This is a genomic window from Nocardia sp. NPDC050799 (assembly GCF_040654015.1).
Taxonomy (GTDB): domain Bacteria; phylum Actinomycetota; class Actinomycetes; order Mycobacteriales; family Mycobacteriaceae; genus Nocardia.
Genome location: NZ_JBFAHF010000029.1, coordinates 57,096 through 97,708 on the forward strand (window position 1 = coordinate 57,096; position 40,613 = coordinate 97,708).

Consider the following 40,613-nt stretch of genomic DNA (forward strand, 5'->3'; position numbering starts at 1 on the left):
GAGCCGCGAGTTCGACAGCGAGGCAAGAGCTTTGCGCAGACCTCCCCCGACCTCACCGATAATGTGACCGGCGGGGACGACGACGTCGTCGAGAAAGAGCGTGGCGCGGCCGGAGGTGGTCCGGCCCAGCGACGGAGTGGGCGTGCGGACGAAGCCCGGGGAGTCGACCGGGACAAAAAGCAGCACCGGCCCTTCGGCCGACTCCGCCAGCAGCATGACGGCCTGGCCGCCGCGCACACTGATGCTCTGCTTCTCCCCGTTGACCACCCAGTCCCCGACACTGTTGCGCACCGCGCGGGTGGTGATGTTCTTCAGGTCCGAACCCGACTGTCTCTCGGTGAAGGCCAGTGAGACGGCGGCCGTCCCGGCGAGCAGGCGCGGCACCCACTCCTCGACGAGGGAACGGTCCTGCGCCTGCGTGTACAGCAACTTGGCTGCCGAGGCGGCCTGGATCATCAGCGTCGCGGCCACGGAGTCCGCCGAGCCGAGCCGCTCGATCACCATCCCGGCCACGAGGCTGCCGGCGCCCTGACCGCCGGCTTCCTCCGGCACGTCGAGTCCGAGCAGCCCCGCCTCCCCGAGTATGCCCGCGACGTCCCACGCGAACTCCCCGGCCTGATCGCGGGCGACGTACCCGGGCGCCAGCCGGGCGGCCACCCGGTCCGCGACGTCGAGAACGGCCAGCTGTTCGGAGGTGAGTGCGAATTCCATAGTTCTCCTTGTGTGGTCAGCGGGGGCCGCGCGGAAGGCCCAGGCCGAGATGCGCGATGAGTTCCCGCTGTACCTCGCTGACACCTCCGCCCACCGGCAGCTTGAGTTCGGTCTTGAAGGCGTGCGCGGTGTCCTCGATGCACGTGATGGTGGCCGGTTCGGCGGGATCCCCGTAGCGGTGGACGAGTTCGAGGACGCGGCGGGCGACGTCGAGGATCCGCTCGGAGGTGAAGATCTTGTTCACCGAGGCGTGCACCGGGCCTACGTCCCCGGCGCCGGTCTCCGAGACGCTGCGCCAGTTGAGCATGAGGTTCGTCGTTGCGATCGCCTCGAACTCGGCGACGGCGCGCCGGACGTCCGGCAGGTCGGCCGCCGGTCCCCCGTCCACGACCGTGGCCTGCGCCCAGACGCGGAAGGTGTCGAGGTGAGCGAGGATCTTCCCGGCCGGGCCGGCGTTGAAGCGTTCGGCGTTCAGCTGATGCGTGATCACCTCCCAGCCCCGATTCTCCTCGCCGACGAGCATCCGCACCGGGACCCGGACATCATCGAGGTACAGGGCGTTGAGATGGCGCGCGCCGTTGAGCGAGTGGACCGGGGTCCAGCTGATGCCGGGCAGCAAGGTGTCGACCAGAATGATCGAGACCCCGCGGTGGCGCTCCCGGCTCGGGTCCGTGCGACAGGCCAGCCAGATGTAGTCGGCGTTGTGCACGCCGGAGGTCCACATCTTCTGGCCGCGGATGACGTACTCGTCCCCTTCGCGCCGGGCAACGGTGGTCAGCGCGGCCAGATCGGTGCCGGCACCCGGTTCGCTGTAGCCGATGGCGATGTGGATCCGGCCCGAGCGGATCCGGGGCAGGAACTCCTCGAGTTGCTGCGGAGTGCCGAACTGCTGTAACGAGAGGCCGACCGCGAAGACGGTGGCGAACGGGACGAGTACCCGGTGCCGGTAGGCGGTGCTGACAATGGTCTGTTCGGCGACCGGTCCGATCCCCTCGCCGCCGAACTCGGTGGGCCAGCCTCGCCCGAGCCAGCCGTCCCGGCCGAGGCGGGCGACGACGGAGTCGTGCGCCGCCCCGGTCTCGTCCTCACGCAGGCCGGCCTTCTCCGCGGCGGTGAGCGCCGTGGCGAAGTACGCTTCGGCCTCCGCACGCAGGGCCTCTTCCTCTGGTGTCAGATCGATGAACACTGGTCGGTCCTCACTCTGCCCGGGCGTATGGTGTCGAATCCGCGGCCGACCACGCGGTCGCGCGATCGAGACAGGCCTCGACACCCCCGAGCAGGTTGGCGATGTCCAGGGCCGTGATGACGAAGCGGTGCATGGGATGATCGGTGTCCATCCCGGTACCACCGAGCACGTGCTGACATGCCAGAACCGCCGGAATCAGGTCGCGGGACATGAGGTAGTTCGCGGCGGCCACGGTCCGGCGCACGTCGTCGTTGTGGCCCATCGAGAGCTGCCATGCGGCGGCGTCCGCAACGCTGCGCAGGGCGGACGAGGTGATATAGGCGTCGGCCAGCTGCATTTTCACCGCCTGGAAGGAGCCGATGGCACGACCGAACTGCTTCCGGGCGCTCACATGCTCGACGGCCGATTCGAGTGCCCGGTGCACGGTGCCCGCGGCCGCGGCACACATCGAGATGCTCATCGCCCGGTCGAGGTACCTCGCGTGACCATCGGCCGGCGTGCCGAGCACCGCGGTAGCCGGTAGCGCGACCTCGTCGAGATGCATGGACGCGGCCGGTACATGCGATTGGACCGGATGGCCGGCCCAGGTGATGCCCTCGGCGTCGGTGGGGACGACGGCGATCACGATGCCCTCCGGCGTGCGTGCCGGGACGAGCACGTGCGAGGCCTGCCGACCCAGCTGGACGAACGCCTTCCGCCCGTTCAGCCGCAATACTTCTCCGTCCACAACCGCGGTGGTCACGGCGTCCTGGATCCACCTGCCACCGGGTTCCCGGACGGCGGAAGTGACCAGTGACCTACCCGCGGACACATCACGCAGGAGGTTTCCGAAGGAGGACGGTTCCCGGGACAGCACCAGAATCGCGGTCACGACCGGCAGGGTCGGGACCATCGACCCGTGCTCGGCCCCGGCCCGCACGACCGCATGCGCGGCGTAGGAGTCCAGGCCGGCTCCTCCGAGCTGCTCCGGCAGGAGCGCGTCGATGACACCGGCGCCTATGAGAGCGGTCCACGCGTCCGATGCCACCCCCCCGGAAAGGGCGCTGTCGGCGGCGATGCGCTCGGGCGGCAGCTGTCTGGCAAGGGTGGTGTCGGCGAGGTTGTACAGGTCCGCGGCCTCGCCGTCGAGACGAAAATCCATGAGCGGTCTCCGGATCCGGGCGCTCAGCGGCGGCCCGTCTGGATGGCCGGCGATTTCATGACGCCGGCGTCCACGGCCAGCTCCGCCGCGGTGATGTAGCGGGATTCGTCGGAGGCGAGAAAGAGCACCGCGTGGGCGATGTCGACGGACTCCAGCAGCGGCACCGGCAGCAGGTTGGGACCGCTGTACGGTGCATCGGCCGACGGCGGGGCGGGCGGCTCGATACCCGCGGCCTTCGCCGCCTCGGCGCGCGAGACACGCTGTTCCTGCAGCAGAGGGGTGTCGATGGCTCCCGGCAAGATCGTATTGACGCGAATCCAGTGATTGCCGAGCTCGACGGCGAGGCTCCTGGCGAGGCCGAGCACGCCGTGCTTGGACGCGGTGTAGTGCGACATGTTCATCGAGGCCACGACCGAGTTCGTGGAGCCGGTGATGATGATCGATCCGCCTTTGCCAGCCGCGATGAGGGCCGGGACGACAGCCTTGGCCACATGCCATACGCCGGTGAGGTTCACATCGACGATGCGTTTCCATTCGTCCTCGGAGATTTCCCAGGCGGCACCGTGACCGGCCATGCCGTGGTTGATGACGACAACGTCCAGTCCACCCGCCTGCCCGATACCCTGCTCGACCGCGGCCGCGACCTGCTCGAAATCCCGCACGTCGACCTGATAGGCGATCATCGTTCCGCCCACCTTCTCGACCTCGGCGACTGTCTCGTCCTGGGGGCCGAGGTCGAAGCCGATGATGCTCGCGCCTTCCTCGGCCAGTCGAACGGCATGTGCTCGTCCCTGCCCTCGGCCCGATCCGGTGATGAGTGCGATCTTGCCTTCGACGCGTCCCGCCATTGTCGAATCCTCCTGCTGAGATCGAAGTGCCGGACCAGGCTCGGACCGGCACCGACCGCTCTCCACGGCCGCACTGGCAAGTCTCGGACGGCCGCCGCGGCGCGACAACGAACACGTCTCGCGTGGTAGAACCCCGGCCGCAAACGTTCGGGGACAGTGGGTTCAGCGGGCCCGCCAATGCGGAGCGCGCTTCTCTACGAAGGCTTGTTTGCCTTCGATCGCGTCCGCACTCGCATGCAGTGCCCGGCTTTCGGAGCGCGAGCGCTCCCACAATTCGTCCTCCCGCTGCCCTGCCCGGACCGCGGCGGCGAGCCGGGTAGTCGCCTGCACGGCGAGCGGAGCCATCCCGGCCACCTTGTGCGCCAGCGACATTGCCGCCGACAGGACCTGATCCGGCGGAACGACCTCGTTGACCACACCGAGCTCCAGCGCCCGGCCGGCAGTGATCCGGTCGCCGGTCAGCAGCAGGTGCATCGCCACCTTGTCCGGCACGTGCCGGATGAGCCGGATGGCCGCCCCGCCCCCGGCGATCACGCCGTGGGCGACCTCGGACAGGGCGAAGGTCGCGGTATCGGCTGCCACGGCGAGTTCGCTGGCAAGGACGAGTTCCATACCACCCCCGTGCGCGAGGCCGTTGACCGCCGCGATTACGGGAACCGAACGCGGGTGGCGTACGAACCCGGCGAACCGCCACGATGCGTACGGCTCCTCGAGGTGGTTGATCGCCTCGCCCGCGGCCGAGGCCTTCAGGTCGGCGCCGGCGCAGAAGGCCCGCCCGGTTCCGGTGAGGACGACGGCGCGGATCCGCGGATCGGTCTCCGCCTCCTCGATCGCATCTCCGATACCGCGGGCGACGGCGCGATCGACGGCGTTGAGCCGCTCGGGACGGTTGATCCGGATGAGCAGGACGTGGTCGTGGCGTTCGGTGCGGACGACGCCCTCGGATGCGGCGGTCATTCTTCCTCTGTGGGCCGGACGAGCCGGTCCATCAGGTGATCGGTGCCCATCCGGGCGGGAACGAAGGGGGCGAGCAGATTCATACGACCGCGTCCACCCCGGGAATGGATCCCGGGTTCGCCGAGGAAATGTTCCCAGCACCGCCGGGGGTCGGTGTCGAGGAACCACACCACAGTGAGCCGTCCTCCGTCCCGGGCCTGTTCCCGCAACGCCCGATGGATCTTCGGCTTCAGCCCGGCATGCAGGCGCAGGTCGTACCGGAAGACCATGGCCGAGGTCACCGGGCCGGTGACGCGGCTCGGCAGATGCTCCTCGCGCAGCCAGTCGATCAGCTCATCCCGAGCGGAGGGTTCGGTGTCGAGGACCTCCAGGACGAGGCCGGGGGCCGGGTCGTGCAGGGCCCACTCGGCCCGCACCACACCGTCGTCGCGGTAGACGACTGCGGCCAGGTCCTGGAAAGCGGTCAACCCCGGAACACGGTGGGGATATATGCGGCCGGCCGCGGCCAGGCGGCGGTTGGCGCCGAGGGCCCAGGCCTCGACGTCGTCGATGCGACCGGGCGCGATCCAATAGGTCCCGAGCATCCAGCCGGTGTCGAGGCTCGGCAGTGGCGGGCAGGGGGTGTCCGGCAACCGCATGGCCCGCAGGTCATAGGTCGCCACCCAGCGACGACCGGCGAACACCCACGGTGCGTACATTCCGCCGGCGAGATAGTGGTCGTCCTCGTACCAGCGGTTGTATTCGACCTCGTATCCCGGTTCGGGCCCGGTGAGAGAGATGAGGGCGTGCCCCACCCCGAGGTCGAGCGGTCCTTCGGCCGCGATACCCAGATTCGGATTGGCGTCATGGTCTACGAGGCCGGACACGGGGATGCCCGCTGCGTCGGTTGTGCTCACCCCACGATCCCCCGCTCGGCGAGGTCGCGATATTCGCTCTCGCCCATGCCGAGGTACTCCCCGAGCACGTCCCGCGAATGTTGTCCCAGCAGGGGACTCGGCCTCTCGTAGCCCTGCCGCAGGGCATCGAACCGAAAACCGGTGCGCTCGTAAAAGCGTTCGCCCAGACGCGGGTGCGTGGTGACCTGGAAGTGCCCCCGGTGGTGCAGCTGCGGATCGCAGACCGTGTCGATGCCGTTGGCCACCGGCACCGCCTCGATCCCGTGGAACTGCAGGATCCCCGCGGCCTGGACCGGATCCTGGCGGGAGGTCCAGGCCGTCACCGCCGCCTCGACGGCATCGATATCGGCCAGCCGGCCTGCCGGCGTGCTCCAGCGGCGCGGGGTGTCCCCGAGTACCTCGGCGAGGCGGGCCCACTGAACGTCGTCGCGGACGGCGATCGCGATCCAGCGGTCGAGACCACTGCATCGAAATGCTCCGTGCGGCACGGCCGCCCGGTCCGGGTCGCGGTTGCCCCAGCGCTCGGTGTCCGGGCCGACGAGGGATTCGGCGAGCAGCCACGGCGCCAGCGTCCAGGCCGCGGTCTCCACCTGGGACAGATCTACGCGGGCCCCCTCACCGGTACGCGCGCGGTGCTGCAGCAGGGCGGCGACGACCGCGGCGCCGAAACGCGGTGAGATGGAGTCGGTCACCGCCTGGGCCGGACCGAGCGGAACACGATCGGGCCAACCGGTCAGCCAGGTATAGCCCGACAGCGCCGACCCCTGTCCGCCGAACCCCGGGAAGTCCTTGTACGGCCCGGTGTGACCACTCAGGCAAGAGCTGAGGTAGATCACATCGGGGCGTTCGACGGCCAGGGAGGCGTGGTCGAGACCGAATTTGCGCATCGTGCGCGGCGCGAAGTTCTCGGTGACGACATCCGCGGCGAGAGCGAGCCGGCGCGCGACGGCCAGCCCCTCGGGCCGGGCCAGGTCGACGGCGATACTGCGTTTTCCGGCATTGATGCTGTCGAAGAGCGGGGACGCGTCGAGGCCGTGATCCTCGTGTGGCGCCACCATGCGCAGAAAGTCTGGCCGGCCGCGGGATTCGACGCGGATCACATCGGCGCCGTTCTCGGCGAAGTATCTGCCGATGAGCGGCCCGGCCCCGGAGGTCATGAACTCGACCATGGACAGGCCCTCCCACGCGCCGCCGCCGGTGGTATCTCCCGGCCCCTGGCGAGCCGGGCGCGCGTCGAACAGGGCGACGGCCTCGGCGGCACTCACCGTGGTGGCCCGCGCGGTGGGTACGCGCAACCCCCGCCCGGCACTGGTGTTCAGTGCGACGAAAGGTCCCGGCACCGGCGCGCCGGTGTTCTCGAAGTCGACGAAGAACTCCCGGGCGGCGAGCTGCTCGCTCGCCAGCACCTCGGCACCGGTGAGCACCGCGGCCATCATGAGATTCTCCTTGTAGGCGATCGCTTGCAGTTCGGCGGCACCACGCCCGGCGAAGAAGGCGTCGAAGCGGGCGGTGACCTCGTCCTGTTCGGTAGGTGACATCGACTTCCACCGGGTACTCGACCACGGTCCGTCGCGGAGGTCGGCGACCTCGATGCCGTCCTCGGCCATGAGCTGGAAGACCCGGTCCATCGTCGGCTGGCGGGCGATACCCCCGCCGAGACCGAGCCCGACGAAGCCGTCTCGGCACCGCCATACCTGCGAGGTACCGACTCCGCCGCGCCCACCGTCCCGGGTGAGGGGCTGTCCGAGGGTTCGCGCCCGGTCACCGAGACCCATATTGGCCATGGCGATGGATTCGACGGCCGATACGTCGACCTCCCGCCGACCACCGGCATTGAGCGCAAAGAGAACCGCGATGGCCACCTCGGGCCCGACGTGCGCGTCGGCCAGCGGCTGCGAGCAGCGCACCGGGGCCCTGTCGTCGTATCCGGAGATGTACAGGTTGCCGGAGGAGGCCATCACGCCGAGATCCCCGGCGCGCCACGTGGCACGTGGCCCGGTGAGGCCGAACGGGGTGACCGAGACCCACACCGCGTCCGGGGACTGCTCCCGGCGCGGGGCCGGTAGGCCCGCCTCGAAGGGCGTGGTCAGCACAACGTCCGCGGCGGCGAGCAGCTCGGCCGGCACCTGCTCGCCCGGGGCGAGTATCACCCGGTGTGTCCCCATCCCCCACACGTCGTCCCGCAGCCGTTGCCGCTCCGGGACCCGGGCCTCGTCCTCGACGGCGACGCGGACAACCTCGGCGCCCAGATCGGAGAGCAGTCGTGCCCCCAGGTGCACGGCATCCGTACCCCCGAGGTCGAGGACGGCCAAGCCGTCGAGAACAGATGTCGCGCGTGCAGATTCAGCCATGGTCGTCTCTCCGTTGGTGGACGGGAAGACCAGTCGACCGCACCTGCCCCGCGGAGCTCTACCCGGCGGTCCCATGCTGCGAGAGCAGTCGGCCGAGACGTCTATGCCTACCGGAATCAGCGAGGTAGCAGGTCTTCCGAAGTCACTACCGTCGCGAAGCCGAACTTCTGCAGGGCCCCCATCGCCGCCGCCTGATCGGCGCTGCTCAGCGTGGTGCAGCAGTCGGAGATCACGGTGACGTCGAAGTCACGCATCGCCGCCGAACGCGCGGTGGTTTCTACGCACGCGTTACTCACCACGCCCGAGAGGGCGATCTTCCGGACATTCAGACCATTCAGCAAGACCTGCAGCGAGGTGTTGTAGAACGCGTCCATCCGCGGCTTGTCGAGAACATAATCGCTGTCCCGTACCTGCAACGCGTCGATCACCTCGATATCCCAGGTCCCCTCCACAAGGGCGTTACACGCGGACAGGGTCGTAACGCTGCTTCGTCACGGCGCCGGCGTCGATATAGCCGGTGCGGTAGATCTGAGAATTCGGGCGGCCGGGCCCGGCGGAGCGCTGTCCGGGTGCGGCCACCCGATATCGCCGTTCATTCCTGTTGCTCCCCGGCGGGTAACAACACCGCTCGACCCGGACGGATCCGGAAGGTCACCCGGTCGCCGGCGCCGAAGACCGGGCGGCCGTGCTCGGCACCGACCCGAGCGTGGACCGTCCGCACGCCCGCGCGACCGGATGCCGCGAGAACGACCTCCCACGCGCCCGAAGAGAACCCCAGCCGCTGGACAACCGCCGGGCAGCCGCCGCTGCCCTCTTCGCCGAGGACCACGTCGTGTGCCCGGACCGCCACAGCGATATCCGCACCGACGGCGTGATCACGGCTGTCCGCGAGACAGGTGCCCAGCCCATCGGGCAACACCACGGTCGCACCTGCCACGGCCACCTCGGTGACCCGGCCGCCGTCGATGATGTTCTCGAAACCGACGAACCGCGCGACGAACGCGCTGGCCGGTCGGGCATAGATCGTCTCCGGATGGTCGTCCTGCTCGACCCTGCCCCGGTTCATCACGACGACCCGGTCGGAGAGACCGAAAGCCTCGTCCTGGTCGTGGGTGACGTATACGGTCGTCGTTCCGAAACGGTCGTGGATATCGCGGATCGCCGTACGGGTGCGAGTGCGCAGCTGCGCATCGAGATTCGACAGCGGCTCGTCGTACAGCATGAAGGGCGAGTCGTTGGCGAGCGCCCGGGCCAGCGCGACCCGCTGCTGCTGACCCCCGCTGAGGTCGGCGGCGGGCTTGTCGGCCTGCCCATCCAACCCGACGATCCCGAGAAGCTCCTCGGCTCGGCGGCGCCGGTCGGCCGAGGAGACCTTGCGCAGCCGCAGCGGGTATTCGACATTGGCGCGAACGGTCATATGCGGCCACAACGCGTAGTTCTGGAAGACGAACCCGACGCCGCGCTTCTCCGGTGGGACGGCGATCCGCTGCCCGGGCGCGCAGACGAGGGCACCGGCGAGGTGGATCTCACCCCCCGTCGGCTGCTCCAGGCCGGCAAGGCAGCGCAGGGCGGTGGTTTTGCCGGAGCCGGAGGGCCCCAGCAAAGTGACGAACTGTCCTTCCGGGATGGTGAGGTCGAGGCTGTCCAGGGCGGCGAAGTCACCGAAGTGCTTGGACAGACGATTCAGCTGGATCGCGTCGGTCACGCCGGCGTCCTCTCGGTCGTGGGAGTCGCGGCGGCTACGCCGGCGATGATCGGCGGTCCGGCCGGTGTGGGGAGACTCCCCGCCGCCTTCCGGCGGCGGAGGGCGGCACGCAGGAGCGCCGTCCCGAGCAGGGCCACCGCCGAGAGCACGGCGATACCGGCCAGCAGCAGGATGAGCAGGGCCGAGGCCTCCGGGGTGCGTCCGGCCGAGTAGAGCTCGAAGACATGCGCGGTGACCGTCGTCGCGTTGGAGCTGCCGAGCATCACGGGGATGGCGAGGTTACCGGCGGCGGCGATACCGGCGAGAACCCATCCGGTGAGGAGACCGGGGATGATGAGGCGGACGACGGCATCACCGAAACCACGCGCCCGGCCGGCGCCGGCGATCCGGGCAGCTTCCTCGAGCTCGACCCCGATCTGGCCGACCCCCGGCTGGACCGTACGCATGGCCAGCGGCGTGGACGCCACGACGAGGCCGAGGAAGACGATGCTCGCTGTGCCGTACAGGGCAGACAGCCCGGGGATGGACAGGTAGGCCCAGAGCATGCCGAGTCCGAGTGCGGTGCCGGGAATCGACCAGGGCAGCCAGGTCGAGAGGCTGAGGAAACCCGGTGCCCAGCCCCGCTCGTGCCGGGCTACGTAGGTGATGAGCAGGGCGAGCAGCACCGCAGTGGCGCCCCCGGCGACCGAAAGCCACAGCGTCGACTCCAGTGCCTCGAGGACGGTGGGATCCTCGATCACCGAGCGGTAGTTGTCCAGGGTGTAGTTGCCGTAGACCCCGACAAAGGGGACGAGGGAGGTGAGCACCAGCTGCAACACCGGCAGCACGAGGGTGAGCAGCGTGTAGCCGGCGATGACAGCGGTACCGGCCCAGCGCGCCGCCCCGAGCTCCCACCGGCCCTGGCGGGAGGTCTTGCCACGCACTGTCGTGTACTGCCGGCCCCGCAGCAGCAACCGCTGCAGGCCGAGCAGGACCACCAGCAGCACGATTCCGCCCAGCGCCAGGGCGCTGGCACCCGTGTAGTCCGGAGGGGAGACTTCGAAGAGCAGCCCGTAGATCTCCGTGGCGAAGACATCGACGCCGGCCGTCGCCCCCAGGATCAGCGGGATATCGAAGTACTCCAGGGCGACGACGACACCGAGGACGAAGGCGCCCAGCACTGCCGGTCCGAGGGCCGGCAGGGTCACGGTGAGGAAGGTGCGGACCTTGGAGGCACCGGCGATGAAAGCCGCCTCCTCCTGGGAACGGTCCATCGCGTGCATCGGCCCGAGCAACAGGATGTATTTCAGCGCGGTCGACTTGAGCACGGAAACGGCGATGATGCCCCACCATGTCTCGACGTCGACGGGGCCCGACTCGCCACCGCTCAACATGCCGAGCAATTCGTTGATGCCACCCTGCTTGCCGCCGAGCAGACTCCACCCGGTCGCGAAGAATAGGTGCGGCATGACGAGGACGAGCACCATGACCGGTGTGAGGAGGCGGCGGCCGGGGGTGTCGGTGCGGGCCGAGACCCACCCGAGATAGGCCGCCAGCGTCGTCGAGAAAAGGCTGACGGCGAGGGCGAACCCGAGCGACTGCCCGAGGATGTTCCATGATCGGGACTGTGTGTAGTACTCGGTGATCCCACTACCGGTCCATGATGCCCCCGTCCCCGGGGACCCGTCGCGCACGGACCCGACCGCGATCATCGCGACAGGCAGCACGAACAGCAGCGCGCAGACGATCACCGCCACGAGGGCAGCGGGCGATGGGCCGCGTCGACCGCCGGGCCGGGACAGCCGGGAGGTCATTTGAAGCGCTCGACCATCTTCTTGGTCATCGAGGCGATGAGCTTCGGTTCGTCCTTCGCGGAGACGATGGCGACGTTGCCGACTTCCTCGATCGGCGGGAAAGGGGCCAGCGGCCGCACGCCCTCGCGGAGTGGGTAGTACCCGGCGCCGGCGAGCGCGTTCTGAGCCTCTTCCGTGAAAAGCCACGACAGCAGCAGCTTCCCGGCGTTGCTGTTGGGCGCCTTGTCCATCACGCAGCCGAAGTAGGTGCTGATAACGCTCGCCGACTCCATGGGGTAGACGACGCCCAGCGGCGCGCCTTTCTCGATCTCGCGTACGAGGGTGGCCTGCCGGCCGAGACCAACGTCGCCCTTGCCCGAGACGACGGCCGCACCGGTCATCGTCGACTCCGCCACCCCGACCGGCTCGTTGCCGGCCAGGCGATCCAGCCACCCGTCGTCGATCTCGCCGGTCTGCGCCAGGACGCCGAATGTTCGTGAGGTGGTGCCCGGCTTGTCGAGCTGCGGGAGGACGAGCCGGCCTTTCCACTTCTCGTCGACGAGGTCATCCCACGAGGCGGGCGCGTCCTCCTTCGATACCTTGCCGGTGTTGTAGGTCAGGGCGGCGGCCTCGCCGTAGGGGGCGATGCAGGTGCCGTCGAGGTCCTTGTCGCGGGCGACGTCTGCGAACCCCTCGGCGGCGCCGGCCGGGTCGAAGTCGGCGAAGTAGCCCTGCTCGGCCTGCTGGAGTACCGAGCTGGGACCCTGCAGGACAACGTCGGCCAGGACCCGGCCGCTGGAATGCTCCTGCTCGATCTTGCTGACGAACTCCGCACCGTAGAGACCTACGGGCTCCACGGTGATCTCCGGATACCGCCGGGAGAAGGTCTTCCACACATCGTCGAGCGGGGCACCGCCGAGGTAGACGGTGACCTCGGTCCGGCCGTCCTGCCGCGCCGCCTGATAGAGGGTGTCGAGTTCCGCCACCACGGCGTCATCGGCCGCGAGCTTCTCGACCGGTCCGCCGGTGGGGTTCGCGGATCCACCACATGCGACCAACCCGAGGGCGAGTGTCAGCGATGCCGCGAGCGCTCCCGCTCGACGGTTGCGTCCAGCATGGATCGTATCGGCCGAGTTGCGTGGGCGCGCCATCGAAGTCCTCCATCGAGCAGGTCGCCTTCACGGCGACTCCATCGGATCGAACCTAGGTCGCGTGACCGAGCACGTTCACCCCAACGGTTCCAGGTTGTGGGACCGGGGAAGTCCCACCGGGTGCAGCCTCCGGCCCCCGCCCACATCACCGGCACCCGGGCGGCCGTTTCTGGGCAGGCGCGGCTATGGGCCGGGCACGCCGGCGATCTTCCTCGCCACCAGATCCTCGGTATCGGCGCCGATCTCCGCCAGCACCTCACGGGTGTGCTCCCCCAGCCGCGGCAGAACCCTTGCGGCGCTGCCGGGTCCGTCGTAGAGGGACCGGATGGCCTCGTGCGTGATCCCGCCGGGCAGGTCGACCTCGGCGAGGAACTCGTTGTCCGTGACCTCGGCGCTGTGGGCCACCTCCGGGTAGCGGCGCACTCGCCCCACCATGATCCCGGCCGCCTCGAGGCGGTCGGCCAACGTGTCGGTGGTCGAGGTGCATGTCGACCGCTCGAGCTCGGCGATGAGCTCACCGCGGTGCCGCACCCGGGCGTCACGGCCCACGAAGCGCGGGTCGGTGAGCAGCTCGGGACGATCGATCAACCGGCACAGGGCATTCCAGTGCGGCTCGAGGTAGGCGACGAGCATGATCCACCCGTCGCTGGTGCGGACAGCGTCCGAGGGGGCGCTCAGCGGCGAGGCGTTGCCGGTGCGGGCGGGCTCCGCACCGGTGACGAAGTACTCGGCGAAGGCCGTGGACTGCAGGCTGAGTGCCACCTGGTACAGGGAGAGCCGGATCCGTTCCCCGGCCCCGGTCCGCCCACGCCGCAGAAGCGCGGCGAGCACCCGGGCGACGATGGCGTGGGCGGCGGCGTGGTCGACGACGTGGAAACCGACCCGGTAGCCGGCCCCGGTGGGCGGACCGGTGACCGAGACGATCCCGGACTCGGCCTGGATCACCTGGTCGACCGCGCTGCGGCCACTCCCCGGTCCACGGTCACCGAAACCGGAGACGCTCACCCAGGTCAGCTGCGGATGCCGCACCAGCAGGGCGTCGACGTCGAGGCCGCGACGCCGCAGCCCACCGGGCCGCAGGTTGTCGAGGACGACATCGGCGCCGGCGATGAGGGCGAGGAGCGTCTCGAGACCGTCCGGGTGGGTCAGGTCGAGGGCGACCGAACGTTTGCCGGCGTTACTTGCCAGAAAGGCCGGCGCGATATCGTCGGGTGCGCGCATCGAGGTGAAGGCCCGGGTCGGGTCGCCGGTGAGTGGCTCGACCTTGATCACATCGGCGCCGAGCGCGGCGAAGCCGGCGGCCGCGAACGGGACCGCGACCATCGAGCCGAGTTCGATGACCCGTACGCCGTCCATCGCCCCGTAGTTTTCGCCGTGCTCCACCGCAACGTCGCGGGACATCACCGGCCCCCGCCGGGGGCGGCCTTCCCGGACAGGAGACCGCGGGCGATGGCGCCCAGCTGCATCTCGTCGGCGCCCTCATAGATTCGCTCGATACGCAGGTCGCGGTAGAAACGCTCGATAATCGTCTCTTTCGAGTATCCCAGCGCCCCGTGGATCTGCATGGTCCGGTCGGCGACGTCGTTGGCGATCTTCGACGCGAAGAGCTTGGCAGCGCAGGCCTCGCTGCGGTATTCGAGGCCTCGGTCGGCGCGGGTCGTCGCCTGCAGGACGAGGCCGCGGGCCGCCCGGATCTCGACGTCGGATTCGGCGATCATGTACTGGATGTTCTCGCGGGAGGCAAGAGTCCGATCGAAGGTCACCCGGGTGTTGGCGTACTCGATGGCCACACCGAGCAGACGAATGCTCGCACCGATATTACGGGCCGGCAGGTTGTAGGCGCGGCTGCGGTAGATCGTGTGCAGGGCGAGACCGAATCCGCCGCCCACCTCACCGAGGATCTTGTTGTTCGGCACCACGACATCGTCGAAGTTGAGAGTGGCGCAGTGGTGCGACCCCATGAGCTCCTCGGTGCGAGAGGTGAATCCTCCTTCGCGATCGACGATGAAAGCGGTGGGGCCCTGGTCCTCGCCGTCGACGACGGCCCTGGCGATGACGATCGCGAAATCGGCCCACTGACCGTTGGTGATCCATGCCTTCTCACCGCGAATGACCCAGTCGTCGCCGCGCTTCGTGGCGGTGGTCCGGATCCGGCGTGCGTCGGAGCCGGATGCCGTCTCGGTCAGCGCCATACACCCCTTGCGCCGGCTCTCGATAGCGGGTTTGAGGTACTCGTCGATCTGGCCACCGGTGCACTCGTAGAGGAAAGCGGGTACGTTGCCGCCGAATCGGAAGTCGAACGGGGTGTACCCCAGCTCCTCGTTGATCAAGGCGAGGGTGGTCGCCGGGAAGTTCACGCCGCCGTACTCCTCGGGGACGTCGACACCCCACAGACCGTTGCGCCGCGCTTTCTCCTGCAGCTCAACCATTTCGTCCCAGGTCGGCTGGCCGGGCTCGCCCCGGCGCTCCCGGGCGATCAACTCGCCTTCCAGGGGTGCCAGCTCCTTGCGGACGAAGGTGCGCACCGCGGCGCAGATATCGCGCTGTTCCTCGGTGGGGGTGAAATCGAACATGAATGGGTCCTCTCGGCTCGTCGCGCGCGACGCGGGGTGGGTCAGATGCTCTTGGAGATGGCGATTTTCTGTTGCTCGTCGGTACCCGCGTAAATACGGTGGAGCCGGTTCGCCGTGTAAATCCGCGAAATCGGCATCTCATCCATATAACCCGAACCACCGAACAACTGAACCGCCTGATCGACAACCCGACCCGTCATCTGCGGAATCCACAACTTGATCATCGCCGCGTCGTCGAAACCGAAAACACCGGCCCGATACCGGCGAATCCCGTCATACAACAACGACCGGCCTACCTCGATCTCGGTACGCATATCGGCCAGCACGAACTTCGTATTCTGGAAATCGAAAACCTTCTGCCCGAAAGCAGCACGATTCTTCACCTGCTCGACCGTCAGCGCATACGCCAACTCGGCCTCACCGAGAGCACGAGCGGCCACCTGCAACCGATCCAACGTGAACGTACTCATCAGAATCCTCATCGCCTGCCCCTCATCGAGCAGACGATTCCCGGCCGGAACCCGCACCTCATCGAAATGCAACTCGGCGAGATCGTAGGCCGGACAGCCCATGAGTGGGAGCCGGCGGCGGGTCATGCCCGCGGGGGTGCCTTCGATCATGAGGATGCTCATCCCCGAGCCGCGCTTGGCCGGATCGGTTTTGGCGACGAGATAGAGCAACTCGGCCTTGTTGGCATTGGAGATGAAGACCTTGGATCCATTAACCACATATTCGTCACCGTGACGGATCGCCGTGGTCGTCATCGCGGTCACGTCCGAACCGGCGCCGGGTTCGGTGATCCCGACGGCCTGGCTGATCTCCCCGGCGAGGATCCGTTCGGCGTATTCGCGCTTCTTATCCTCGGGCCCGAACTCCATGAGAATGTGGGTGGCCAGGTCCGCACTGAGTGAGGATCCGATGGTGGCGCCCCCGATGGACCGGCCGAGCTCCTGGCTGATGATCACCGCGAACAGCTCGCTTAGGCCCGGCCCGCCGTACTCCTCTGGAATGACCGAGCCGAGAATGCCCGCCTGTCCCGCCTTACGCCAGAACGCACGGTCGTATTCGAGATCCCCGATGAACTTCTCGTGATGCGGTTCCAGCTCCTTGTCGAGGAAGGCACGTACGGTCTTCCGCGCGTATTCCTCCTCCTCGGTGAACGGACTGACAGGACCGTTGTCGAACGTGGGCACGGTGAGCTCCTGGGATGGCGGTGTTGTGCGGCGGGCTAGGCGATGAGTGAGTGGCCGAACCGTTGCGCGGCCCACACCACTTCGGTGGCGACGATCCCGAGGTTGCCGGCGCCGGCCGTGACGGGATCGCTACGGTCCGCGGTAGCGGCGGTGTTCAGTACGCATCCGTACGGTGTCGGCCACCCGCGCAGGGCATGCACGATGCTGCGCAGCGCGACGAGGGTATTGGCGCCGGCCTGCCAGCCCTTGCCGACGGCGATCATGCCGACCGGCTTGCCCGCGAGGTAGACGTTGTCGTCCTGGGCCATGTCCTCGGTGTAGTCGAGAGCGTTCTTGAGCATCCCGGAGATCGATCCGTGGTACGCGGCACTGGTGATGATGATGCCGTCGGCGGCCCGCAGCTCGGCGACGAATTCGCGCGCCGCGTCGGTACGTACCGGATCCATGGGGTCGTACATCGGCAGTGTGCGCAGATGGCTCCCCGTGAAGTGGCGTGTCTTCGCCCCGGCCGACTCGGCTCGGTCCAGGGCCACCCGCAGCGCGCGATCGCTCGAGGAATTGGGCCGTACCGTCCCTCCGATACCGACGATGTACATGGTGATCACCTTCCGGACGGGGATGTGTCGCCGGCGACGGCGACGGGATGAGAGGTCGTATCGCACTTCACTCTGGCGTGGTGGGCACCCGAGGTCACGGGGAGGTTCTCACCACGTGACACCGCGGCCGTCTCATCCGTGACGGACGAGACGGCCGCGGCGCGGTGGAGCGTGTCAGGCGGTGGGGCCGGCCGCGTGCAGGTTCGCCGTTTTGGCCTTGGCGTCGATGAGCTTGGCCTTCGTCCAGGACAGATTCGGGTCGTCCGCGGACGGCCGGGAGACGTAGTCGAAAGACCGCTCGAGCGCTGCCAGCTGGTTCTGGAAATGAGGCATGACCTTGTCCGCGAATGTATCGAACGAACGGATTATGTCGCGGTGGGCCGCCCAGTCACCGTTCATGATCAGGTAGGTACCGAAGCCGCCGGTGTCCTCGACGAGCTTGTTCAGCCGGTCGACGGCTCGGGACGGGGAGCCGATCATGGCCACCCCGGAATCATTGAGCTCGTCGATGATGTCGTCCGGGTCGGTAGCCTTGACCGGCGGGAAGGGTGCGGTCTTGGACAGGTATTCGAAGACCATCCCCAGGTTGCTCTTGCACATCTCCCGAGCCAGTTTCTCCGTCTCGGCGACAAATGAGATGCCGACGACGCGCCAGTTGTCGCGGCTGATCGTCTGCCCCTGCTTATCGGCCTCTGCCTGGGCGATACCCCAGTTCTTCGTCAGGGAATCCGCGCCGGTGGGAGTCCACTGGCCGAGGGAGAGCATGCCGACGCCATAGCGACCGGCCAGGGTCGGGCCCGTCGGCGACGACGTACTCGCTGTCACGATCTCCAGGTGCGGATCCGAGTAGGCCGGTAGATGCACACGCGCCTCGACCAACTCGTACCAATCGGTCTTGTGGCTGACGGCGTCTTGGGAGCGGATCAGTTCAAGAATCGTCTTGAAGGCGTCCTCGTAGCGGCGACGACCGAGTTCGGCGTCCAGACCGATCATCGCGGCATCCGAGGGAAGGCCACCGGAGCCGACCCCGAAAATGGCGCGCCCCTCGGTGAGATGGTCGAGGAAGGTCATCCGCTGGGCCACCATGAAGGGGTGGTGGTACGGCAGCGAGACCACGCCGGTACCGAGGCGGATGCGCTTGGTCTGGGCTGCCGCCGTGGCGATCATCAGCTCGGGCGCCGGGATGGTTTCCCAACCGCTCGAGTGGTGCTCACCGAACCAGGCCTCGTCGTACCCGGCGTCCTCGAGTGCCCGAACGGTTTTGATGTCGTTCTTCAAGGCCAGCGTCGGATTGCCGCCGAGCGGATGGTAAGGCGGGGTGAAGGTACCGAACTTCAGCCGGTTGGTCATGATGTATTTGCTCCTCATTCTTCCGGTTCGAGCCGGGGGTCATCCGGGACGCGGTGGTCAGATGACGCCGTCGGCTTCGAGTGCGTCGATAGCGTCGCGATCGAGCCCGAGCAGCTCGCCGTAGACGTCGGCATTCCCCTCCCCCAACGCCGGTGCCGGCCGAGAGACCCGTGCTCGCTCGGCGCCGATCCGTGGGATCGGGGCCGGCATCTTGTAGGCGACGCCGTCGGGGGTCATATGGTCCTCGTAGGCCCCGGTCGCCGCGAGGTGCTCGTCCTCGACGAGCAGCTGCGGTGTCATGCACAGGGCGGCGGGAATCCCCTGCGCCGACAGGGTCTCGACGACTTCTCCGGCCGGCCGGGCCCCCACCCATCGGGCCACCTTGTCATCGACCATGCGCTTCTCGCCGTACTGCAGCCCGGAGCGGGCCCGGCCCTGCTCGTCACGCGCCCAGTCGGCATCGACCGCGTCGACGAACCTGGCCCACATCCCGGGCTCGGGGACTACGCAGACCATCACCCAGATCCCGTCGGCGGCCCGGAAGGGACCCCACGGTGCGGGCACCGTCATGAGTTCCTCGGCGCGCTCTCCTTTCGACGCGGCCATCGTGTAGTTGACGACCTCCGAGCCGGTGACGCGCTGGAGGATGTCGTACATCGACACGTCGACCACCTCGCCCCTACCGTCCGGGGTGGCGTCCCGCCGGCGCAGGGCCTCGGTGGCGCCGAGCGCCCCGAGCAGAGCCGTGGCGTAGTCGCCGATGAAGAGGTTTCCGGTCAGCTGCGGCACGCCCTCGCTGTTGCGGAGCAGATGGCTGACCCCACCGAATGCCAGACCGATGGGATCCATCGCTCGACGCTCGGCATACGGCCCGTCCTGGCCGTACCCGGTGACCCGGACATAGACGAGACGCGGATTGATCGCCTGCAGGTTCTCCGGCCCCAGTCCGAGGCGGTCGAGCGTGCCGGCGCTGTAGTTCTCGACGAAGATATCGGCCTCGGCGGCCAGTCGCTCGAGCAGCTTCCGACCCTCCGGCTTACGGATGTCCAGCGTCACCGACCGCTTCCCCCGGCCCTCGATCGGCCAGGAGTAGCCGAAGTGGCGCAGAGCGTCACCGCCGGGTGGTTCGACTTTGATGACGTCCGCACCCATATCGGCGAGAAACGTGGTGACGACCGGGCCGGCGTACATCGACCCGACGTCGAGAACTCGAACTCCGTGCATGGCTGGGCCTCTCAGACAATGGTGGCGGGGTGGCCGGCGAGCCGGTCAGCGGCGGACGGCATCGGTCTGCGAAGCCTTCGTACCGAGGTCGTCGTAGGTCTGACCGCGCCCCTTGTTGTGCGTCTCGAGCCCTTCCTTGGAAGCGCCCGCGCCGAACACCTTCTGGTACAGCGGCACCAGGTCATCGGTAACGAACTCGATGTACTGGTGGTTCTCGACCCAGACCGCCTGGAATTTGAAGGGACCGTCGAAGAAGCGGGTGTGCCACCCGTGGCGGTCGGCGACCGCTTTGATCTCCGCGACAGTGAGGACCGAGCGGCACAGGATGTGGTTGTAGGTGAACTCTGGCGGATCGGAGTCGACGAGCGTTTCGACGGCGGTGGCCACTTCGTCCGGTTTCCACACCGCGTTCCGTGGGCCCACCTCGAGCATCGAACCCATCTCGTCGAAAGCGCAGACCCATTTGGCGCCCGGGCTGTAGGGCGGAATCGGGGGCTCGACAACCTGGCCACCGACGATTTCGGCAAGGGCCGCGGCCACCGTCTCCGGGTCATCGGCCGCGAAGGACCAGTGCAAGATCATTGTCGTGTCTCTCCTCGCGCCCGCGGAGGGCAAGCAGGGGTGGGGCGAGGTGCGGGCGCATCCTCGCTGCGTAACCAAGGCCGACGCTAGGCCCGGGGCAGCCGGGCCAGAACCGTCGCGTTCCATATGTTGAAACCCTCGGTTCACAACCGGTTCGGCCGGACCGACCGGTGGACTCCGCAGGTGGCGGCGAAGGGTGCCGACAACGCCTCGGATACTTCGTCCAGGGAGTACTCCTCGCCCACCAACGGGGCGAAGGTGGGGTGCGAGCGTTCGAGGAGCCGGACCGCGCCCTCGACGGAACCGACGGAATGTCCCGGCGCGCCCTGGAGGGTGATGTTGCGGAAGACCAGGGCATCGCCCTTGAACTTCTGCTCCGTCTTCCAGCCGTTGGTGCCGGCGAGAACGATCGTGCCGCCGATTCGCACGCAGCGGGTGGCGACGGCCAAGACGCTGTCGGCACCGGATGTCGTGATGACGACGGCATCGACACCCGTGCCGCGCGTCTCCTCCTCGACCGCGGCGACGACGTCCTCGGTCTCGGTGTCCACGACCCGCGTGGCGCCGACCCGCGTCGCGAGTCCGAGACGATGGGCGTCGGCACTACGACCGGCGACGATGGTGCGCAGTCCGGCCGCGGCATGCCCCACGGCGGTCACGGCCAGACCTTGCGGACCGGGGCCGACGATCAGCACGGAGGCGCCGGGACGCAGGCGGGCGAGCTCGAAGAGCCAGTGCATACCGTTGGCGACGGGCATGAACATCGATGCGATCGCGGTCGGCACATCATCGCTGATCCGGCGCAGGTTGGTATTGCGGTGCAACTTCATATGGGTGCCGAAACCGCCCCAGGCGCCGGGTTCGGTGGTGACCGGGATGAATCCGTAGCGCGAGCCCTGTGAACCGAAGAAGCCGTTGCACATCTCGGCCCGGCCGGAGGTGCAGAACTGGCAGTTGCCGCAGGGAATGACCTCATTGACGACGACGCGGTCACCGACGCTCACTCCCCACCGTTGCGCGGCACGTTCACCGATATCGGCGATACGGCCTAGCATCTCGTGCCCCAGTGCCACCGGCGGGAAATTCTTCGGGCCGTCCCCGCGGAACATCTCGACATCGGCGCCGCAGACACCGGTGGCCTCGACCGCGAGGACACCGGTCTCGGGGTCGGAGGCGGGGATGGTGAACTCGCGCAACTCCAGGTGTCCGGGCTCGGTAATGACACAGGAGGTCGCGATCAGGGGGAAGGTCGGGTCGGTCACGAAATCGTCGCCTTTCACCGTGTTCTGTGAATCCTCTGCCACCGAGGATCGTCACCGTCCCCTTCGCCACATTGTCGAATCTCCTATATGGCCGCCGGACTGTGCTGGTCCCGACGATGCCGCAAATCCGAGCACCCGGCGCCGGGAAGGTCCCACGTCGTGAAATCCCCCTGGAAACCGGCCCCGACGCTCGGAGTGGTTCCGCTCCGATTCGCGGGCGCCGTGATCCGCCGCCCCCGCCCCGGGCAGCGGCCGGCCGGCCCGAAAGGCGGGCCGTTCCCAGTGCGTGAAACCGGTGGGTAGGCAGTTCCGTCGCGCAACGACAGGGTGGGCGGTAGAGCGCGCGGCCGCTCGCGGTGGCAACGGCGCCGACTCGTACCCAGGACGCTCTTCGAGAAGGAGAGAACAGTGACCGCCCACCAGAACACCGAGGCCCGCGAATCCTTGCCCGCCTTCCCGTCCCCCCGCGCGGACAAGTGCCCCTTCGACCCGCCCCCCGCTTTCGAGGAGCACCGCGAGAACGCGGGCATCACCGAGATCCGGCTGTGGAACAACCAGACGGCGTGGCTCATCACGCGGGCCGACTATTTCCGCGCACTCCTCAACGACCCCCGGGTCAGCGCCGACCGGTCCAGGCCGGGGATGCCGATGACGAGTAAGAGTTCCACCGCCAAGCTCCCCACCCGAGCCTCCTTCCGAATGATGGACGGAGAGGAACATCGACGCCTGCGCCGCATGGTCACCCGCGATTTCTCCATGCCCAGCGTCGAGGCCTCGCGAGAGCAGATCCAGCAGATCTGCGGCGAGCTCATCGACGAGATGATCGCCAAGGGCCCCACCGCCGAACTCATCCGTGATTACGCTTTCGGCCTGCCCACCCAGCTCATCTGTCACATCCTGGGAATTTCGACAGACCAGCGGGACTTCCTCGAAACGCAGGTCGCGACCATGTTCAATCGCGACACCGACGCCGATATCGCCGAGGCCGCCGGGCGCGCCCTGGTCGACTACCTGCGCACTCTCATCGAGGAGGTCGGCGGGCAGGAGCCTCGTGACAACGTCGTCAGCCGCCTGGTCCACCGGCAGTACCGGCAGGACAAGATCGACCTGCCGGACCTGCTGAACACGCTGGTGCAACTCATTGCCGGAGGCTTCGATACCACCGGCAACGGAATCGGTTCCAGCGTGCACCTGCTGCTGCAGCATCCGGATCGCCTCGCGGCCCTCCGGGACAGCGACGATCCGCGGTTCATCGCCGGGGCCATCGAGGAACTGCTGCGCTACATCCCGATCATCGACTCCGGTTTCGACCGGGTGGCCGGTGCGGACATCGATCTCGACGGGCACCTCATCAAGGCCGGGCAGGGCCTGATCTTCAACGTCCCGGCGGCCAACCGCGACCCGCGGGACTTCGATGCCCCCGGCGAACTCGACCTCTGCCGGGACGCCAGGGCGCACGTCGCTTTCGGCTACGGCCCCCACCAGTGCCTGGGGCAAAACCTTGCCCGGGTGGAAATGCAGGTGGCCGTCCCGGCACTACTGCGGCGGCTGCCCGGGCTCGCCCATGCGGTGCCCGTCGACCGGATCGAGTGGCGCTTCGACCGTCAGATCATCGGCCTCGACGCGCTGCCGGTGACCTGGGACCAGGAAGCCGCGCTGGCCCTTCAACGGTCCCGCTGAGCTATCTCGGCAGCCCCCGACAACCGACAGGAGAGTGACAGTGAACCAACAGAAGACCGAGGCGCCCGAGTCCCCACCCGTGTTTCCCTCGCCCAGGGCCGACACGTGTCCCTTCGACCCGCCGCCCGCCTACGAGGAGTACCGCGAGGATTCGGGCATTACCGAGATCCGGCTGTGGAACGACCAGACAGCGTGGCTCATCACGCGGGCCGGCTATTTCCGCGCACTCCTCAACGACCCCCGGGTAAGCGCGGTGCGTGCCCACCCGAATATGCCCAAAACGAGCCAGATGGCTGCGGCGAAACTGCCCACGCGGGCGTCTTTCCGCAGCATGGACGGCGATGAGCACCGCCGGCTCCGCCGGATGGTCACCCGTGACTTCTCCATGCCCAAGGTGGAAGCATCCAAAGCGGAGATCCGGCAGATCTGTGACGATCTCATCGACAAGATGATCGCCGAGGGACCGACGGCCGATATCATCACCGACTACGCCTTCGGTCTGCCCACCCAGCTCTTCTGCCATATCCTCGGCGTGCCGTTCGAGAAGCGCCAGTTCTTCGAGACCGAAGTCACCACCATGTTCAGCCGCAGCTCGAACATCGAGAAGTCCGAGGCCGCGGGCCAGGCGCTGCTGGGCTACTTCCGGGATTTCGTCGACGAAGTGGCCGCGCAGGAACCGCGTCAGGACATCGTCAGCCGGCTCGTGCACGAACAGTACGCCAAAGGCCTCATCGACCTTCCCGACCTGCTCAATACCCTGGTGCTGCTCATCGGCGGCGGTTTCGACACCACGGGCAACGGCATCGGTTCGAGCGTCCACCTCCTCCTGCAGCACCCGGCCCAGCTGGCCGTCCTCCGGGATACGGAGGACCAGAAAGTCATCGACAACGCGGTGGAGCACCTGCTGCGCTACGTGCCCATCATCGACACCGGATTGGACCGTGTCGCGCTCGAGGACATCGACCTCGACGGCCATCTCATCAAGGCCGGCGAGGGTATCGTGCTCAACGTCCCGGCGGCCAACCGTGACCCGCGGGATTTCGACAAGCCGGACGAGTTCGATATCACCGGCCCGGCACCGGCCCACATCGCCTTCGGTTATGGGCCGCACCTCTGCCTGGGCCAGAACCTGGCGAGGGCGGAACTGCAGATCGCGATCCCGACCCTGTTGAAGCGTCTGCCGGGCCTGGCACACGCACTACCCGTCGACGAGATCCCGTGGCGCTTCGACCGCCAGATCGTCGGTGTCGACGCCCTGCCGGTGACCTGGGATCAAGAGGCCGCCGTCGCACTCCGGCAGTCCCGCTGAGGTGACAGGCGAAAGTGCCGGACGGTGGACGTCCATCGTCCGGCACTTTCGGCATAGCTCCTCCGGATCAGGGAACACGGCGACCGGAAGCGCGGGCGCCCTCAGACGAAGGTGAGGACGAGACGGCCACGCATACCACCGCGCGACAGTCGTGCGTGTGCCGCTGCCGCCTGCTCCGCCGGCACGATGTCCGCCACCCGCAGCGTCAAGGCGCCCGCTGCGGCCTGGTCACTGAGTCGCTGAATGGCAGCCGTATCCGAGGCGCGGGAGCCGACGAAGACCGGGAATACCCCGATGCCCCGCTCGGCCGGTCCATTCCATCCACGGAAGGATGCGATCTTGCCGCCGTCGGCGACCGCGGGAACAACATCGGCCGCGAGCAGCGCCGCGTCGATGAGGCCGTCGACGCCACCGGGAACCTCGGCGCGCACCGCATCGACGAAGCCGCCGCCCCGGCCGACGACCACATCGGCCCCGAACGAGCGGACGAGCTCGTGGTCCTCGGGGCCGGCATCGGCCACGACCCGCAGACCATCGGCCTTCGCGAGCTGGACGGCGTAGCCCCCGAGCGCACCGGGCGCACCGGTCACGGCCACGATCGCCCCCGGCTCCAGTGCCAAGGCGTCCAGTCCGGCGCGCGCGGTGAGCGCGTTCATGACCAAGGTCGCGGCCGCCGGCATATCCACGCCGGCCGGCGCCAGTGCTACCGACGCCGCCGGGACGGCGATCGACTCCGCGTAGGCGCCGCCCCCGCCGCTGAAGGGGTCGACCAGAGCGACGACCCGGTCACCGACCGACAAGCGACCGCCCACTCCCGGCCCCACCGCGTCGATGACTCCGGCAGCGTCCATCCCGGGAATATGCGGCGGACCCGGAATGGTCCGGCCGCGCAGGGGCATCGCGCCCGCGCGCAGGATGAGATCCGTCGGGTTCACCGCGGCCGTGTGCACCCGGATGCGGACCTCCCCTTCGCCGGGCTCCGGTTCCGGTAGCTCCACGACCTCGAGAACATCCGGCCCACCGAAGTGCCGGCATCCCACTGCTCTCACGACTGCCTCCTCGGGCCGGGTCCCGGCCGCATCGGTTGTGCCGGCCGTCGGCGTAACCGTCGGCCCACGGCCACGTTTCCTCAGGCCGGCGCCGGGGGCCCAGACCGGGGTCTCATCCACCGAACCGGCGCCCTTCCCGAGGCCACCCGGCACGCCATGGCGGGGCGCGGACGGCGAATTCACCGGACCGCGCGATCGCTGCCTCGGGTCTCACAAGATGACACATGACCGTTCTGCGGCTCCCTGGGCGCTGTCACCATCCTTGGGACAGAGGACGATACGCCGTCACGAGGGAGTGCAGCGATGAACGACGTGCCGACAGCGGACCGGGTGGCCGAACACCCGGCGTTGCAACAGACCTTGGCCCGGTACTGCCGCGCCGTCGACCGGATGGACCTCGGACTCCTGCGGTCCTGCTTCGAGCCGGGCGCCCGACTCGACTTCTCCGGGCTCTTCGCCGGCGATATCGACGGCTTCACCGAATGGCTCGGCACGAATCTCCGAAATTACTCCTTCACCGTGCACACCCTGTCCAATACCTACCTCGAGGTGGACGGCGACCAGGCGGCCGGAGAGTGCTACGTCACCGCGTTGCACGGCCCTGCCCTCGATGGGGCGCGAGGCGCCTTCCGCTCGGGCGGCCGGTACCTCGACCGCTTCGAACGCCGAGGCGATCGGTGGGTGATCACCGAGCGCACCGCCCTGGTCGTCTGGTCCGAACCCGCACCGGACGTGAATCAGCCCACCGCCGGTGGCAAATACGGCGCAACGCGGTCTCGCCGCGACCACACAGACCCCTCGTACGCCCTGTTCGCCCCGCAGGAAGTCAGATGACCACCACGACCGGCCTGGCCGGCGACGACACGTCGCCCAACCCTGTGCCCCACGGGACCGAGGATCCGGCCGTCCCCGAGAAGCGCACCCCCGGAACTCGCCTCTCCGGGCGTCTCGGGGAGTGGACCGCGATCCCGGCCGCCCTGGCGCTCTTCCTGTTGATGTTCCACATCGTGGCCAACGCCGTGTTGCGCTATTTCGGCTCACCACTCGACGGCACCTTGGAGCACACTGCCTTCTGGTACATGCCGATCCTGGCCTTCCTCGGCTTCGCGGTCGCCCAACGGCGACGCGAACACATAGAGGCCCGGCTCATGTTCGACCGGATGCCGTACATGAGCCGGCGGGTCATGGAGTTCCTCGTCCAGGCGATCATCATCGTCTTCTGCCTTCTGCTGGCCTACTTCGGCGCGGTCGAGGCGCTCGACGGTTACGCCATCGGTCGCACCGCGGGAGCCTCCGGAGTGGTCGTCTGGCCGTTCGTCTTCGCCGTCCCCGTCGGCTATGTCCTCATGGCCGTCCAGGTCCTGCTCGATATGATCCGCTTCGCCCGGGCCGGGCATCCGGAACCCGCCGCACAGGACGCCCCGGATGGTCCCGGCCGGAAAGCGCGCATCGGCACCCGCGGCACCCTGGCCGAGGTGGCCTGGATGATCGTCCCCGCCGCCGTACTGCTCGCTTGCTTCGGCGGTATGTATTCAGGGGTCACCGACGAGATGATCGGTGCACTGGCCGTGGTCGCGATGCTCGTCCTCATGATGATGAAGGTGCCGCTCGGTATAGCCATGGCACTGCCGGGCATAGTCGGCATGCTCGCGATGACCAACTGGCGCGCGACCCGAGGCCTGCTGTCGCGGATGCCCTTCGACCAGGCCGCCTCGTGGTCGCTGTCGGTCATTCCCATGTTCATCCTCATGGGGCTCTTTCTGCACGCCTCGGGCCTGACGACGAAGATCTACGACGCCGCCCGGCAGTGGGTGGGCAGATTGCCCGGCGGTCTCGCTGTCGGCACCAACGTCGCCGGCGCCGGTCTGGCATCCATGTCCGGCTCGACACTGGGCAGCATCTTCCCGCTCGCACGGGCCGGTATCCCCGAGATGATTCGCGCGGGGTACGACCGGCGTCTGGCCGTCGCGTCGGTCATGGCGGCCGGTACTCTGGCCCCGCTCATCCCGCCGAGCCTCCTGCTCGTCATCTACGCCGGCGTGGCACAGGTCCCGGTGGGGCCGCAGCTACTGGCCGGTCTCGTCCCGGGCCTCCTGCTGATCCTTCTCTACGTCGGCGGCATCGTCGGACTCGGTGTGGTCCGTCCGAACATGGTCGGCGGCAAGTCGGCGGTCAGGTTCACGTGGCGAGAGCGATTCACCGGACTGCGGGGTATCGTCGCCGCCCCGGTCCTCATCGTCGTCATCATCGCCGGGATCTACACGGGTACCTTCACCGCGACCGAGGCCGGGGCAGCGGGCGCCCTCGGCGCCCTGGTGGTCACACTTGTCCTGCGTCGTAAGGGCAAGCCGTGGCGAGTCGTCTGGAGCGCGGCGGTCGACACGGTAGCGACCGTGGGTTCGATCTTCTTCCTGCTCATCGGCGCAGCGATGCTCAGCCGGCTGCTTTCCATCAGCGGTCTCGCGGATGGTTTCGTCGAATTCGTCACGGATATGGGTCTCGGCCGGGTCGAGTTCCTCCTCGTCATGGTCGTCGTCTACATCGTCCTCGGGATGTTCATGGACTCGCTGGCGATGATTCTGCTGACAGTTCCGATTCTGCTGCCGTTGATGGCGCCGTTGGGGATCTCGGAAATCTGGTTCGGTGTGTTCGCTGTGGTCTTCATGGAGATCGCCATGGTCACCCCACCCGTCGGAGTCCTGTCCTACGTCGTCCACGGCATCGTCCAGAACAAGGAAGTGAATGCCGGCCGGAGTATCTCGCTCGGACATGTCTTCCAGGCCGTGGCGATGTTCCTGCCGCTCATACTGCTGCTCGTCGCGATCATGATCGTCCTGCCGGAGATCGTGACCTGGATTCCGGAGAATTCCGCGGGCAAGTAGCCCCGACCGAACGGGCACACCGATGCCGGCCCCCTTCCCGGGGGCCGGCAGCACTGCGGGCCGGACGCGTCGCCCTCGTCAGCGGAGCCGCGTCCGGTCTCGGGCCGCCGCCGTCTTCGTCGCCTCCGGCGACGCGAGTTTCTGCACCGCCGCACAGTTCGTCGCCGCGGGCGGGATACGACGCCCGAAGTAGTTCAGAGCTCCTGGTCCCAGGCGGCAGACAGCGTGGTGAGCGCCAGCGTGAGCGCACGCGGCGTCTCGAGAGGGATGTTGTGGCCCGCCCCCGGAACCGTCATGTCCAGGGCTCTGCCGCCCAGGGCACTCGCCACGCGCTTCTGGGCCGTGGTGGTGACCGAACCGGTCTCACCGCGGAAGAGGGCGACCCGGCACCGCACCGGAACGATCGCGTCCTGATGCAGCCCGTCACAGCGGAAGATGCGCGGGTCGAATTTCCAACTCCACCCGCCGTCGACCTTCCGTAGGGAGCCGGCGGCCACATGCCGCACCAAGAAATCCGGAATATCCCCGCCGTCGGGCAGAGGACGCCAGCGCGCGAGCGCGACCGCCCGGTCGCGGTGTACGCGAGACGTACCGGAACGAAAGAATCGTGGGTCGCCGTCGACCTGTATTGCGCGGTCCTCGATAACGGATTCCACGAGGACGATACCCGCGAGATCCTGCCCTGCCCGCTGGGCGACCCGCATGCCGATGAGACCGCCGAGGCTGTGCCCGACGAGATATGGACGGCGCAGCCCCAGGGCGTCGGCCAGCCCGAGCACCTCGTCGGACCAACCATCGAGATCGTAGGAGTCGCGCCTGCCGCTGTCCCCGTGGCCGGACAGGTCCATCGCTACCACCCGGCGCCGATCGGCCAGCCGCGGGCCGATATGGTCCCACCAGCCGGAGTGCCCGGCGACACCATGGAGTAGCAGCAGCGGGGCCGACCGGCCCCCGGTCTCGAGCGGCCCCCACTCGCGGTAGGCGATATCGGTGCCGGCGGCGTCGATCCGGCCGTGGCCGGGTGTGTGGTCGAGTGCGGCGGTGAACCACTCCGGGACGTCGGCCCCGGTGTCCACACGTCGGTCCCTCATCCGGCGCGGTCCTCCTGGGTGGCGGAATCCGTTATGGCGGAAGCACTCCCGCCGCTTTCCATACTCCGGAACCGGTACCCGGGCCCCGGTGCGCCGACGGCTGCCGCCGCGCCGATACAGTCGGCGGGGCAGCAGCCGGTTCGGCGCCGGTGGGCACGAATCATTCGGGACGGTGCTTGTCCAGAACCGTCGTCGTGAGCTCCTCGACGAGGGGCCCGACATCGACCGGCTCCTTCTTCTGGTGAGCGGCGAATTCCTGCCAGGTCACCTTGTTCGAGTATCCGAGGTCCGCGACCTTCGTCGCCCACGCGTCGTTGGCAACCCTCATGTTCTCGATGAAGCCGCCCCCGTCGTAACCCGCGGGTGCATCATCCTTCCGCAGAACCTGCTGGTGGAAGTCCTGCAGCCGCACCCGTGCGTCGGTCTCGAAGGACTCGACGGTGACTCCGTTGTCGACGGCCTGCTGCATGCTCATGGCGATGCCGCCCATATTGTGTTCCTGCAGATAGGTCCGCAGGAACACATCGAGGCGATCGTGCATGAGCTGCTGTGCGGCGAGCGGCAGTTCGTCCCACGTCGCCTTGCTCACGGCCGGGACCTCCGACGTCGGAGCCAAACCGACCATCGGGTCGACGACCGAATAGTCCGTTACCTCTGCGAGGTTGATCGCATACGCGAGCGTGTGCGCCGTGGCCAGACAGTCGACGGTGCCCCGCTGCAGGCCCTCGAAGACTTCGAGGGTGGGCAGCGACACCGAGGTGGCGCCCAGCGCCTCGATCTCCTGCTGCGCGGCCGGTGTGGACGTGCGGATCTGCTTACCTTTGAGGTCTGACAGCGAATTCCCGGATGCTCTGCCGCAGAAGAGGTTCTGCGATCCATTGACCACTGTCGGGACCAGGGGATGGATGCCGTAGTCCTCGATCTCCCCGCGGATGGCCGGATCGTCGAAGCCCACCTGCATCACGCTGGCGACCTGCTGGAGGGTGCCGGCGATGGGCGTGTTCTCGTTGAACACCATGCGCTCGGTGGTCCATGCCGCGATGGGGAACTTGTCCGGCGCGGCGGAGGGCCCGAAGGGCGCGGCATCGATGAGCCCGTCCGCGAGGGCATCCTCGATCCCCGTCTGCGTGATGGCACCGGAGTAGTGCATCTTGAAGGTGATCTTGCCACCGGACCACTCGTCGAGGGCCTTACCGTAGTCCTCCCAGGCCCGGGCGTAGCCGGTATTCTGCGGGGTGAGTACCTGGACCTTCATCTCCACCGGGTCCATATCGGCCAGGGCCGCCACGAATTCCGGTTTCGACGCGCCGGCCGCGACCGACTCGCCACCACCGCCCCCGCCGGACGCGCCGGCGCACGCGGTCGCGGCCAGAAGCACGGCGACGCCCGCCGCGGAGCCGAGCGTGTATCGGATTCCGGCACGGGATGGTCTGCGGCGGGGTCTGTCCGCCTGTGTCGACAGCGGCATTGCTGCGCCTCCATGGTTGAGTGATCGGTACGTCATACGGTCCTCGCCCCCGGCCGGGCCGGCAGCACTCCGGTGCCACCCGATGAAACCGCGCCGCGCGGCCGGCCGGACAGGACGGCGGGGTGCCCACGCCAGTTGCCGACGTGGACACCCCGCCGCCTTCGATCCCGTCGTATCCGTTCCCCCGGCCGGTTACTCGGGGCGGTGATTGTCCAGGATCTCGGCACGCAGTTCATCGATCAGCGACTGCGGGTCCAGGGGCTGCTTCGCGAGATGGCCGACGAGTTCGTCCCATCCGAGTTCCGAGCGGTAGCCGAGCTCCTCGACCTTCGGTAGCCACTTCTCCTGTGCCGTAATGACAGTCCGGACAAGCGCCGATCCATCGACCCCCGCCGGGGCGTCGTCGACATTCGTCATCCCGGAACGGTGGTGGTCGTCGAGCCTCTTCCACGCCTCGTCGTCCCATCGATGGAGCGTGCCGCCGGCCTTTTCCACCTGCTTCATACTGATCTCACCACCACCGATGATGTGGCCGGGAATATATGTTCCGAAGAAGACATCGAGCCTGTCGTGCATGAGCTGCCGGGCCGCCAAAGGCAGATCGTCCCAGGTGGCCTGGCTGACGCCCAGTGTTTCGTGGGTACTGGCGAAACCACCGCGCGGATCGACGGTCCAATTCTTCGCGACCTCGGCGATATTGATCGCATACGCGAGCGTCGTCGGCATCACCGCGCAATCGACGGTGCCGCGCTGGATGCCCTCGAAGACCTCGAGGGTCGGCAGTGATACCGGGCTGGCGCCGAGTGCTTTCACCTCCGCCTCGTTCGCCGGAGACGCAACTCGCACGGAGGCCCCACCGAGGTCGGCGAGAGTGTCGTACGGCTTGTCGCCGCAGATGAGCTGGAAGGGGCCGCCCGCCATGACGATGGGGACGAGGGGGTGAATTCCGTTGTCCTCGAGTTCTCGGACGATCGAGTCGTGATACCCGACCTCCGCCCAGCTGGCGAACTGTCCCAGCGGCCCGGCGACGGGAGTGTTGGGATCGGTCGCGGAACGTTTTCCGATGAACGACGCGACCGGGAACTTGTCCGGCTCGAACACCGGCTGGAAGGGCGCGGCGTCGATGAGACCGTCCGACAGCGCCCCGGAGACATCGGTGGGGACGATGGCACCGGAGTAATGCATCTTGAAGGTGATCTTGCCACCGGACCAGTCGTCGAGGGCCTTACCGTAGTCCTCCCACGCCTTGGAGTACGCCGCTTCCTTCGGAGTGAGGACCTGAACCTTCATCTCCACCGGGTCCATATCGGCCAGGGCGGCCCGGAACTCGGCCTTCGTGGCACCAGCCGCCACGGAGACGCCGCCGCCACCACCATCGGAGGAGCCACTGCACGCCGTCACGGCGAGGAGCGCGGCGACCGCGGCGGACAAGAGTGTGACGACCCGCCGGGTACGCACGCCCCGCGCCGTCGAGGGGGCCGGTGTCGGCTTCATAGCTGCCTCCGAATGTAGGGATGGCATGAGCGTGCCGATTACCGGGCATCTCGGGCACCGATCCGGTATCGCGAGGTGAGACCCCGGCGGTCACCGGATCGGGGGTCCCACCAGATGGCACCGAGACATTGGGCAGCCCGGCCGGAACACACAGGGTGTGACTGCAGCGTGCGCCCGCAACCCGGGCGGCGCACCGCAACGACCCACGAGGTGGTATCGGCTATGAAACCCATGCAACTACTCACCCAGGACGGGGAATTCACCCCCTGCCCCAACCTCCCGTTGGATGTCACGGCGGAGCTGTGCCAAGACCTCCTGCGTCATATGGTCCTGGCGCGGCGCTTCGACCAGGAGGCCTACTCGTTGCAGCGTCAGGGCGAGCTCGGACTGTGGCTGCAGTCGTGGGGCCAGGAGGCTGCCCAGATCGGCTCCATCGCCGCCGTGCGGTCCGACGACTGGGTCTTTCCCAGCTACCGCGATCACGCCGCCGCCCTGCATCGCGGCATCGAGCCCGGCGAGATCATGTCGCAGTGGCGCGGTTGCAGCGCCGGCGGGTGGAACCCCCACGAGTACCGCTTCCACGTGAACACCCTCGTGCTGGCGACCCAGCTCCTGCACGCCACCGGCTTCGCCATGGGCGTGAAACTCGAGGGCAGTGACGAGGTCGTGCTCAGCTACTTCGGTGATGGATCGAGCAGCGAGGGCGATGCGAGCGAGGCCCTCAACTGGGCGGTGACCTTCGAGTGCCCGATTGTGTTCGTATGCCAGAACAATCAGTGGGCGATCTCGACCCCCGTCGGGTCGCAGACCACCAAACCGCTCCACGAGCGGGCCGCCGGTTTCGGTCTCGACTCGTATCTCGTGGACGGCAATGACGTCCTCGCCGTACTGGCCGCTACCCGGCAGGCCGCACAACGCACACGGGCCGGTCACGGACCGTCCTTCATCGAGGTGGTGACCTTCCGAATGGGCGGGCACAGCACCTCGGACGATCCCACGGCCTACCGATCCGCGGACGAGGTCCGGCGGTGGGAGGCACGAGATCCCATCACCCGGCTGCGCACCTTCATGAACCACAAGGGGTGGCTGGACGACGACCGGTCCGCCGCACTCGACGCCGAGGCCGCCGCGCTGGCCGCGGCCACCCGTGCCGCATGCAAGGCACTGGCCGCGCCGGACCTCGCGGAGCTCTTCGACCAGGTGCTCAGCAGCCCCACCCCCCTGCTCCAGCAGGAGAAGCTCGCCCTCCTCGCCGAACGCGACCTGGCCGCCTGAAGGGAACACCAGCTGTGAGCACGACTCTCGTCGAGGCGCTCAATACCGCCCTGCACGACGCCATGGCCGATGACGAGGTCCTCGTCATGGGGGAGGATATCGCCGAACTGGGCGGGGTTTTCCGGGTTACCCAGGGTTTGCACGCCGCGTACGGTTCCCACCGGGTCATCAATACTCTCCTCGCCGAGTCCAGCATCGTCGGGACCGCAATCGGGCTGTCGATCCGCGGCTTCCGGCCCGTTCTGGAGATCCAGTTCGACGGTTTCGTCTACCCGGCCTTCAACCAGATCGTTTCGATGCTCGCGAAGATGCACGCACGCACGCGTGGCGCGGTCCGGCTGCCCGTGGTCATCCGGTTGCCGGTCGGCGGCGGCATCGGCGCCGTCGAACACCACAGCGAATCCAACGAGGCCTACTTCGCGCATACCGCGGGGCTGCGGGTCGTGGCCTGCTCCAACCCCAGCGACGGGTACTGGATGCTGCGGCAGAGTATCGAATCGGACGACCCGGTGATCTTCTACGAGCCCAAACGCGAATACTGGCACCGGGGTGCGGTGGCCGGCGCACCCGATCTGCCGCTCGACAAGGCCCGGATCACCCGGCCCGGCCGCGACGTCACCCTGCTGTCGTATGCCGGCATGGTCGGCCCCTGTCTCGCCGCGGCCGATGAGCTGGCCGGCGAGGACATCCAGGCCGAGGTCGTCGACCTGCGTTCGATTGCCCCGCTCGACGTCGCGACCATAGCCCAGTCCGTCCGGCGGACGGGCCGCGCCGTCGTGGTCCAGGAGGCGCCGACCTTCGTCAGTGTCGGATCCGAGATAGCCGCCACCGTGAGCGAAGAGTGCTTCACCTTCCTCGAGGCACCGGTGGCGCGGCTGGGCGGCTACAACCTGCCCTACCCACCGGCCAAGCTCGAGGGCGAGTTCCTGCCGGGCATCGACCGCATCAAGGATGCGGTCGGCCGGGTCGTGAATTACTAGGAGACATGGACAAATGGTAGAGATGTTCCTGCCCGATGTCGGTGAGGGCCTGACCGAGGCCGAACTCTCGGAGTGGCTCGTCGCACCCGGCGACGTCGTCGAATTGAATCAGAGCGTCTGCGAGATCGAAAGCGTCAAATCGCGCGTCGAATTGCCATCGCCGTACGCCGGCACGGTCGTCGCCCTGGCGGTCGAGGAGGGCGAGACCGTCGCGGTCGGCTCCTTGCTCATGACGATCGACGACGGCACGATCGAGACTCCCGGGGTTCCCGGCAGCACGGAAGCTCCCGCCGCGACCGCTCCGGCAGCCGATGCCGGGGAGTCCGCCGCGGCGCCGGAGGAGCAGAAGATCGAAGTTCTCGTCGGTTACGGCCCGAGCGCACCCGAGCGACGCGCCGGCCGCCGGCCGGCGGCCACGCGGCCGGCGAGAGGTTCGGCCCCGGCTGCGGCGACGTCCGCACCGGGCGTTCAAGCGACTCCAGGGGTGCGGGCGCTGGCCGAGAAGCTCGAGATCGACCTGGCCGAGGTCACGCCCGAGGAATTGGGTACCCGGGTCACGTATCTCGACCTCGTCCGCCACCACGACACATCCCGCGGCGACGCGGTCACCCGGGTGACCGGCACCACGGGCCGGCAGGAAGACGCCGAGGTCCGCACCCCGATCAGAGGAGTACGGAAGGCCACCGCGCAGGCGGTCTCCGAGTCGGCCTTCACCGCGCCGCACGTCACCGAGTTCGTCACGATCGACGTCACCGAGCTGTTCGATATGGTCGCCCGGCTCAAAATGTCGCCCCGCTTCGCGGGACTGCGGGTCACACCCCTGCTCATCGCCGCCCGAGCCGTCTGTGTGGCCCTGCGCGAACTACCGGAAGCCAACGCCACGTGGGACGGGACGAACAACGAAATCGTCCAGTTCCCGCAGGTGAACCTGGGTATCGCCGCCGCCACCGACCGCGGGCTGATCGTGCCGAATATCAAGCGCGCGGACACCCTCGGGCTGCGGGGGCTCGCGGCCGCCCTGAGCGAACTGGTCTCGACCGCGAGGGACGGCAAGACCTCCGTGGCCGATATGACCGGAGGCACCTTCACGATCACCAATGTGGGCGTCTTCGGCGTCGAGGGGGCGACGCCGATCCTGAACCGCGGCGAAGCCGCGATCCTCGCACTCGGCGCAACGCTGCAACGGCCCTGGATCGTCGGCGGCGAGGTCGTCCCGCGGTCGGTGATGACACTGTCGTTGTCCTTCGACCACCGGCTCGTCGACGGCGAGCTGGGTTCTCGTCTGCTCGTCCGGATCGGCGAGATCCTCACCCATCCGGCCGAGGAACTGGCGATCAGCTGATACCGGCACCCAGGGCGAACTCCGCCCCGGTCCAGAAAGGGAAGCAATCATGACGGATAGCGTGTTGCCGGCCGTCGATGTCATCCGCCGAGGCGGCATCGCCGTGGTCGTGGACGATGAAGACCGCGAGAACGAGGGCGATCTCGTCATGGCCGCCGAAGCGGCGACGGTCGACCACCTGGCCTTCTTTCTCGAACACACCTCGGGAGTCATATGCGCCTCGATGCCCGAGGAGTACCTCCTGCGTCTGCGGCTACCGCAGATGGTCGAGCACAACGAGGACCCGCACCGTACCGCGTTCACGGTCTCCGTCGACCTCGCCGTGGGCACCACGACCGGTATCTCGTCCGCCGACCGGGCCCTCACTTTGAAAGCACTCGCACACCGGCGAACCAGGCCGCAGGACCTGGTTCGGCCGGGCCATGTGTTCCCGCTCCGAGCCCGGCCACACGGGGTCGTGGAACGCCCCGGACATACGGAGGCGGCAACCGACCTGGCCCGCCTCGCGGGCGTTTCCCCGGTCGGCGTGATCAGCGAGGTGGTCAGCCCAGACCGTCGTCGTATGGCCAACGGCGCGGAATTGCGTGCGTTGGCTGTGCGCCACGGCCTCCCGATGATCACCATCGCCGATCTGATCAACCATCGGCTGCGCACGGAAAACCTCGTCGAGAGGCTCTCGTCGGCACGTGTTCCGACCCGGTACGGAGTGTTCACCTGCCATTCGTTCCGATCGGTGGTGGACGGGCAGGTGCACATCGCCTTCACCATGGGAGATCACGAAGGTGGTTCTCCGGTACTCGCACGAGTACACAGCGAATGCATGACCGGGGATGTATTCGCCTCCCTGAGGTGCGATTGCGGCGCCCAGCTCCAGGAGTCCCTGCGTACGGTCGCGGAAGCCGGGGCCGGCGTGGTGGTCTATTTGCGCGGGCAGGAGGGCCGGGGCATCGGGATCGCCCACAAGCTGGAGGCCTACGCGCTCCAGGACAAGGGCCTGGACACCGTGGACGCGAATATCGCCCTGGGACTGCCCGTGGACGCGCGGGAATACGGCTCCGCCGCGCAGATACTCCGGCATCTCGGCGCGGGCCGGGTACGGCTCATCACGAACAATCCGATGAAGAGCAAGCGGCTGTCCGAACTGGGAATCGAGGTCGTCGACCGGGTGGCGCTGCCCCCGCACACCACCGCGGACAATCTGACCTATCTGGAGACCAAATGCCGCCGGATGGGCCATCTCCTGGCTACATCCCGGGAGAACCTGCCCCACGCTGTCGATCGACCGGTCGGCACCTGACGCCGAAGATCACTCCGCCCGGGGAATCATCAGGCGTAGCAGGCGGGTCATGATCGCCCACAATTCCTCGTCCGGATGCGCCAGCCAGTACTCGTGCGCGGCCAAGGTCGCGCCGAGGACCGCATGACCGACCGCCACCGCGACCAGATCGCCGGGCCCGGTCGCGCGCCGGTCGGCGACGAACTCCGTCACCACGCGCCGCCAGTCCTGATGACGGGCGGCGGCTTTCTCCTGGACCAGCGGCACGTTCAGGATCAACTGCGCCCGGTGCAGCGCCCATTTCCGTTGTTCCGGTGGATGACGCAGCGCTTCCGGCGTCGCGCGGACGAGGACCTCGTCGTAGGTCTCCGCCGCCGGTGCCTGCCCGAGCAACTCTCGCAACCGCGCCAGTTCGGCCGGGGATTCGACCCACAGCACGTCGGCCTTGGTGGAGAAGTACCGGAAGAACGTGCGACGGCTGATACCCGCCGCTGCCGCGATATCGTCGACCGTGGTGTGCTCGAACCCGTGTTCCAGGAACAGGTCCTGGGCGAGCTCGGCCAGTTCGTGGGCACTGGTCAGCGCGGGACGGCCACCTCGGTCACGCTCGACTGGACTGCGCACGCCTCATCATCGCACGCAGGAATCGGCTCTCGACTTTTGGCACACTGCGCCATAACCTTGGGGTGACATCGACGTCGGAGTGAACACGGAGATCGCCATGAGCAGACTGGACGGCAAGGTCGCCTTCATCACCGGTGCGGCACGCGGCCAGGGACGCAGTCACGCGGTGCGACTCGCAGAGGAGGGCGCGGACATCATCGCGGTGGATACCACCGCGAAGGTCGACACGGTTCCCTACCCGCTCGCCACCGCCGAGGATCTCGCCGAAACGGCCCGGCTCGTCGAGGCAACCGGCCGCCGGATCGTCGCCCGCGAGGCCGATGTCCGCGACTCCGCCGCGCTGGCCGACGCGGTGGGCGAAGGTGTCGCGAAGTTCGGGCGCCTCGACATAGTGCTGGCCAATGCCGGTATCTCCAGCCCGGCCCCGACGCTCGAGATGAGCGACGAAACCTGGCAGGACATGATCGACATCAACCTCACCGGGGTGTGGAAGTCACTCAAGGCGTCGGTCCCGCACATCATTTCCGGTGGGCGTGGCGGCTCGGTGGTCATCACGAGTTCACTGGCCGCGATCTATGCCAACGAGAACACCGCCCACTATTCGGCGGCGAAGGCCGGACTCGTCTCGATGATGAAGGTGATGGCCAAGGAACTCGCACCGCACAGTATCCGGGTCAACACCGTTCACCCCACCACGGTGGCCACCGATATGATCCTCAACGACGCGACCTACCGGCTGTTCCGGCCCGACCTGGAAAATCCGGCCCGCGCCGATTTCGAAGAGGCCGCACGCACCCTCAACCGGCTGCCGGTCGCGGCACTGGAACCCGGCGATATCACCGACACCGTCCTGCACCTCGTATCCGACAGCGGCAAATACATCACCGGCACCACACAGGTGATCGATGCCGGCGGCGCACTCTGATCGAGAACGGCCCGAGGTAGGACCCGAGGCTCAGTCGAGGATGGCGTCGGTCTCCACCTCGACGAGCACATCGGGTTCGAAGAGGTAGTCCACGCCGATCGCCGATACGGGTGGCAGCGGGCTGGGCAGGCCCAGCTCGCCGGAGACTCGTTCGATGCCCTCGATGAACGCGGGGTACTTGTCCGGGCTCCAATTCGTGACGAAGAAGCGGAGGCGTACGACGTCGGCGAAACCGGCGCCCGCGCCCGCCAGGCCGCGTGCGGTGTTGCGCAGGGAGTGCGCGACCTGACCGGCGAGATCGCCGGTGGCCACGGGATTGCCTTCGGCGTCGCGGGCGATCTGACCGGCCACCCGGACGTGACGGGTGCCGGTCGCGACCGAAACATGGTGGTACGGAACAGGAGTGAATATGCCCTCGGGGGTCAGGTATTGCACGGTCATCGGTGTGCCTTTCTTCGGCGGGTAGGTATCCGATGTCTACCTGGTACTCGAAGGACACTTCAACGAAACTAGGGCTTGTATCGAAGTGTTGAGCAGTGGGCGGGCGTCAGCCCGCCCACTGTTCAACTGTGGCGGAGCCATTGGTTGATCGCTGCGATGTGGATGGTCGCGAGGTAGCGGACGGCGAGTTTGTCGAACCGGGTCGCGACCGCACGATGTTGTTTGAGCTGGTTGATGCCGCGTTCGACCACGTTGCGGTCGCGGTAGATCACCGGATCGAACGCCGGCGGGCGCCCGCCGGCCGAACCGCGGCCTCGGCGGTGGCCGGCTTGATCAGCCGGGACCGGGATGGTGGCCTTGATACCGCGGCGTCGTAGCCAGCTGCGGTTGCCGCGACTGGAATAGGCCTTGTCGGCGAGTACTCGATGCGGTCGCCGGCGGGCCCGGCTGCCAGGTCTGGATATGTCGATCCGGTCGAGGACCGCCGCGAACTGCGGGCTGTCTCCGGCCTGGCCGGCAGTGAGCAGCATGCTCATCACCAGGCAGCTGTCCTCGCAGGCCAGATGTAGTTTTGTTGTCCATCCGCCGCGGGAGCGGCCGAGGGCGTGATCGGCGGGTTCATGCTCGCCGGGTCCGCCGGGTGGCTCGGCCTGGGCGTGGCTGTCGCGGCGGGCTCCGGCCGCGTGCTGATGGGCACGCATGATCGTGGAGTCGACGCTGATCTGCCACACGATCCGGCCTGCGGACTCGGCGAAGCATTGCAGCATTTTCAGGATCAGCGCCCACACCCCTGCTCGCTGCCATCGCCGGAACAATCCGTAGACCGCGGGCCAGGACCCGTAGTGGGGTGGGATGTCACGCCACGGGCAGCCGACGCGGGTGCGCCACCTGATTCCGTCGATGAGCTGTCGTTTCGTCCATACCGGCGGGCGTCCGGGTTTTCTGCCGCGGGGCAGCAGCGGTTCCAGCCTCGCCCATTGAGCATCGGTCAGATCCGCGCGCCCCGTCACCGCTACTGTGGTCACGAGGTCTCCGGTTTGGTTCCGGTTGTGCTTGGTCGTTCAACCCACTTACCGGAGACCTCGCCCATCCGCCAACGCGGACAGAGTCTTTCACCAGAACCGCTGATGGGGTGGCACCGCTTCGCGGCGCCACCCCATCAGCTACTTCGATACACGCTCTAGTACTCCAGCCGCACTTGGTTATGTAATCGGCGTCTGCGCTGGTAGTGGGATTTTCTGGCCCGGTATTGGTGCCGGCGCCGCCAGGTTGACCACTG

General features: G+C 67.9%; 35 protein-coding genes (1 of these 35 only partly in view). 9 read left to right on the top strand and 26 right to left on the bottom strand.

All coding sequences use genetic code 11. The features are described 5' to 3' along the window. The 19 genes from AB0H42_RS26065 to AB0H42_RS26155 all read right to left on the bottom strand — a co-directional run. Positions 1-711, bottom strand: partial view of an acyl-CoA dehydrogenase family protein gene (locus AB0H42_RS26065; protein WP_357060393.1) — the 5' portion only. The gene continues 420 nt to the left of window position 1, outside the view; the window shows 711 of its 1,131 coding nt (coding positions 1-711); it begins with the start codon at positions 709-711; its stop codon lies off the left edge, out of view. A 16-nt stretch (positions 712-727) separates the two neighbouring features. Continuing rightward, positions 728-1,897: an acyl-CoA dehydrogenase family protein gene (locus AB0H42_RS26070; protein WP_357060396.1), complete on the bottom strand. Its 1,170-nt coding sequence runs from the start codon at positions 1,895-1,897 to the stop codon at positions 728-730. Positions 1,898-1,907: 10 nt separating this feature from the next. Continuing rightward, positions 1,908-3,038 (bottom strand): acyl-CoA dehydrogenase, encoded by a 1,131-nt coding sequence (locus tag AB0H42_RS26075; RefSeq protein ID WP_357060398.1) that lies wholly within the window; start codon positions 3,036-3,038, stop codon positions 1,908-1,910. Positions 3,039-3,061: 23 nt separating this feature from the next. Beyond that, the gene (locus AB0H42_RS26080) at positions 3,062-3,886 is read right to left on the bottom strand and encodes a mycofactocin-coupled SDR family oxidoreductase (protein WP_357060400.1); all 825 of its coding nucleotides are present in this window, start codon (positions 3,884-3,886) and stop codon (positions 3,062-3,064) included. 162 nt (positions 3,887-4,048) lie between these two features. Beyond that, positions 4,049-4,843, bottom strand: coding sequence for an enoyl-CoA hydratase-related protein (locus tag AB0H42_RS26085; RefSeq protein WP_357060403.1), 795 nt, complete (start codon positions 4,841-4,843; stop codon positions 4,049-4,051). Further along, entirely contained in the window at positions 4,840-5,739 is a 900-nt protein-coding gene (locus tag AB0H42_RS26090; protein ID WP_357060405.1) for a hypothetical protein, read from the bottom strand. Before AB0H42_RS26090 ends, AB0H42_RS26085 begins: the two co-directional genes overlap by 4 nt. Beyond that, a complete protein-coding gene (locus tag AB0H42_RS26095; RefSeq protein WP_357060408.1) occupies positions 5,736-8,090 on the bottom strand; it encodes a CoA transferase in 2,355 nt (784 codons plus the stop codon). Before AB0H42_RS26095 ends, AB0H42_RS26090 begins: the two co-directional genes overlap by 4 nt. Positions 8,091-8,206: 116 nt before the next feature. Then, on the bottom strand, positions 8,207-8,542 hold the full coding sequence (locus AB0H42_RS26100) for a cysteine hydrolase (protein ID WP_357060411.1): 336 nt from the start codon (positions 8,540-8,542) through the stop codon (positions 8,207-8,209). Between the two features lie 140 nt (positions 8,543-8,682). Beyond that, positions 8,683-9,795 (bottom strand): ABC transporter ATP-binding protein, encoded by a 1,113-nt coding sequence (locus AB0H42_RS26105; protein WP_357060413.1) that lies wholly within the window; start codon positions 9,793-9,795, stop codon positions 8,683-8,685. Next, positions 9,792-11,588: an ABC transporter permease subunit gene (locus AB0H42_RS26110; RefSeq protein WP_357060416.1), complete on the bottom strand. Its 1,797-nt coding sequence runs from the start codon at positions 11,586-11,588 to the stop codon at positions 9,792-9,794. The genes AB0H42_RS26105 and AB0H42_RS26110 overlap by 4 nt, the downstream gene beginning before the upstream one ends. Continuing rightward, positions 11,585-12,718: an extracellular solute-binding protein gene (locus tag AB0H42_RS26115; RefSeq protein ID WP_357060418.1), complete on the bottom strand. Its 1,134-nt coding sequence runs from the start codon at positions 12,716-12,718 to the stop codon at positions 11,585-11,587. The genes AB0H42_RS26110 and AB0H42_RS26115 overlap by 4 nt, the downstream gene beginning before the upstream one ends. 183 nt (positions 12,719-12,901) lie before the next feature. Continuing rightward, positions 12,902-14,119, bottom strand: a complete 1,218-nt coding sequence (locus AB0H42_RS26120) for a CoA transferase (protein ID WP_357060421.1) — start codon at positions 14,117-14,119, stop codon at positions 12,902-12,904. Then, positions 14,119-15,291: an acyl-CoA dehydrogenase family protein gene (locus AB0H42_RS26125; protein ID WP_357060423.1), complete on the bottom strand. Its 1,173-nt coding sequence runs from the start codon at positions 15,289-15,291 to the stop codon at positions 14,119-14,121. The genes AB0H42_RS26120 and AB0H42_RS26125 overlap by 1 nt, the downstream gene beginning before the upstream one ends. Before the next feature lie 41 nt (positions 15,292-15,332). After that, the gene (locus AB0H42_RS26130) at positions 15,333-16,484 is read right to left on the bottom strand and encodes an acyl-CoA dehydrogenase family protein (RefSeq protein ID WP_357060426.1); all 1,152 of its coding nucleotides are present in this window, start codon (positions 16,482-16,484) and stop codon (positions 15,333-15,335) included. 35 nt (positions 16,485-16,519) lie between these two features. Then, positions 16,520-17,080 carry an NAD(P)H-dependent oxidoreductase gene (locus AB0H42_RS26135; RefSeq protein WP_357060428.1) on the bottom strand — a complete coding sequence of 187 codons (561 nt, stop codon included), beginning with the start codon at positions 17,078-17,080 and terminating at the stop codon, positions 16,520-16,522. A 174-nt stretch (positions 17,081-17,254) separates the two neighbouring features. Next, positions 17,255-18,430: an LLM class flavin-dependent oxidoreductase gene (locus tag AB0H42_RS26140; RefSeq protein WP_357060431.1), complete on the bottom strand. Its 1,176-nt coding sequence runs from the start codon at positions 18,428-18,430 to the stop codon at positions 17,255-17,257. A 57-nt stretch (positions 18,431-18,487) separates the two neighbouring features. After that, complete coding sequence (locus AB0H42_RS26145) at positions 18,488-19,654, bottom strand: CoA transferase (RefSeq protein ID WP_357060434.1); 1,167 nt, start codon at positions 19,652-19,654, stop codon at positions 18,488-18,490. 45 nt (positions 19,655-19,699) lie between these two features. Then, entirely contained in the window at positions 19,700-20,236 is a 537-nt protein-coding gene (locus tag AB0H42_RS26150; protein WP_357060436.1) for a hypothetical protein, read from the bottom strand. A gap of 143 nt (positions 20,237-20,379) precedes the next feature. After that, entirely contained in the window at positions 20,380-21,540 is a 1,161-nt protein-coding gene (locus AB0H42_RS26155) for an alcohol dehydrogenase catalytic domain-containing protein (RefSeq protein ID WP_357060439.1), read from the bottom strand. Positions 21,541-21,906: 366 nt separating this feature from the next. Between AB0H42_RS26155 and AB0H42_RS26160 the strand changes: the two genes are divergently transcribed. Next, entirely contained in the window at positions 21,907-23,178 is a 1,272-nt protein-coding gene (locus AB0H42_RS26160; protein ID WP_357060441.1) for a cytochrome P450, read from the top strand. Between the two features lie 40 nt (positions 23,179-23,218). After that, on the top strand, positions 23,219-24,487 hold the full coding sequence (locus tag AB0H42_RS26165; RefSeq protein ID WP_357060443.1) for a cytochrome P450: 1,269 nt from the start codon (positions 23,219-23,221) through the stop codon (positions 24,485-24,487). A gap of 101 nt (positions 24,488-24,588) precedes the next feature. Here the strand turns inward: AB0H42_RS26165 and AB0H42_RS26170 are convergent, their stop codons facing one another. Next, complete coding sequence (locus AB0H42_RS26170; RefSeq protein ID WP_357060446.1) at positions 24,589-25,536, bottom strand: NADP-dependent oxidoreductase; 948 nt, start codon at positions 25,534-25,536, stop codon at positions 24,589-24,591. A 303-nt stretch (positions 25,537-25,839) separates the two neighbouring features. Here AB0H42_RS26170 and AB0H42_RS26175 point away from each other — a divergent pair, with 303 nt between their 5' ends. Continuing rightward, positions 25,840-26,370, top strand: a complete 531-nt coding sequence (locus AB0H42_RS26175; RefSeq protein ID WP_357060449.1) for a nuclear transport factor 2 family protein — start codon at positions 25,840-25,842, stop codon at positions 26,368-26,370. Continuing rightward, entirely contained in the window at positions 26,367-28,418 is a 2,052-nt protein-coding gene (locus AB0H42_RS26180; protein WP_357060451.1) for a TRAP transporter large permease subunit, read from the top strand. The genes AB0H42_RS26175 and AB0H42_RS26180 overlap by 4 nt, the downstream gene beginning before the upstream one ends. Before the next feature lie 194 nt (positions 28,419-28,612). On the opposite strand, the gene AB0H42_RS26185 is transcribed toward AB0H42_RS26180, so the two are convergent. From AB0H42_RS26185 to dctP (AB0H42_RS26195), 3 genes are all read right to left on the bottom strand, one after another. Then, positions 28,613-29,509, bottom strand: a complete 897-nt coding sequence (locus AB0H42_RS26185) for an alpha/beta hydrolase (RefSeq protein WP_357060453.1) — start codon at positions 29,507-29,509, stop codon at positions 28,613-28,615. Positions 29,510-29,669: 160 nt separating this feature from the next. Next, positions 29,670-30,977 carry a TRAP transporter substrate-binding protein DctP gene (gene dctP, locus AB0H42_RS26190; RefSeq protein ID WP_357060456.1) on the bottom strand — a complete coding sequence of 436 codons (1,308 nt, stop codon included), beginning with the start codon at positions 30,975-30,977 and terminating at the stop codon, positions 29,670-29,672. A 192-nt stretch (positions 30,978-31,169) separates the two neighbouring features. Further along, on the bottom strand, positions 31,170-32,471 hold the full coding sequence (gene dctP / locus AB0H42_RS26195) for a TRAP transporter substrate-binding protein DctP (protein ID WP_357060459.1): 1,302 nt from the start codon (positions 32,469-32,471) through the stop codon (positions 31,170-31,172). Positions 32,472-32,693: 222 nt separating this feature from the next. Between dctP (AB0H42_RS26195) and AB0H42_RS26200 the strand changes: the two genes are divergently transcribed. From AB0H42_RS26200 to AB0H42_RS26215, 4 genes are read left to right on the top strand one after another with little or no spacing between them, the layout of a single operon-like run. Beyond that, positions 32,694-33,746 carry a thiamine pyrophosphate-dependent enzyme gene (locus tag AB0H42_RS26200; protein ID WP_357060462.1) on the top strand — a complete coding sequence of 351 codons (1,053 nt, stop codon included), beginning with the start codon at positions 32,694-32,696 and terminating at the stop codon, positions 33,744-33,746. Positions 33,747-33,760: 14 nt separating this feature from the next. Further along, positions 33,761-34,726: an alpha-ketoacid dehydrogenase subunit beta gene (locus AB0H42_RS26205; protein WP_357060464.1), complete on the top strand. Its 966-nt coding sequence runs from the start codon at positions 33,761-33,763 to the stop codon at positions 34,724-34,726. A 13-nt stretch (positions 34,727-34,739) separates the two neighbouring features. Beyond that, a complete protein-coding gene (locus AB0H42_RS26210; protein ID WP_357060467.1) occupies positions 34,740-36,068 on the top strand; it encodes a dihydrolipoamide acetyltransferase family protein in 1,329 nt (442 codons plus the stop codon). A 49-nt stretch (positions 36,069-36,117) separates the two neighbouring features. Then, the gene (locus AB0H42_RS26215) at positions 36,118-37,365 is read left to right on the top strand and encodes a bifunctional 3,4-dihydroxy-2-butanone-4-phosphate synthase/GTP cyclohydrolase II (RefSeq protein ID WP_357060470.1); all 1,248 of its coding nucleotides are present in this window, start codon (positions 36,118-36,120) and stop codon (positions 37,363-37,365) included. 9 nt (positions 37,366-37,374) lie between these two features. Here AB0H42_RS26215 and AB0H42_RS26220 read toward each other — a convergent pair whose 3' ends face one another. Then, complete coding sequence (locus AB0H42_RS26220; protein ID WP_357060473.1) at positions 37,375-37,968, bottom strand: TetR family transcriptional regulator; 594 nt, start codon at positions 37,966-37,968, stop codon at positions 37,375-37,377. Between the two features lie 97 nt (positions 37,969-38,065). Here AB0H42_RS26220 and AB0H42_RS26225 point away from each other — a divergent pair, with 97 nt between their 5' ends. Continuing rightward, positions 38,066-38,893, top strand: a complete 828-nt coding sequence (locus tag AB0H42_RS26225; RefSeq protein WP_357060476.1) for a mycofactocin-coupled SDR family oxidoreductase — start codon at positions 38,066-38,068, stop codon at positions 38,891-38,893. Positions 38,894-38,923: 30 nt separating this feature from the next. On the opposite strand, the gene AB0H42_RS26230 is transcribed toward AB0H42_RS26225, so the two are convergent. Together AB0H42_RS26230 and AB0H42_RS26235 are read right to left on the bottom strand one after the other, a co-directional pair. Beyond that, positions 38,924-39,334 carry a Rid family hydrolase gene (locus tag AB0H42_RS26230; RefSeq protein WP_357060478.1) on the bottom strand — a complete coding sequence of 137 codons (411 nt, stop codon included), beginning with the start codon at positions 39,332-39,334 and terminating at the stop codon, positions 38,924-38,926. 122 nt (positions 39,335-39,456) lie between these two features. After that, on the bottom strand, positions 39,457-40,359 hold the full coding sequence (locus AB0H42_RS26235; RefSeq protein ID WP_357060480.1) for an IS5 family transposase: 903 nt from the start codon (positions 40,357-40,359) through the stop codon (positions 39,457-39,459). Positions 40,360-40,613: the final 254 nt, after the last annotated feature.

What these genes read in the sequence shown, in the direction of transcription:
- AB0H42_RS26125 (WP_357060423.1), bottom strand. Translation starts at nt 15,291, where the DNA reads ATGTTCGATTTCACCCCCACCGAGGAACAGCGCGATATCTGCGCCGCG.
- AB0H42_RS26185 (WP_357060453.1), bottom strand. Translation starts at nt 29,509, where the DNA reads ATGAGGGACCGACGTGTGGACACCGGGGCCGACGTCCCGGAGTGGTTC.
- AB0H42_RS26210 (WP_357060467.1), top strand. Translation starts at nt 34,740, where the DNA reads ATGGTAGAGATGTTCCTGCCCGATGTCGGTGAGGGCCTGACCGAGGCC.
- AB0H42_RS26095 (WP_357060408.1), bottom strand. Translation starts at nt 8,090, where the DNA reads ATGGCTGAATCTGCACGCGCGACATCTGTTCTCGACGGCTTGGCCGTC.
- AB0H42_RS26115 (WP_357060418.1), bottom strand. Translation starts at nt 12,718, where the DNA reads ATGGCGCGCCCACGCAACTCGGCCGATACGATCCATGCTGGACGCAAC.
- AB0H42_RS26110 (WP_357060416.1), bottom strand. Translation starts at nt 11,588, where the DNA reads ATGACCTCCCGGCTGTCCCGGCCCGGCGGTCGACGCGGCCCATCGCCC.
- AB0H42_RS26085 (WP_357060403.1), bottom strand. Translation starts at nt 4,843, where the DNA reads ATGACCGCCGCATCCGAGGGCGTCGTCCGCACCGAACGCCACGACCAC.
- AB0H42_RS26145 (WP_357060434.1), bottom strand. Translation starts at nt 19,654, where the DNA reads ATGCACGGAGTTCGAGTTCTCGACGTCGGGTCGATGTACGCCGGCCCG.
- AB0H42_RS26135 (WP_357060428.1), bottom strand. Translation starts at nt 17,080, where the DNA reads ATGTACATCGTCGGTATCGGAGGGACGGTACGGCCCAATTCCTCGAGC.
- AB0H42_RS26230 (WP_357060478.1), bottom strand. Translation starts at nt 39,334, where the DNA reads ATGACCGTGCAATACCTGACCCCCGAGGGCATATTCACTCCTGTTCCG.
- AB0H42_RS26080 (WP_357060400.1), bottom strand. Translation starts at nt 3,886, where the DNA reads ATGGCGGGACGCGTCGAAGGCAAGATCGCACTCATCACCGGATCGGGC.
- AB0H42_RS26180 (WP_357060451.1), top strand. Translation starts at nt 26,367, where the DNA reads ATGACCACCACGACCGGCCTGGCCGGCGACGACACGTCGCCCAACCCT.
- AB0H42_RS26120 (WP_357060421.1), bottom strand. Translation starts at nt 14,119, where the DNA reads ATGTCCCGCGACGTTGCGGTGGAGCACGGCGAAAACTACGGGGCGATG.
- AB0H42_RS26150 (WP_357060436.1), bottom strand. Translation starts at nt 20,236, where the DNA reads ATGATCTTGCACTGGTCCTTCGCGGCCGATGACCCGGAGACGGTGGCC.
- AB0H42_RS26140 (WP_357060431.1), bottom strand. Translation starts at nt 18,430, where the DNA reads ATGACCAACCGGCTGAAGTTCGGTACCTTCACCCCGCCTTACCATCCG.
- AB0H42_RS26225 (WP_357060476.1), top strand. Translation starts at nt 38,066, where the DNA reads ATGAGCAGACTGGACGGCAAGGTCGCCTTCATCACCGGTGCGGCACGC.
- AB0H42_RS26200 (WP_357060462.1), top strand. Translation starts at nt 32,694, where the DNA reads ATGAAACCCATGCAACTACTCACCCAGGACGGGGAATTCACCCCCTGC.
- AB0H42_RS26175 (WP_357060449.1), top strand. Translation starts at nt 25,840, where the DNA reads ATGAACGACGTGCCGACAGCGGACCGGGTGGCCGAACACCCGGCGTTG.
- dctP (WP_357060459.1), bottom strand. Translation starts at nt 32,471, where the DNA reads ATGAAGCCGACACCGGCCCCCTCGACGGCGCGGGGCGTGCGTACCCGG.
- AB0H42_RS26075 (WP_357060398.1), bottom strand. Translation starts at nt 3,038, where the DNA reads ATGGATTTTCGTCTCGACGGCGAGGCCGCGGACCTGTACAACCTCGCC.
- AB0H42_RS26215 (WP_357060470.1), top strand. Translation starts at nt 36,118, where the DNA reads ATGACGGATAGCGTGTTGCCGGCCGTCGATGTCATCCGCCGAGGCGGC.
- dctP (WP_357060456.1), bottom strand. Translation starts at nt 30,977, where the DNA reads ATGCCGCTGTCGACACAGGCGGACAGACCCCGCCGCAGACCATCCCGT.